54 protein-coding genes and 2 tRNA genes (1 of these 56 only partly in view) are annotated in these 57,671 nt (G+C 30.9%); 40 read left to right on the forward strand and 16 right to left on the reverse strand.

Translation table 11 applies throughout. The features are described 5' to 3' along the window. Positions 1-52 precede the first annotated feature (52 nt). The 5 genes from BN1865_RS14445 (at position 53) to BN1865_RS14465 (ending at position 5,168) form a co-directional block, all read left to right on the forward strand. Positions 53-1,171, forward strand: a complete 1,119-nt coding sequence (locus tag BN1865_RS14445; protein ID WP_050637971.1) for an Ldh family oxidoreductase — start codon at positions 53-55, stop codon at positions 1,169-1,171. A gap of 145 nt (positions 1,172-1,316) precedes the next feature. Then, the gene (locus tag BN1865_RS14450; RefSeq protein WP_050637972.1) at positions 1,317-3,323 is read left to right on the forward strand and encodes a hypothetical protein; all 2,007 of its coding nucleotides are present in this window, start codon (positions 1,317-1,319) and stop codon (positions 3,321-3,323) included. After that, on the forward strand, positions 3,313-4,155 hold the full coding sequence (locus BN1865_RS14455) for an ATP-binding cassette domain-containing protein (protein WP_050637973.1): 843 nt from the start codon (positions 3,313-3,315) through the stop codon (positions 4,153-4,155). Before BN1865_RS14450 ends, BN1865_RS14455 begins: the two co-directional genes overlap by 11 nt. Next, a complete protein-coding gene (locus tag BN1865_RS14460; RefSeq protein WP_050637974.1) occupies positions 4,152-4,772 on the forward strand; it encodes a hypothetical protein in 621 nt (206 codons plus the stop codon). The genes BN1865_RS14455 and BN1865_RS14460 overlap by 4 nt, the downstream gene beginning before the upstream one ends. A gap of 15 nt (positions 4,773-4,787) precedes the next feature. Next, positions 4,788-5,168 carry a hypothetical protein gene (locus BN1865_RS14465; RefSeq protein ID WP_050637975.1) on the forward strand — a complete coding sequence of 127 codons (381 nt, stop codon included), beginning with the start codon at positions 4,788-4,790 and terminating at the stop codon, positions 5,166-5,168. A gap of 758 nt (positions 5,169-5,926) precedes the next feature. On the opposite strand, the gene BN1865_RS18100 is transcribed toward BN1865_RS14465, so the two are convergent. The 3 genes from BN1865_RS18100 to BN1865_RS14480 form a co-directional block, all read right to left on the reverse strand. Then, the gene (locus tag BN1865_RS18100) at positions 5,927-6,331 is read right to left on the reverse strand and encodes a DUF6120 family protein (RefSeq protein WP_082190002.1); all 405 of its coding nucleotides are present in this window, start codon (positions 6,329-6,331) and stop codon (positions 5,927-5,929) included. After that, positions 6,318-6,623, reverse strand: a complete 306-nt coding sequence (locus tag BN1865_RS14475; protein ID WP_050637976.1) for a hypothetical protein — start codon at positions 6,621-6,623, stop codon at positions 6,318-6,320. Before BN1865_RS14475 ends, BN1865_RS18100 begins: the two co-directional genes overlap by 14 nt. A gap of 71 nt (positions 6,624-6,694) precedes the next feature. Then, positions 6,695-7,549 carry a LysR family transcriptional regulator gene (locus BN1865_RS14480; protein ID WP_050637977.1) on the reverse strand — a complete coding sequence of 285 codons (855 nt, stop codon included), beginning with the start codon at positions 7,547-7,549 and terminating at the stop codon, positions 6,695-6,697. Positions 7,550-7,655: 106 nt separating this feature from the next. Between BN1865_RS14480 and BN1865_RS14485 the strand changes: the two genes are divergently transcribed. Both BN1865_RS14485 and BN1865_RS14490 read left to right on the forward strand, forming a co-directional pair. Continuing rightward, a complete protein-coding gene (locus tag BN1865_RS14485; RefSeq protein WP_320410395.1) occupies positions 7,656-9,353 on the forward strand; it encodes an ABC transporter ATP-binding protein in 1,698 nt (565 codons plus the stop codon). Further along, positions 9,353-11,086 (forward strand): ABC transporter ATP-binding protein, encoded by a 1,734-nt coding sequence (locus BN1865_RS14490; protein WP_050637979.1) that lies wholly within the window; start codon positions 9,353-9,355, stop codon positions 11,084-11,086. Before BN1865_RS14485 ends, BN1865_RS14490 begins: the two co-directional genes overlap by 1 nt. A gap of 50 nt (positions 11,087-11,136) precedes the next feature. On the opposite strand, the gene BN1865_RS14495 is transcribed toward BN1865_RS14490, so the two are convergent. After that, on the reverse strand, positions 11,137-11,625 hold the full coding sequence (locus tag BN1865_RS14495) for a hypothetical protein (RefSeq protein WP_050637980.1): 489 nt from the start codon (positions 11,623-11,625) through the stop codon (positions 11,137-11,139). Between the two features lie 124 nt (positions 11,626-11,749). On the opposite strand from BN1865_RS14495, the gene BN1865_RS14500 reads away from it, so the two are divergent. Then, positions 11,750-12,478 carry an acyl-[acyl-carrier-protein] thioesterase gene (locus BN1865_RS14500; RefSeq protein ID WP_050637981.1) on the forward strand — a complete coding sequence of 243 codons (729 nt, stop codon included), beginning with the start codon at positions 11,750-11,752 and terminating at the stop codon, positions 12,476-12,478. A 182-nt stretch (positions 12,479-12,660) separates the two neighbouring features. Further along, a complete protein-coding gene (locus BN1865_RS14505; protein ID WP_050637982.1) occupies positions 12,661-13,248 on the forward strand; it encodes a hypothetical protein in 588 nt (195 codons plus the stop codon). Here the strand turns inward: BN1865_RS14505 and BN1865_RS14510 are convergent. Together BN1865_RS14510 and BN1865_RS14515 are read right to left on the reverse strand one after the other, a co-directional pair. Then, entirely contained in the window at positions 13,238-14,143 is a 906-nt protein-coding gene (locus BN1865_RS14510; protein ID WP_050637983.1) for an RluA family pseudouridine synthase, read from the reverse strand. The two genes, BN1865_RS14505 and BN1865_RS14510, sit on opposite strands and share 11 nt — an antisense overlap. Further along, positions 14,140-14,949, reverse strand: a complete 810-nt coding sequence (locus BN1865_RS14515; protein WP_050637984.1) for a putative RNA methyltransferase — start codon at positions 14,947-14,949, stop codon at positions 14,140-14,142. Before BN1865_RS14515 ends, BN1865_RS14510 begins: the two co-directional genes overlap by 4 nt. A gap of 86 nt (positions 14,950-15,035) precedes the next feature. On the opposite strand from BN1865_RS14515, the gene BN1865_RS14520 reads away from it, so the two are divergent. The 5 genes from BN1865_RS14520 to fba all read left to right on the forward strand — a co-directional run bounded on the left by BN1865_RS14520 (position 15,036) and on the right by fba (position 19,341). After that, a complete protein-coding gene (locus tag BN1865_RS14520) occupies positions 15,036-15,308 on the forward strand; it encodes a hypothetical protein (protein WP_050637985.1) in 273 nt (90 codons plus the stop codon). Next, the gene (locus tag BN1865_RS14525; protein ID WP_050637986.1) at positions 15,308-16,432 is read left to right on the forward strand and encodes a tetratricopeptide repeat protein; all 1,125 of its coding nucleotides are present in this window, start codon (positions 15,308-15,310) and stop codon (positions 16,430-16,432) included. The genes BN1865_RS14520 and BN1865_RS14525 overlap by 1 nt, the downstream gene beginning before the upstream one ends. Then, positions 16,429-17,169, forward strand: a complete 741-nt coding sequence (locus BN1865_RS14530; protein WP_050637987.1) for a TrmH family RNA methyltransferase — start codon at positions 16,429-16,431, stop codon at positions 17,167-17,169. The genes BN1865_RS14525 and BN1865_RS14530 overlap by 4 nt, the downstream gene beginning before the upstream one ends. After that, positions 17,162-18,331 carry a MalY/PatB family protein gene (locus tag BN1865_RS14535; RefSeq protein WP_050637988.1) on the forward strand — a complete coding sequence of 390 codons (1,170 nt, stop codon included), beginning with the start codon at positions 17,162-17,164 and terminating at the stop codon, positions 18,329-18,331. Before BN1865_RS14530 ends, BN1865_RS14535 begins: the two co-directional genes overlap by 8 nt. A 143-nt stretch (positions 18,332-18,474) precedes the next feature. Next, the gene (gene fba / locus BN1865_RS14540) at positions 18,475-19,341 is read left to right on the forward strand and encodes a class II fructose-1,6-bisphosphate aldolase (protein ID WP_050637989.1); all 867 of its coding nucleotides are present in this window, start codon (positions 18,475-18,477) and stop codon (positions 19,339-19,341) included. A 33-nt stretch (positions 19,342-19,374) separates the two neighbouring features. On the opposite strand, the gene BN1865_RS14545 is transcribed toward fba, so the two are convergent. Genes BN1865_RS14545 through BN1865_RS14555 form a run of 3 tightly spaced genes read right to left on the reverse strand, consistent with a single transcriptional unit; the run spans position 19,375 to position 21,089 of the window. Then, entirely contained in the window at positions 19,375-19,827 is a 453-nt protein-coding gene (locus tag BN1865_RS14545; RefSeq protein WP_050637990.1) for a helix-turn-helix domain-containing protein, read from the reverse strand. 60 nt (positions 19,828-19,887) lie between these two features. Next, entirely contained in the window at positions 19,888-20,262 is a 375-nt protein-coding gene (locus tag BN1865_RS14550; RefSeq protein WP_050637991.1) for a PTS sugar transporter subunit IIB, read from the reverse strand. After that, positions 20,256-21,089 (reverse strand): alpha/beta hydrolase, encoded by an 834-nt coding sequence (locus BN1865_RS14555; protein WP_050637992.1) that lies wholly within the window; start codon positions 21,087-21,089, stop codon positions 20,256-20,258. Before BN1865_RS14555 ends, BN1865_RS14550 begins: the two co-directional genes overlap by 7 nt. 182 nt (positions 21,090-21,271) lie before the next feature. Here BN1865_RS14555 and BN1865_RS14560 point away from each other — a divergent pair, with 182 nt between their 5' ends. From BN1865_RS14560 to BN1865_RS14610, 12 genes are all read left to right on the forward strand, one after another. Beyond that, positions 21,272-21,694 carry an RrF2 family transcriptional regulator gene (locus BN1865_RS14560; protein WP_445082211.1) on the forward strand — a complete coding sequence of 141 codons (423 nt, stop codon included), beginning with the start codon at positions 21,272-21,274 and terminating at the stop codon, positions 21,692-21,694. 118 nt (positions 21,695-21,812) lie between these two features. After that, complete coding sequence (locus BN1865_RS14565; RefSeq protein ID WP_050637994.1) at positions 21,813-23,114, forward strand: O-acetylhomoserine aminocarboxypropyltransferase/cysteine synthase family protein; 1,302 nt, start codon at positions 21,813-21,815, stop codon at positions 23,112-23,114. Next, positions 23,111-24,049 carry a cysteine synthase A gene (gene cysK, locus BN1865_RS14570; RefSeq protein WP_050637995.1) on the forward strand — a complete coding sequence of 313 codons (939 nt, stop codon included), beginning with the start codon at positions 23,111-23,113 and terminating at the stop codon, positions 24,047-24,049. Before BN1865_RS14565 ends, cysK begins: the two co-directional genes overlap by 4 nt. Positions 24,050-24,181: 132 nt before the next feature. Further along, the gene (locus BN1865_RS14575; RefSeq protein WP_050637996.1) at positions 24,182-25,525 is read left to right on the forward strand and encodes a glycoside hydrolase family 1 protein; all 1,344 of its coding nucleotides are present in this window, start codon (positions 24,182-24,184) and stop codon (positions 25,523-25,525) included. Positions 25,526-25,591: 66 nt separating this feature from the next. After that, positions 25,592-26,620 (forward strand): LacI family DNA-binding transcriptional regulator, encoded by a 1,029-nt coding sequence (locus BN1865_RS14580; RefSeq protein WP_232780408.1) that lies wholly within the window; start codon positions 25,592-25,594, stop codon positions 26,618-26,620. A gap of 107 nt (positions 26,621-26,727) precedes the next feature. Next, positions 26,728-32,214, forward strand: coding sequence for a discoidin domain-containing protein (locus tag BN1865_RS14585; RefSeq protein WP_050637997.1), 5,487 nt, complete (start codon positions 26,728-26,730; stop codon positions 32,212-32,214). 234 nt (positions 32,215-32,448) lie between these two features. Further along, on the forward strand, positions 32,449-32,646 hold the full coding sequence (locus tag BN1865_RS18800; RefSeq protein ID WP_232780409.1) for a carbonic anhydrase: 198 nt from the start codon (positions 32,449-32,451) through the stop codon (positions 32,644-32,646). Between the two features lie 14 nt (positions 32,647-32,660). Further along, the gene (locus tag BN1865_RS18805) at positions 32,661-32,828 is read left to right on the forward strand and encodes a carbonic anhydrase (protein WP_232780410.1); all 168 of its coding nucleotides are present in this window, start codon (positions 32,661-32,663) and stop codon (positions 32,826-32,828) included. Between the two features lie 147 nt (positions 32,829-32,975). Continuing rightward, on the forward strand, positions 32,976-34,214 hold the full coding sequence (locus BN1865_RS14595; protein WP_050637998.1) for a PTS sugar transporter subunit IIC: 1,239 nt from the start codon (positions 32,976-32,978) through the stop codon (positions 34,212-34,214). 21 nt (positions 34,215-34,235) lie between these two features. Continuing rightward, positions 34,236-35,513, forward strand: a complete 1,278-nt coding sequence (locus BN1865_RS14600) for a 6-phospho-beta-glucosidase (RefSeq protein ID WP_050637999.1) — start codon at positions 34,236-34,238, stop codon at positions 35,511-35,513. After that, the gene (locus BN1865_RS14605; protein WP_050638000.1) at positions 35,503-36,549 is read left to right on the forward strand and encodes an SIS domain-containing protein; all 1,047 of its coding nucleotides are present in this window, start codon (positions 35,503-35,505) and stop codon (positions 36,547-36,549) included. Before BN1865_RS14600 ends, BN1865_RS14605 begins: the two co-directional genes overlap by 11 nt. 102 nt (positions 36,550-36,651) lie before the next feature. Then, positions 36,652-38,481, forward strand: coding sequence for a BglG family transcription antiterminator (locus BN1865_RS14610; RefSeq protein ID WP_050638001.1), 1,830 nt, complete (start codon positions 36,652-36,654; stop codon positions 38,479-38,481). A 171-nt stretch (positions 38,482-38,652) separates the two neighbouring features. Here BN1865_RS14610 and gltX read toward each other — a convergent pair whose 3' ends face one another. Continuing rightward, on the reverse strand, positions 38,653-40,071 hold the full coding sequence (gene gltX / locus BN1865_RS14615; RefSeq protein ID WP_050638002.1) for a glutamate--tRNA ligase: 1,419 nt from the start codon (positions 40,069-40,071) through the stop codon (positions 38,653-38,655). Positions 40,072-40,122: 51 nt separating this feature from the next. Between gltX and BN1865_RS14620 the strand changes: the two genes are divergently transcribed. Next, a tRNA-Gln gene (locus BN1865_RS14620) sits at positions 40,123-40,198 on the forward strand. A gap of 9 nt (positions 40,199-40,207) precedes the next feature. On the opposite strand, the gene BN1865_RS18990 is transcribed toward BN1865_RS14620, so the two are convergent. Then, entirely contained in the window at positions 40,208-40,333 is a 126-nt protein-coding gene (locus tag BN1865_RS18990) for a hypothetical protein (protein WP_255351769.1), read from the reverse strand. A 110-nt stretch (positions 40,334-40,443) separates the two neighbouring features. Here BN1865_RS18990 and BN1865_RS14625 point away from each other — a divergent pair, with 110 nt between their 5' ends. The 5 genes from BN1865_RS14625 (at position 40,444) to prfH (ending at position 45,959) form a co-directional block, all read left to right on the forward strand. Continuing rightward, positions 40,444-41,187, forward strand: a complete 744-nt coding sequence (locus BN1865_RS14625; RefSeq protein ID WP_050638003.1) for a MurR/RpiR family transcriptional regulator — start codon at positions 40,444-40,446, stop codon at positions 41,185-41,187. Further along, positions 41,184-41,942, forward strand: a complete 759-nt coding sequence (locus BN1865_RS14630) for a MurR/RpiR family transcriptional regulator (protein WP_050638004.1) — start codon at positions 41,184-41,186, stop codon at positions 41,940-41,942. The genes BN1865_RS14625 and BN1865_RS14630 overlap by 4 nt, the downstream gene beginning before the upstream one ends. Before the next feature lie 121 nt (positions 41,943-42,063). Next, positions 42,064-44,106 (forward strand): MBL fold metallo-hydrolase, encoded by a 2,043-nt coding sequence (locus tag BN1865_RS14635; protein WP_050638005.1) that lies wholly within the window; start codon positions 42,064-42,066, stop codon positions 44,104-44,106. Positions 44,107-44,361: 255 nt separating this feature from the next. After that, the gene (locus BN1865_RS14640) at positions 44,362-45,378 is read left to right on the forward strand and encodes an RtcB family protein (protein WP_050638006.1); all 1,017 of its coding nucleotides are present in this window, start codon (positions 44,362-44,364) and stop codon (positions 45,376-45,378) included. Beyond that, positions 45,372-45,959, forward strand: coding sequence for a peptide chain release factor H (gene prfH, locus BN1865_RS14645; protein ID WP_050638007.1), 588 nt, complete (start codon positions 45,372-45,374; stop codon positions 45,957-45,959). Before BN1865_RS14640 ends, prfH begins: the two co-directional genes overlap by 7 nt. A gap of 49 nt (positions 45,960-46,008) precedes the next feature. On the opposite strand, the gene BN1865_RS14650 is transcribed toward prfH, so the two are convergent. After that, a tRNA-Glu gene (locus tag BN1865_RS14650) sits at positions 46,009-46,084 on the reverse strand. A gap of 319 nt (positions 46,085-46,403) precedes the next feature. Between BN1865_RS14650 and BN1865_RS14655 the strand changes: the two genes are divergently transcribed. The 8 genes from BN1865_RS14655 to BN1865_RS14690 all read left to right on the forward strand — a co-directional run bounded on the left by BN1865_RS14655 (position 46,404) and on the right by BN1865_RS14690 (position 54,465). After that, complete coding sequence (locus BN1865_RS14655) at positions 46,404-47,666, forward strand: UDP-N-acetylglucosamine 1-carboxyvinyltransferase (protein ID WP_050638008.1); 1,263 nt, start codon at positions 46,404-46,406, stop codon at positions 47,664-47,666. A gap of 103 nt (positions 47,667-47,769) precedes the next feature. Beyond that, entirely contained in the window at positions 47,770-47,973 is a 204-nt protein-coding gene (gene rpmE / locus BN1865_RS14660; protein ID WP_050638009.1) for a 50S ribosomal protein L31, read from the forward strand. A gap of 167 nt (positions 47,974-48,140) precedes the next feature. Then, positions 48,141-50,237 (forward strand): PTS sugar transporter subunit IIABC, encoded by a 2,097-nt coding sequence (locus BN1865_RS14665; RefSeq protein ID WP_198527292.1) that lies wholly within the window; start codon positions 48,141-48,143, stop codon positions 50,235-50,237. 16 nt (positions 50,238-50,253) lie between these two features. Beyond that, positions 50,254-51,099: a PRD domain-containing protein gene (locus BN1865_RS14670; protein ID WP_050638010.1), complete on the forward strand. Its 846-nt coding sequence runs from the start codon at positions 50,254-50,256 to the stop codon at positions 51,097-51,099. A gap of 190 nt (positions 51,100-51,289) precedes the next feature. Continuing rightward, on the forward strand, positions 51,290-52,279 hold the full coding sequence (locus BN1865_RS14675) for a mannose/fructose/sorbose PTS transporter subunit IIA (RefSeq protein ID WP_050638011.1): 990 nt from the start codon (positions 51,290-51,292) through the stop codon (positions 52,277-52,279). 15 nt (positions 52,280-52,294) lie between these two features. Further along, entirely contained in the window at positions 52,295-53,107 is an 813-nt protein-coding gene (locus tag BN1865_RS14680) for a PTS mannose/fructose/sorbose transporter subunit IIC (RefSeq protein ID WP_050638012.1), read from the forward strand. 22 nt (positions 53,108-53,129) lie between these two features. Further along, positions 53,130-54,047, forward strand: coding sequence for a PTS system mannose/fructose/sorbose family transporter subunit IID (locus BN1865_RS14685; protein WP_050638604.1), 918 nt, complete (start codon positions 53,130-53,132; stop codon positions 54,045-54,047). A gap of 34 nt (positions 54,048-54,081) precedes the next feature. Further along, complete coding sequence (locus BN1865_RS14690) at positions 54,082-54,465, forward strand: DUF956 family protein (protein WP_050638013.1); 384 nt, start codon at positions 54,082-54,084, stop codon at positions 54,463-54,465. A gap of 50 nt (positions 54,466-54,515) precedes the next feature. Here the strand turns inward: BN1865_RS14690 and BN1865_RS14695 are convergent, their stop codons facing one another. The 4 genes from BN1865_RS14695 to BN1865_RS14710 form a co-directional block, all read right to left on the reverse strand. After that, positions 54,516-54,938, reverse strand: coding sequence for a DUF2000 domain-containing protein (locus tag BN1865_RS14695; RefSeq protein WP_050638014.1), 423 nt, complete (start codon positions 54,936-54,938; stop codon positions 54,516-54,518). Beyond that, a complete protein-coding gene (locus tag BN1865_RS14700) occupies positions 54,922-55,827 on the reverse strand; it encodes a DMT family transporter (protein ID WP_050638015.1) in 906 nt (301 codons plus the stop codon). The genes BN1865_RS14695 and BN1865_RS14700 overlap by 17 nt, the downstream gene beginning before the upstream one ends. Beyond that, positions 55,824-56,675: an AraC family transcriptional regulator gene (locus BN1865_RS14705; protein ID WP_050638016.1), complete on the reverse strand. Its 852-nt coding sequence runs from the start codon at positions 56,673-56,675 to the stop codon at positions 55,824-55,826. The genes BN1865_RS14700 and BN1865_RS14705 overlap by 4 nt, the downstream gene beginning before the upstream one ends. A gap of 92 nt (positions 56,676-56,767) precedes the next feature. After that, positions 56,768-57,671 carry the 3' portion of an MATE family efflux transporter gene (locus BN1865_RS14710; protein ID WP_050638017.1) on the reverse strand. It continues 437 nt past the right edge of the window, so the window shows 904 of its 1,341 coding nt (coding positions 438-1,341); its start codon lies beyond the right edge, outside the window; the stop codon is at positions 56,768-56,770.

The raw sequence follows: 57,671 nt of genomic DNA on the forward strand, positions 1-57,671 counted from the left end.
ACTATCTTTTTTCTTATATGTGAGATACAATAAAGAAAAAGGAGGAATAATCATGGATTTTCATGAAACAAGACCATTTGTCCCTTGGGATTTAATGAATGATTTTTTAATTGATGCTTTTCAAGGTTTTGGTGTTCCCAAAGAGGATGCAAAAATATGTGCTGATGTTTTATTAGAAAGTGACCGTAGAGGAATTGAAAGTCATGGATGTAATCGTTTTAAACCGATTTATTTAGATCGTATTGATGCAAAGATGCAAAAACCTATCACAGAGTTAGAAGTTTTAAAAGAAGGACCTACGACAGCTGTCTTAGATGCACATGATGGAATGGGCATGGTTGCTTCTCATAAAGCAATGGAGATGGCAATTGAGAAGGCTAAAAAATATGGTATGGCAATGGTTACTGTAAGAAATTCTTCGCATTATGGAATTGCTGGATACTGGGCTACAATGGCTAGTGATGCAGGAATGATTGGTATAACGGGTACAAATGCAAGACCATCTATTGCACCAACATTTGGTGTTGAAAATATGTTAGGAACAAATCCAATTACTTTTGCAATGCCAACAGATGAAGCTTTCCCTTTTGTTTTAGATTGTGCCACTTCTACTATCCAAAGAGGTAAAATAGAGTTTTATGCGCGTAATGGTGAAGATACACCAGCGGGTATGGTTATTGGACATGATGGAAAAACAATGACGGATAGTGATCAGATTTTAAAAGACTTAACAACAGGTGATGCTGCTTTAGCACCATTAGGTGGTATTGGCGAAGATTTTGCTGGATATAAAGGTTATGGCTATGCAACAGTTGTTGAAATTTTATCTGCAGCTTTACAACAAGGTGCTTTTTTAAGAGCATTAAGTGGTTTTGATGAAGAACATCATAAAGTTCCTTGTCATTTAGGTCATTTCTTTATTGTCATTGATCCTGAAGCCTTTATGGGATTAGAATCTTTCAAGAAAACAACAGGAGATATCTTACGTGATTTAAGAGGTTCAATGAAAGCGCCAGGTGAAGAACGTATCTATACAGCAGGTGAAAAAGAACATCTGGTTTGGCAATATCGCAAAGATAAAGGTGTTCCAGTTGGTGAAGCAGTCCAAAAAGAAATGATTGAAATTAGAGATAGACTTCATTTGAACTATCATTTTCCATTTGAAGATTAATAAGAACAACTCATAGATGCCATTCTATGAGTTGTTTTCAAAATGACAAAATGAATTGATAAAAAAAGAACGAAGGATTACAATTAAATTGAAAGAGAAATATATATTAAGCGCAGACACGTGCGCACAGAAGAGAGATGATATTATGAAAGTTTCTTTATTATATTTCAAACAACAATTAAAATTATTTTTTAAAAATAAGATTTTGTGTGTAATGTATGGATTTATGTGTTTAAGTACATTGATTGGAATAGGGATTTTCTTTAGCTTTCCAGCATGGGTTTTTTATATTTTTTCACTCATGTCAAGATTTATATTTTATGAATCACTTCTTTTTATATTAATGACATATATATTTTTATCAAAAGATCGTAAAAGTCATTTAGATGAAACAATTTCAGTGGCAGGAGATCACCAACAGTATTATTTTTTTCATTCTATTCTAGTCATGTTATTTTTGTTGGTTATCTATAATTTATTACTCTTATTCCTCTTGTTGATAAGTGCCATGAAATCAAATGAAATTTCAATGTTAATAACGTTGTTAAGGAAAGAATATTTATTAAATATATTATTGCCTCAAATTGCAGCGTTTTCTATGACAATCATTATTTCACAAATTCAAAATCGTACACTTTCTTCAGCAATACTGACAGCTGTTATTATTCTATTAAGTCCATATATGGATTTGTTAGAATGGCGTAGACAGCCATCAATACCTATTGATCAAATTGTTAATATTATTCATTTACCATTTTCAATATTTCTACAACATTCTAATTGGTCAATTGATGAATTATATGGTTTTCAAAATGAAATCTATAAAATTTTTGCAATTGCTTTCTGGATAGGTTCAGCAGTAATAAGTTTTTCTCTTAACAAAATGAGAAAGAATAAAAAAATAATTATTGCTGGTAGTTTAGTACTAACTTTAATATTTGCAGGAATTTATTTACCAGAAAGTCAATTGAGAGTAGATAATAAATGGGATGGTCATTTGAGCGATGAAAATTATTACCATATGATGGATCAAAAAACAATTTATAATAATGAAATGGTTGATTACTGTATTCAAAAATATGATATGAATATCCATATCACAAGACAATTAAATGTAAGTGGAGATTTATATTTAACTGCCAAACAGAAAAGTCAGGAATTTATATTAACGCTTTATCATCAATATAAAATAAAGAATTTATCAAGTGATAAAGATTTGACATATACTCGCGATGGTGACTGGGTTTATATTCATTTTAATGAACCAGTGGAAGTTGCCCGTCTACAAATAACATATTCTGGTTATCATAATATGCTTTATTCAAATTATCAAGCAGTCAATCTACCAGGCTTTTTCCCATGGTATCCAATGGCTGGGAAGCGAGAAGTTTATTTTCAAAATAGTGATATTCGTCATAGTAATTATGGTTTGAATCCTTATAACAAAGTTGAAGAAGCTATGTTTCAGATTGATGTTGATACCATTTATCCAGTTGTTTGTAATTTAGAACAAAAAGACAATCAATTCATAGGAAAAAGTGATAGTTTAACTCTCATTGGTGGCAATATAGATTTATATGGGGAAAATCAGTGTCATATTGTCAATTATTTTCCATATGTTATTTCACCATATAGTACATTGCAAAGTGAACAAGAATGGTTAGAAAAAGAAATTCAATCTACAAAAGACTCGTTTCAAAAAATATTTGGTATAGAATTAGATGTATTCGATAATAAGAAAATAATTATTTTACCAAAAAGTATTAGCCAAACACAAGTAATGGGAGGTTATGTAGAATTTAATGATTATATACTTCTTTCAAGCAATCGTAGTATAAGTAATGAATTTATAAATTATCACTTATATAATCGTTTTGATATTGAACCTGATTTTTTGGATTTATTTATAAGTTCAAGTTATTTACGAGTGGATACAAAAGAAGAATATGTGCAAGGGATTCTCGATAGTATAGAAAGAAATATTCAAGATTTAAAAATGTATTCAAGTGAAAATAAAGAAGAAACAGAATCTATGGTAAAAGCTATGGAAAAGTCAAAAGAACATTTAGAAAAGAAGATTAAAAAAATCGGTTTAGATGAAACGTTAAAAGAGATAGGACAAATGATATTAGGTGATCAATATGAATATTGAAATAAAGGACTTGGAAAAATTTTACAGAAAGAAAAAAGCAATAAATGGAATAAATTGTTTATTAAAACCTCATATATATGGTTTGATTGGACCAAATGGTAGTGGGAAAACAACGCTTATTCGTTGTCTTTTACAATTAACTTATTATCAGAAAGGAAGTATTCATTTTACTAATGAAGAAACAGAAATTTCATTTAAAGAACTCCAAATTGGTTATTTACCACAAACATTTGATACATTTAAAGAATTATCTGTATATGAACAATTAGAATATTTTCTTGTTTTAAAAAATACTAAATTAGATCAAATTGAAGAAGAAATTGATCGTGTTTTACAAATTGTGAATTTACAAGATGTAAAAAAAGACAAAACAAAGAATTTATCTGGTGGAATGATTAGAAGATTAGGAATTGCTCAAGCGTTATTAGGAGAACCTGATATCCTTATTTTTGATGAACCGACAGTAGGACTTGACCCTGATGAAAGATTTAGGTTTAAAGAGATAATGCGTAGTTTAAAGATGAATATACCTGTTATTTTATCCACACATATTATTGAAGATGTTTCTTCTATCTGTGATCATGTTATTTTTATGAAAGAGGGACAAATTAAATATCTTGGGAGTATTGAAGATTTATTAGATCAAATAGATGGTTATATCTATAGGTGCCCGATTGAGTTATTGGATGATGTAAAAGAGGAAGTTATTCATATGAGCGAAACGGCTAATGATATTCGTTTTATATCAATGAGTCCTCTGAATTATCCTTTCCTTAAAAGAGAAAATCCAACAATTGAAGACGCTTATCAATTTATAAATCATCAAAAATGAAATCATTATATAAACTCAATTGGTTAAATATTAAAAACAATAGATATATTCTTTTGGCATTATTATTGATTATTTATGGATTTGTTTTGCCTATTATTTTATCTTATCAGTCTGCCCAAGAAGATATGGCATACATATGGTTTATGTATTTGCAAAAAATGTTGTTTATTCCTTTAATTATTATGGTGGGGTATTTATATAAGCCATATGTTGAAATAGAATATGTAGAAGTTATTCAATCTATTCATAAAAGACATGTTTTAAGTTATATTTTTGATGATATGTGTTTGGTTCAATTGTTTATGTTACCATTTTATTGTATTCTTATTTTTAATGATTATCAGATAATTAGGTATATATTTATTATTATTTTGCAATTTTGTGTCATAATGAGTGCATATCAAATGATTTCATCATTTACACACTCAACAACTGTTTCACTTGGTTTAATACTTTGTTATATATTACTTTTTTCACTGGCTTTAAATGATGCAACTATTGGCAATATATTTATAAATGGACCAATTGAATATCTTCAAAGAAGTTACTTTATAATTTGCTTAATGATTATAATAGTGAGTTTTGTAGTGAGTTATGTTATGCAAAAGTATCGTTAGTATGGAGCGAAAAATATGAAAGTTAAATTATTACGAATTTTTGTTGTTTTGTCTGTTGTAAGTTTATTTATAGTTGGTGTTTATGCAGCTAACTCACCTAGTAGTTGTACATTGAATAAAGGTGAAAGTTCAAAAGAAACTAATGCTGTTGGTGTTTCTAAAAGTGCGGACTGGATGGCAAAGGGATATTCTGATTCTACATATGGAAGTTATGTAGATATTTATGCAGCATGGACAGGATGGCCTTATACTAAAGAGTATGCTGGTAGTGTTTTTGCAAATGGAATTTTAGAATATAGAGAAACCCAAAGTAAAGATTCTGTTTTCTATTTAAAATTAAGACCAATGAATCCAAGTAAACAGTCACATAGTTATGGAACGATTAAAGCAATTTAATATTTCATAATATTATATAACTAACGATACTTTTTATAGATACTAAAAGACTGAATCACTAAATTCAGTCTTTTCAAGGTATGTCGCATATAGCATATTGCTAGACGGAGAAAGTTCACTGTGGAGGTTTTGCACTACTAATCACTAGCCATGATGAAAATGATATTATGTTGTAAAAGTTTATTCTAGGTATTTTGCATAAGTCATAGTAATAATGATAATAGCTATAATGGCTATCAAATGAAAGACGGAGCATAGGGAATTGAGATAGAAAAGAAAAATACTCAAGATATAATTAGATACTGTCAACTATTACTAGGTTTACTCTATGAAAATAGTTATAGAATATGAAAATAATAAAGAGCCTTAAGAAAAAATATCAAAGAGAAATAGAGAAAAATCAAGTTAACAGTTAGTATATAAATTTCCAAAAACTAGGAATAAACAAATCCAAAGTATGAGAATCGACAATGAAAATAATATTAAAAAAAGGGATAAAAAGCAATCCCTCAAAATCTTTATAGATAAAATAAATGAATCCACAACTTATTATGAAGGGAATCTCTAACCCCAAACTATTTTATATACCCAATAAAACTATTTATTTAAGAGTAGAATTGAAGTTTCAGTGTTTTTATAAATTTTTGACAGTAAATGACTTAAAAAATTTTTTTACTCAATAATAGATGATGAAAAGGATAAGGTTTTAAAGCAAATAGGCTTTACTAATTATTTAAGAAAATATTTTTCGTTAATAATTATTCATCTATATGATCCCCAAAATCTTCAATAATAGTTTCTTCATATTGAATTTGACTATCTTTAAAATCATGGAATGCACAATAAAAGGTATATATAACATAAGTTGATACAGCTAAGAAAACTGTAATAAAAATAATCATAGCACATTTGATAATTTTTCTAGATTTCATATGATTAATGATAAATTCACTTTCAAAATGCTCATAATATGCACAAACAATATCTAGTGGTTTTCCATAGTGTTCTATATAATCATGATATTGATATTCGGGATGTTGTTTTTCAAAATCATCTAAATCCTTTTTGAGGAGTTTGAAAAATCTTTTTTCTTGCTGAGAGTGAGTGGGGAAACTACGATAAATACTTTTATAGTATTGTTTTGCTGCTTTATTTGATATCATTTAATATATTCTCAATAGCATCTGACATATCATAATAGGATTTTTTTAATGTTTCTAAACGTGTTAATCCTGCATGTTCAATATGATAGATAACCTTTTCTTTCTTATTATATTGTGAAATTAGGTGAGATTCTAAAAAGAAGTATAGTGATGTCATCACTACTCCTTGTTTTAATTGAATAACCTTTGAAGTGTATAATAGTTTTGTTAATTCTTCACTTGAATAATCATGTTGTTGTAAAAGGGAAAGCAACAACATTTCAGTTTTGTAAAATCGATCATTATTTATCATAGCTTAACTCCTTGACTTTCATTATAACACTATTTAAGCAAAGAGTTCTATAAAAAATTATCATATAGCATTTATGTGCTGTCTTTTTCGATGTTTTTTAGAAATGTTTCCATAAGTTGATGGGTTTTATGATCAAGAGGCTCATTTTTTCTAGTGATAAGAGCAACACTTGTATAAAGTTCTAAATTAAAGAGAGTCGCTTTTACAAGATGAGAATCAGTAACCATTTGTAGAGCACTTTGAGGAATAATGGCTATACCATAGCCATTTTGGGCATAAATAATAGAAGAACGGCAATCATCACTCGTGATTTTAATAAATGGATTGAAATGATTTTTTAGACAGAAATCACTAATAAAAGTTAAATATCTTTTATGAATGATTAAAGGAAGATTTTTATAGTCAGTGATTTGATTCATATGAGCATGAAGGTATTGAGGAAAGCCAATGGCTATCATCGGTTCTTTAGGGAGATAGTAAGCATTGACATCACTTTGATCAAAAGGGGTTCTCACAATCCCAATATCAATTGTATGGGCATTGAGTAAATCAATAAGTTCATAAGTTGAACCTTCATAGATACGATAAGTGGAAGAAAGGGTATCATTATAGAGATGTTTAAATAATGCTGAATTTGATGAAGTGATTCCAATGCGGAGAAGTTCATTTTGGGTATCTTTAACTTCCTGCTCAGTGATTTCAGTTAATGAGATAATTTGTAGACTTCTTTTATAGAACAAACGGCCCGCTTGAGTGAGTTCTATTTTACGATGACCACGCTTTAATAAAATGACTCCCAGTTCTTCTTCTAACTGTTTGAGTTGAGTAGAGAGTGGAGGTTGAGCCATATGTAATAGTTCAGCGGCCTTAGAAATTGTACCTGCTTCAACAATTGTTTTGAAATAAATCATTTGTTTGATATCCATAAATGTTCTCCTATATGATAAAGATATGATAAGTATACGTTATATATATTATACATATAATAACATTTTCGCTATAATGAAACAAGAAAGGACTGATTGTATGTGGATGAAATATATAAAACCATATCGTTTTCAAGCACTCTGTGGTTTTATTTTTAAAATGATAGAAGCTTTTTTTGAGTTAATTGTACCAATGGTTGTTGCTGATATTATAGATAATGGAATTGCTAAGGGGGATTCCCATTATATTTTAAAGATGGGAGTCGTTTTGTTTTTGTTAGCTATTATTGGATATAGTTGTGCACTAGTTTGTCAGTATTTTGCTTCAAAAACATCACAGGGATTTGGAACATATTTAAGAAATGATATGTTTAAGGCAATGAATGCTTATGATTATGAAAATATTGATGAAATTGGAACACCATCATTAATTACTCGTATTACAAATGATGTGAATCAATTACAGGTTGCAGTTGCAATGGCTATTCGCCTTGTCTCTCGTTCTCCCTTTTTAATTATTGGTTCATTAATTATGGCTTTTCGCATTCATATGCAAATGGCTCTTATTTTCTTATTAAGTGCACCTTTATTAGCACTTGTGATTTATCTTGTGATGTCTTATTCGCTTCCTTTATATATACGTATTCAAAAGCAATTAGATCGTGTTTCTTTAATCTGCCGAGAGAATCTGTCAGGAATGAGAGTGATTCGTGCTTTTTCTAAACAAACACAAGAAAAAGAAAGATTTCGTGAAGCAACAGAAAAACAAAAGTCTATGCAAATTCGTGTTGGTAAAATCTCGGCATTTTTGAATCCATGTACAAGTGTTATTGTGAATTGTGCCATTCTATGTATTTTATATGTTGGTGGCTTAAAAGTCAATGTTGGTGATTTATCACAGGGTGAAGTGATTGCTTTAATTAATTATATGAATCAAATTTTATTATCAATGTTTGTTTTTGCTAATGTTATTGTTATCTTTAATAAGGCAAGTGCAAGTTATAAAAGAGTTCAGGAGGTTTTATCTATTTATCCACAAATTCAAGATGGATCAATTGATATCCAACAATCAGATGATCAGAATTTGATCACTTTTGAACATGTTTCTTTTTCTTATCAAAAGAGCGTTGCTTTAAAGGATATTTCTTTTGAAATAAAAAAAGGCGAAACAGTAGGAATTATTGGTGGAACTGGTTCAGGTAAAACAACCTTGATTAATCTTTTGCCACGTTTTTATGATGCAACGCAAGGTCAAATCTATATTCAGGAAATACCTATTCAAAAATACACTTTAAAATCATTGCGTAATATGATGGGGATTGTTCCTCAACATGCTGTTTTATTTACTGGAACATTGAGAGAAAATATGTGCTGGGGTAAAAAGGATGCAACGGACATAGAAATTAGCGATGCTTTAAAGGTGGCTCAGGCTACATTTGTACAAGAATGGTCTGAAGGATTACAAACACATATTTCACAAGGTGGTCAAAATTTATCAGGTGGTCAAAAACAACGATTAACAATTGCAAGAGCATTAGTTAAAAAACCTGAATTGCTGATTCTTGATGATAGTGCAAGTGCTTTAGATTTTGCGACTGATGCGGCTTTAAGAAAGGCTTTAAAAACATTATCTCAAACAACAATTATTGTCTCTCAAAGGGTGAGTAGTCTTATGCATGCTGATAAGATACTGGTTTTAAGTCATGGGGAATTAGTTGGGATTGGAAAACATGAAGAACTCCTTGAGAATTGCTCAGTTTATCATGAAATTGTTAAATCTCAATTATCTCAGGAGGTTGAATAATGGATACGAAAATAATAAAAAGATTATTGTTGTTTTGTAAGCCTTATTTAAAGTATTTGTGGTTGGCTTTGTTTTGTTCAGCATTTCAAATTATTTTTACTTTATTGACACCAGTTTTAATTGGACAAGCCATTGATTATTTGATTGGTGTTGGACTTGTTGATTTTCAGGGATTATTTCAAAAAATGATTATGATTATAGGAAGTGTACTGATTGCAGAAATATTTGATTGGCTAGTTGTGAGATTATCTAATCAGATGACTTATTCTATTACAAAAGATTTGCGTGAAAAATTGTTTGCTAAGTATGTGACTTTGCCACTTAAATATATTGATGGACATGCACATGGCGATTTATTAAGTCGTATGGTGAATGATATTGATTTAATCGGGGATGGCTTATTGCAAGGCTTTACACATTTGTTTAGTGGATTTGCTTCGATTGTTGGAACAATTGCTTTTATGCTTTATATTAATGTTCCTATTGCCATGATTGTTATTGTTTTAACGCCATTATCACTTGTTGTTGCGACAATAATAGCAAATAAGACATATAAGTACTTTCAGGAACAATTGGCGTTACGTGGAGAATTAAGTGGCTATGTTGAGGAAATGATTGGACATCAAAAGATTGTCAAAGCTTTTGGTTATGAATTAGAAAATCAACAGCGTTTTGAAGAAATCAATCAACGTGTTTATGTGAGTGGAGTAAAATCACAATTTTTAGGAGCATTGGCTAATCCAAGTACTCGTGTTGTGAATAATATTGTCTATGCTAGTGTTTGTATTGCTGGATCATTGTCAGTTATTTCTGGTTATTTAAGTGTTGGTGCTTTATCAAGCTTTTTAAGTTATGCAAATCAGTATACCAAACCATTTAATGAAATATCAAATGTATTTACGGAATTACAAACAGCCTTTGCAAGTGCAGGAAGAGTTTTTGAACTTTTAGATACACCTGGTGAAAAACAAAATAATCGACCACAGACAATAGCATCTGTTGAAGGTCATATCAAAATAGAACATCTTTCTTTCTCTTATGATGAAAATCAAAAATTAATTGAAGATTTAAATGTTGAAGCATTACCTGGACAGACAATCGCAATTGTTGGTCCTACGGGCTGTGGAAAAACAACACTTATTAATTTATTAATGCGTTTTTATGATCAAAAGGCAGGACATATTTATATTGATGGTGTTGATACACTTACGATGGAGCGTGAGTATGTAAGAAGCCTTTATGGCATGGTATTGCAGGATTCCTGGCTATTTGCTGGAACAATCAAAGAGAATATTGCTTATGGTCGAGAGGCAAGTGATGAAGACATTCAATTGGCTGCTCAAAATGCCCATGCTCATAAATTTATTATGCAATTAAAGGATGGTTATGATACTTTGGTTGATGAAGATGGTGGCAATCTTTCACAGGGTCAAAAACAGTTATTATGCATTGCTCGTATTATGTTAATGAAACCTCCAATGTTAATATTAGATGAAGCAACTTCCTCTATAGATACTCGTACTGAAAAACAAATTCAGGATGCATTTGATCAAATGATGCAAGGAAGAACAACGTTTATTGTTGCTCATCGTTTATCAACGATTCAAAAAGCTGATCAGATTCTTGTGATGAATCATGGTCAAATTATTGAACAAGGAAAACATGAAGAACTATTAAAAGCAAATGGTTTTTATCATCATTTGTATTATAGTCAATTTGATTTGGAACAATAAAAAAACCTTGAATGATATGATTTTTAATAATTCATATCATACAAGGTTTATTATTTTGAAATAATTTTTCGAAGTTCTGTTTTATCAACAAAACGAGTAGAAAAACTATAATCTTTTTGGGCATAAACAAATGACATTTTATTGTTATAAGTAAAATTCACTTTTTTAAGTTTACGATAATCAATCATCATTCTTCCTACCATCATATTTTTTCTTCCAATCATAACAAGAGTAGAAGCAAAATAAGCAAATACAACACAAACAAAAGCAGCAATATTTAAACCATTACGATATATTGTCATACTATCATTCATCAAACCATATACCATAGCTATAATACCACCAATAAAGCCAGCAACATAAATAACAGTTAAGATACTAAAGAAAACCTTACCTGTTGTATTAAAACAAAATGATAATGAATGATCTTGTTTTTTACATCGATAAATCGTTACAAAAATGTTTGCGATTGTATAAGTAAACCAGATAATAATGATGAGTAAAAGAAATGAAAAAACTGATAAAATAATATCCTGCATACATCAAACTTCCTTTCATATGTTATTATTATACATGGATTTTTCTCTAACGCAAAGAAAAAAAGGAAAATGTGTGAAATCTTCGTCGATTTGGTATATAATACACCACAAGGAAGTGAAATATATGGAAGATTTTTTAACTAGTGAAGAAAGACAAATAGAAATATGTGAAGTTGATTATATGGGACAATATCAATTATGTCATCTCTTAAATCGTTTTTCTGAAATTGCGACTATTAGTGCTAAGAATATTGGTATGTGGAGTGAAGAAATGATGAAACAATATGGATGGGTTGTGGCGAAACAAAGTCTCCATTTAGATCAGCCTATTTATTATAAAGATATCATTACATTATCAACTACAATTGATAATGGTTCATTTGTGGCTTTTCCAAGATACTATTTTATTCATAAAGGAAATCAACAGATTGGAACTTGTTCTTCTATTTGGACATTAATAGATATTCACAAAAGAAGAATTGTTTCTCCTAAAAAAATAGGTATTGACATTCCAAAAGTAGAACATGGAATTCATTTAGATGAACCACAAACAATCTGTTTAGATATTCCTTTAAATTTTATCACAACAAGACAAGTTCTTTATAGTGATGTTGATACCAATCAGCATATGAATAATACAAGATATATTCAATGGGCATTAGATGTGATGGATTATACAGTTCACAAAGAGTATTTTATAAGTGATTTACATATTCAATATAAAAAAGAAATTCGTCCTTTAAAGTTTGTACAATTATATTTAGGAAATCAGGATAATAGATATATTGTTGAAGGACGAGATGAAGATGAAAGTGTTTATTTTACAATAGAAATTTATTTTAATAAGAGATAATTTTCATAATATGAAAACTTTTATAAAAAAATTGTGATATTATGTACTCGTCCCAAATATCTATAATAGTATTCGTTTTCCCGTATAGAATACAAGATATGGAAATTGCTACCGAATAGGTAGTTTTTTTCTTGTGAATTTGATAAATAAGACTATAATAGATAAAATAAGGAGAGCAGCATATGAAAGAATTACAAATGCCAATTATATATGAAAATAATCAGCGTATTGGATATGGTGGTAATCAAGATTGGTTTGTTAATGAATGGGCACAAAAGGCAGGGTGTGCAAGCGTTCTAGCAAGTAATCTGTATAGCTACTATATGCATCAGGAGCATTATACAAAAGAACAGTTTTTAGCAGTGATGGATGATATGTTTCAACTGATGACACCAGGAACTATGGGATATCCTTTTTTATATAAATTTGCCCGTACATTTGTTAAGCGAATGAATCAGGAACAATGTTATCTAAGACCCGTTTATCAAAAGAAATCACAGAACTATCAGCATGCTCTTTCATTTGTTTTGAAAAGTATTGATGAAGGACATCCGGTAGGAATGCTTATTCTTCACCATCGTGCTGTTGAATTAGAAGAAGATAATTGGCATTGGATTTGTTTGAGTGGATATAGAGAAAGTGAAGAACATTATCGTATTATTTTTTCTGATTGTGGTCAACGCAGAGAAATCGATTCTCGAATTTTGTTTGATACACATCATCAGAATGTTTTTAAAATGGTAAGAATGAAAAATGATCCTATAAAATAGGATCAATCATATGAATAATATTTTGCATATCAGCAGGTGGATGACAAACAAGTGTCATCTTTTCTTTTGTAATAGGATGCACAAATACCAGCTGATAAGCATGTAAAGCCTGATGAGAAATAAGTGGTGAAGGCACATTATAAAGCTTATCACCTAATATGGGTCGTTTTATATGAGCTAAGTGGACACGAATCTGATGTTTACGACCGGTTGTTAAGGTACAGGAAAGTATCGAAAACTGATCATTATGGCTTAGACATTGATAATAAGTACATGCTTCTTTGCCACGATGAGTCACAATCATTTTTTGATTATGATGACGATCATGTCCAATTGGTAGATGAATACGATGGGTTTTATAATCATCCACAATGCCTTCAACAATGGCTAAATAGTGACGATGGATTTCTTTTATAGAAAGCTGATAATCAAGTAATGGCTGAACAAAAGCGCATTTACAGAAAATCACTAAGCCACTTGTTTCATAATCTAAGCGGTGCAAAAAACGAACAGGTAAATCATAACCTTGCTGATGATAATAGCCACTGACCAGATTGGATAATGAATCTGTTTGTGATGGATCACTTGGAAAGACCTGTAAAAAGGGTGGTTTATTAACAACTAATAAAAACTCATCTTCATAAATAATATCTAAATCTTGATAAACGGGTGGATACATACCATCATCTGACTGAAAAGCTTTGAAACTGATTTGATCACCTTTAATCAGAATTGTTGTTGGTGAGACAAAACGTTTATTGACTGTATAAGCTTTATTTTGTTTTAAGAGATGAATTGTTTTTTTAGATAAATGAAATTCTTTAAATAGATCTTCAATTGAAATAGGTGAATCAATCATTAATGTTAAATAAGGGTAATGAACTTGATATCTCATGACATTTGATAAATTGTAATACGAATATCGATTGTTACATCAAATTCACCTAATGTATCTAAAACATGTCTACGTTCTTTTTTTATGTGATAATAATGAGGTGTCATTTTCAAAAGATTTAAAGTATCTTCACGATTTTTAAGATGTATTTTCTTTTGAAAATCATAGCTTTTAAGCGTATGAAAAGGTAAACGAATATGTTCATCAGATTTGACTTTGACTTCATCATAAATCAACTCTTTAAATTCAATAAGATGTTTATTATTAGCAGTAACATGAACCATATATCCATCTTCTTTTAAACATCTTTCAATTTCCTGAGCATTCACAACTGTAAATAAAGCAGTAATAACGTCTAATGAATGATCAAGTAAAGGAATATTTTTAGAATTACCAACAATCCAATAAATATCCTTTGTATACTTAGAAGCCATCATGACACCATCTTTTGAAATATCAAGCCCATATAAAGTTGTATCAGCAGGTAATTCCTGTTTTAAGCGATAAGTATAATAACCCTCACCACATCCTAAGTCAAGAATTTGCATAGAAGGATGAGAGTGTTCTAAAATACAAGAGACAACTTCATTTAAAATAACGTCATAATATTTTTGATTTAAGAAATTTTTACGACATTGTAAACTTTCTTTATTATCACCTGGACGATTGGTAGATTTATCTGGATTTAATAAAAGATTAATATATTGACTTTTTGCAATATCAAAACAATGGTTGTTTTCACAAATATAAGATTTGCCTTCTTTCCTTAAGGGGAGATGGCATTTTGGACAAGCTAATTTATGCATAGTTTCACTCCTTTGTTGCATTATATCATGTTTACTTTTACTTGGGAATATTGGTATAATAGAAAAAGCAAAGGAGGATTGCTTTTATGGGACTATTTTCTAAGAAAAAAGTACCAGTTGATTATGATGCTGTTTTTAAAGAACAATATAAATCGATTAATCAATTGTTACAACAGGCGAATAATGAATTGGATTATGTGATTAAAGAATCATTGTATGAACTGATTGTTGAAAAATATAAGGAATTGATTGCTTTCATTGATCAGGGAGCTTCTTTTGATAAAGCACATTTTGTAGCATTGTATCAGGATGCTCAAAAGGAATTAGAAATGCTTCATCAGATGAATCAGGATGTTTAATGGATATACGTATTATTAAAGTGATTATTGATGTCTTTAATCATTATGGAGATACGATTCGGTTTGATTATGAGCGTTTTGAAGAGGCTTTAAATGATGAAGCGAATGACTTGTTGGATGAATGTTATTTAATTGTTTTAGGAATGAAAATGGGTCTTTTTGATGCTATGATATTTGATGAGGATATTGATTTGAGAGGATATGTCAGTTATCTTGTTGATCAGGCTGATTTAAGTGAAGATGAAGCTTTATTTATGGTGGCTGTTTTTAATACTTTGATTCAAGAAGTTGGATATTATTTTGAAATTCCGGATATTGATGTATTATTGCAGGATGCATATCAAAGAAATGATTTTGAACATTTATCAATTATAGCGAGAACCTATTTTTTAGGATTCGGTGTTGCTCAGGATTATGAAAAAGCTTTTGAAATCTATTCTTATTTATATGGTCATGGTGATGATCGAGGTGCCTATTATCTAGGTTATATGTATGAACATGGTTATGGTGTGGAAACAGATATTGAAAAAGCACTTTTATATTATGAGAGTCGTCAGGATGATTTAACGTCTTTTAGACTTGGTATATTCTATATGTTTGGTCAATATGTTCCACAAGATTATGAAAAAGCTTATGATTATTTGTCTTTAAGTCATTATGAAGAAGCTTATCTTTATAAGGGAATTCTCTTAGAAATGCAAAGAGAACATGCTCAGGCGTTTTTGGCCTATCATGAAGGAGCAAAGCTTTTTCAGGTAGAATGTTTGTATAAAGCAGGTTTATGCTTAAAACTTGGGTTAGGTGTAGAGATTAATTTAAAGCAGGCAAGCTGTTATTTTCAATATGCATATTACTTATTGCATGGCGAAAGTGCTTATGAATTGGCTATGATGTATTTTGATGGTTTGGCTGTTTTAAAAGATGAAAAGAAGGCTTTAAAATATCTTCATCAATCAGCAAGTTTATATTGTCAGGATGCCTGTTTAGCGTTAGGACAATTTTATCAATTAGGACGATATGTAAAAAGAAATGATCGAAAGGCGAAATATTATTATCAAGAAGCTGAAAGTATTCGTCAGTATACACTTCAATTACATCATCAAAAGCAGGAGGATGAATCATGAAATTATATAAAAAAGGTGATGATACAACCTACACTTTAGGAGTTTTTCCAACCATTGAATTATTAAAAACAAAACCTCAGCAAGTTGTTCGTGTTGTTGTTCACTCTTCAATAGAAAAAAATAAAGGTTATCCACTCATTCAAAAATTGTGTCAGCAAAATCATATTCCCATTGATATTCATGATAAAACCATTGAAAAACTAAGTCCAAAAAGTAATTGTTTTGCAATTGGTGTTTTTAAAATATATTCTGATGAATTAACAGAAGGCAATCATGTTGTTCTTGTTAATCCCATGGATATGGGGAATATAGGGACTATCATGCGAACGATGTTAGGGTTTGGTTATTTAAATTTAGTTATTATTAGACCTGCTGCTGATATTTTTGATCCTAAAGTGATACGAGCTTCTATGGGTTCTTTATTTCATTTAAATATTGTTTATTATGATGATTTTCAGACCTATTATCAGCAATATTATCATCATGAATTTTATCCGTTTATGTTAAAGGGTGCTCAAAATATTCATTCTGTTTCAACTTCTCATTTACATTCTTTAATTTTTGGTAATGAGAGTAGTGGCTTAGATGATTGTTATTTAGAGTATGGCCAAAGTGTTTTTATACCCCATAGTCAACAAATTGATTCATTAAATTTATCTATGGCATTGGGGTTAGCATTATTTCATTTTTCTAAAGAAGAATTTAAAAGGAAAGAGGTATTAAGAGAAGATGTATAATTTTGATAAAGTCATTAATAGAAGAGGAACAAATAGTATTAAGTATGATCGTGAAAAAGCCCAAAATCCTAAAATTGTTCCTATGTGGGTAGCAGATATGGATTTTGAAACACTTCCTGAAGTTAAGGATGCACTTATGAAACGTGCCCAATATGGCATTTTTGGTTATGCTGCACCAACTGATAGTTATTATCATTCTATTATGAAATGGATGAAGGAAAGACATGATTTTATAATAGAAAAAGAATGGATTGTACCAACTCCTGGAGTGGTTGCAGCCTTGAAACTGGCAGTCCGTACTTATACACAATTAGAAGATAAAGTGATGATTATGAAACCAGTTTATTATCCTTTTGATGCCTCTATTCAATTAAATGGGAGAACAGTTGTAGAATGTCCATTGGTTTTAAAAGATGATCATTATGTATGTGATTTTGATTTGTTTGAAAAACAAATTGTTGATAATCAGGTGAAATTATTTATTTTATGTAATCCTCATAATCCAATTGGTAAGGTTTGGACAAAGGATGAATTATATCAAATAGGAACAATTTGTAAAAAACATCATGTTTATGTGATTAGTGATGAAATTCATATGGATTTTATTTACAAAGGAGCTAAACATATTTCTTTTTATCAGGTTGATGAATCCTTTAAGGATTTTACAATCATTTGTACAGCACCATCAAAAACATTTAATTTAGCTGCTTTACAGACTTCTAATATTGTGATTGCTGATGAACAAATGCGTGAAGCATTTGTGAAAGAAAAATTACTTTCAGGTATGAGTGATCCTAATATTTTTGGAATGGATGCATGTGAGGCTGCTTATACATATGGAGCTAAGTGGGTTGATGAATTACTAGATTATTTACAGGGAAATATTGATTTTATGAAAAACTTTTTTGCTAAGCGTCTTCCTGAGATTAAGGTTATTGATCCACAAGGTTTATATCTTGTTTGGGTAGATATGAGAAGTCTCGGAATGAATCATGATGAGTTAGAAGATTTTATGTTGAACAAGGCTTATTTATGGTTGGATGAAGGGTATATTTTTGGAACAGGTGGAGATGGTTTTGAGAGATTTAATGTCGCTTGTCCAAGAAGTATTTTACAACAGGCATTAGAACAATTAGAAACAGCAATTCATGAAAGAGCATAATATCTTGATGAAAAGATATGGTATGAAGTGTTTTATGTAGAAAATGAAAGGGTTTTAATGAAAGAAAATATGAATATTTATGGAAATTTCATTCAAATCAGTGTATGATAGAAGTGTAAAAAATTGAAAAGGAGAATATACATATGGGATTAGTTTCAGCTAAAGAAATGCTTGATAAAGCAAAAGCAGGTCACTATGCTGTTGGTCAATTTAACATCAACAACTTAGAATGGACAAAATCAATTTTATTAACTGCAGAAGAATTAAAAGCACCAGTTATTTTAGGAGTTTCTGAAGGAGCAGCTAAATACATGACTGGATTTAAAACTGTTTCTGCAATGGTAAGTGCAATGGTAGATTCATTAGGAATCACTGTACCAGTTGCTTTACACTTAGATCATGGTAGTTATGAAGGGGCTAAAGCTGCTTTAGAAGCAGGATTCTCTTCAATTATGTTTGATGGTTCTCATTATGGAATCGAAGAAAACATTGAAAAAACAAAAGAAATCGTTGCTTTATGCCATGCAAAAGGTGTATCAGTTGAAGCCGAAGTTGGTTCAATTGGTGGAGAAGAAGATGGTGTTGTTGGAAAAGGTGAAGTTGCCGATCCTAAAGAATGTAAAATGATTGCTGATTTAGGAATTGATTTCTTAGCAGCAGGTATTGGTAACATTCATGGTAAATATCCAGCTAACTGGGAAGGTTTAGATTTTGAAGCATTAGATGCTATTCAAAAAGAAACAGGAACAATGCCTTTAGTATTACATGGTGGTACTGGTATTCCAGCAGATATGATTAAAAAAGCAATTACTTTAGGAGTATCTAAAATCAATGTTAATACTGAATGTCAATTATATTTCCAAGAAGCTACACGTAAATATATTGAAGCAGGTAAAGATTTAGAAGGTAAAGGATTTGACCCTCGTAAATTATTAGCACCAGGTGCTGCTGCAATTCAAGAATGTGTAAAAGAAAAAATGGAATTATTTGGTTGCATTAATAAAGCTTAATGAAATGAAAAAAATGGCGCGTAAGCGTCATTTTTATTTGTTTAAAAGATCAACTGAGATAGATTGGAAATAGCGACTGAGAGTTTTTTGAAAATCTGCTAAATCATCTGATGTCTTTAAAACTCTTAAAATTGTTTGAGGGGGTTGATGGGAAGCAATGATTGTCACAGTTTTTTTATTTTGAATTGTTTGTTCCATCATTTTTAATATTTTTTCAAGTTTTTGATTTGCTTTTTCTTGATGATAGTAGGTTTCAGAAATATGTTTTGATAGTTCTTCTATAGAAATAATAGCTTCTTGTTCTCGGGGTTGTCCAAAAACTCTTTGCATTGCTTCATATGTTGTTAACCAAACATCTCCACTTTTACGAATTTCATCATCATGAAACCTTTTTCTTTCAACTGCTTTTCGTAAAGTATTACCATTGGCTAATCCCCATTTTTCTGCTGCTTCACTAAATGTTAAAACCTGATTTAAGTCTATCACTCTCAACAACCTCCATTTTTATTCATTATAAATGAAATGTGAGAAGTTGTATAGTGGAAATCATAAACTTGCTTCGATATCCTCAAGTGCCTTTTTCCCATTCATTGTTCCAAAAGCACGCATATCAACAAGATGTACAGGAATATCGTAAGGGTCTAAAGCCTTGTATATACCTTCTTTGAGATAACGACTTTGTGGACAAATCCAAACACTTTTGATGATTTGATCCAAGTGATATTTTTGAACAGAACGTTCATTTAATAGTTCTGCTGGACCATAAGCTAAAATCATATCATAAGTATTTAAAAGATTTTCTAAATCTTTTAAAATAATGAAAATATGGTCAACCAGAACATTCTTTTCTGATGCTTTTCCAATAGATTGACAAAAGAGACTTGATGTTGCTCCACCTGAACAACAAATATAAACTAACATGATAATATCCTCCTTATAAATGTTTCAATATAATTTATAAATGCTTTAGGGTGATCATTAAAAATTTCATGATCACAATTTTCAAATAAATGATATTCTATATGATGCATATGATATTGTTTTAATTCATTATCAATATTATAAAATGAACATATAGGATCATTTTTACCTTGCATAATTAATATAGGTAAAGAACTATTATGAAATAATCCTTCAAAATGATAACGATAAAACCAATCGGACATTGCACAAATATGCTTTAATGAGTTCGAGGGGTTGGATTCACTCAATATAAATTGACGAACTTCTGGTAAAGAGAAATATGTTTCTGGCAATTCCTCACTTTGAGTGAGTGCATTACCAAGTCGAGAAGTATACTGTTTTTTCATACGATTGTAAAAATCAAGGGACTGCTGGCGTGAAAATGTAATGGCAGGGCTGCTTAAAATAACACCATCAAATTCTAAAGCAAATTTTTGTATACATAGACATGCAAGAAGACCTCCAAAAGAACCACCCCATAAAAACAAATGCTCTATATGAAATCTTTTTTTGGCATCTTTGACAACCTGTAAAACATCAGATGTGATTTGTTCAACTGTTAAGCCTTTTGATAAATCATAGAGAGAAAGCCCACTCCCTCTTTGATCAAAGAATAAGCAATGATAGTTCTTATTAAATTGCTCAAATACAGGTAAGTCCATGATTGCTTTTGCGCCACTGCCAGGACCACCATGCAGAAACAAAATAGCATTTTGACTATTTGTTGGATTGACTGAATAAACTTGTAATTGACAAGAATCTGATTGGACTTGATAAAGTTCCATAATTTCTCCTTTCCATACATGATTTGTATATATGTCACTATATCGTGACAAAAACATTATATCACGCATTGTTTATATTCACAATCTTTTTTTTGCTTAATAATACATAAGTATGTTTCCAATCTTTTTTATTGCTTTTGCATTAAACCCTAAAGTATAATAGGTTTGAGGTGGTTAAGATGATGATTTCAACAAAAGGTAGATATGCTTTACGTGTTATGATAGATTTAGCAGAACATGATCCCGATACATATACACCCTTAAAAGATATCGCAAAACGACAAAATATTTCTGAAAAGTATCTGGAAATTATTATTAAAGTCTTATCACAAGCGAGATTTGTTTATGGATTAAGAGGGAAAGGTGGCGGATATCGACTTGCTCGTCACCCTCGTACATATACAGTAGGAAGTATATTGAAGTTAACTGAGAGGAGTTTGGCTCCGGTGGCTTGTTTGGAATGTTCGCCTAATACTTGTGAACGTGCACAAACATGTAAAACTTTACCAATGTGGCAAAAGCTTGATCAAATGATTGATGAGTATTTTGAAGGTATAACATTGGCTGATTTAGCTGGTTTAACTGGAGATGATTATATTATTTAAAAGATTCTTAGGAATCTTTTTCTTTTTTTATAATACCTATTGAAACAATAGGCATATAGTGCTATAATCCCTATAAACCTATCTGATAAATAGGTAATAAAAAGAGAGGGATATATTTATGACAAAACAATTAAGATTTGAGACGTTACAGTTACACGTTGGACAGGAAGAAGCAGATATAGCAACTGGGGCAAGAGCAGTGCCTATTTATGCAACAACGTCGTATGTATTTGAAAGTAGTCAGCAGGCAGCTAATCGATTTGCATTAACGGAAGGTGGAAACATTTATACACGTTTGATGAATCCAACTCATGATGTTTTTGAACAAAGAATTGCAGCCTTAGAAGGTGGTGTAGCTGCACTTGCAACTGCTTCTGGCTCAGCCGCTATTGATTATGCAGTCAGAAATATTGCAACTGTTGGGGATCATATTGTTGCATCACAATCATTATATGGGGGAACATATAATTTATTTGCAAATACATTAAAAGAAGCCGGATTGACGACAACCTTTGTGGATAGTCAATCTGTAGAAGAATTTGAACAAGCTATTCAAGAGAATACAAAACTGATTTATTTAGAATCATTAGGAAATCCTAATTGTGATATTGTTGATTTAGAGAAAATCGCTGATATTGCTCATCGCCATGGTATTCCTGTGATTGTTGATAACACATTTGCAACACCATATTTATTCAGACCATTAGAACATGGAGCTGATATTGTTGTTCATTCAGCGACAAAATTCATTGGTGGACATGGAACAGTTATGGGTGGTGTTGTTATTGATGGGGGTCATTTTGATTGGAATCAGAATGATAAATTTCCAGGGATAACACAACCTAATCCATCATATCATGGTATTGTTTTTAGTAAAGCTTGTGGAAATATTGCATATATTATGAAAATGCGTACAACCTTAATGAGAGATCAGGGGGCTTGTCTTTCTCCTTTTCATTCATTTTTATTATTGCAAGGATTGGAAACATTATCATTAAGAGTAGAAAGACATGTTGAAAATGCATTGAAGGTTGTTGATTATCTTAAAAATCATCCATTGGTTAAAAAAGTTAATCATCCATCATTATCAACTGGACAACAACATGAATTGTATAATCGCTATTATCCAAAAGGTGGTGGATCAATCTTTACATTTGAATTAAATGGAACTCAACAACAAGCAAAACAATTGACTGAATCACTTCATTTGTTTTCATTACTTGCGAATGTTGCAGATTCAAAGTCATTGATTATCCATCCAGCTTCTACAACACATTCTCAATTAAGCCAAAAAGAATTATTATCAGTTGGGATTACTCCAACAACCATTCGTTTATCCATTGGAACAGAACACATTGATGATATTATAGAAGATTTAAGTCAAGGATTTGAAAAAATAGAAAAAGGAGAAAAATTATGAACATATATCAATCAGCCGATCAATTGATTGGAAAAACACCATTATTAGAATTATCACATTTAGAAAAGAAATATCAGTTAGAAGCACATATTTTCGCTAAGTTAGAATATTTTAATCCAACCGGAAGTGTTAAAGATCGTATTGCAAAAGCAATGATCGATGATGCTGAAGAAAGAGGACATCTTACACCAGGAGGTGTAATTATTGAACCGACATCTGGTAATACTGGGATTGGTTTAGCATCAGTAGGGAGTGCAAGAGGATATCGTGTTATCATTGTGATGCCAGAAACAATGAGTATTGAAAGACGTCAATTAATAAAAGCCTATGGTGCCGAAGTTGTTTTAACAGAAGGTGTTAAGGGAATGAAGGGGGCTATTTTAAAAGCACAAGAATTAGCTAAAGAAATTCCGCATAGTTATATACCTAGTCAATTTGAAAATGCAGCGAATCCAAAAATTCATGCCTTAACAACAGGACCAGAAATTTGGCAAGATACTGAAGGTCAGATAGATATATTGGTGGCTGGTATTGGAACTGGTGGAACCATTACAGGTGTTGGTGAATATTTGAAAGTCCAAAATGAAAAGATTCAAGTGATTGCTGTTGAACCTAAAGATTCAGCAATTTTATCTACTGGAAAAGCAGGTAGTCATAAAATTCAGGGAATAGGTGCTGGTTTTGTGCCAGAGGTTTTGAATACTCATATCTACGATGAGGTTTTGACTGTTACAAATGATGATGCTTTTCAAATAGGTCGTGAAATTGGAAAGTATGAAGGTGTTCTTGTAGGAATTTCATCAGGAGCTGCTGTTTATGCAGCTATTCAAATTGCACAAAGAGCAGAAAATAAAGGTAAGAATATTGTAGTCATATTACCAGATACTGGAGATCGTTATTTATCAACACCTTTATTTCAAGAAGAAACTCGATAAGAGTTTTTTTCTTTTCAAGTAAAAAAACATTTTTTTCAAGTAAAGTATCCTTGTTATTCAAGTAAATGAATGTCATACTAAAGATAGATCTCATGAATAAAAAAATAGGATGATAGAATAAGGAGAAGTCAAATGCTAAGAAAAGATTTTTTATGGGGTGGAGCAGTTACTGCTCACCAAAGTGAAGGTGGATATAAAGAAGGTGGAAAAGTTCCAGCTGTTTGTGATTTAACACCAACTGGGGAATTTTCAGATTTTAAGGATGGTATAGATACTTACCATAGATATCAGGAAGATTTTGATCTGTATAAAGAAATGGGATTCAATGCTTATCGTTTTTCTATTGATTGGTCAAGAATGATGAGTGATGAAGGCACTTATAATGAAGCTGGTTTTGCATTTTATGATCAGTTTATTGATGCTTTAATTGAAAGAGGTATGGAGCCCATTCCAACTCTTTATCATTTTGAGATGCCAGTCTATTTATATGAAAAATATAATGGATTTGCAAGTCGTCAGGTGGTAGATATCTTTGTTGAGTTATGTAAGAAAATTGTTGATCGATATGCTTCTAAAGTTCAAAAATGGATTATTTTTAATGAACAAAATGGCATCTTACAAAAAGGACCTAAAATGTTTTTTGGAGCCGTTTGCCCTAAAGATGTCAATCCTCAAACCTTTGATAACCAAATTATGCATAATACTTTGATTGCTCATAGTTTAATTAATGAATATATACATCAAAAAGGATGTCAAGTGTTAGGAATGGCGACTGTTGTACAAAGTTATCCTGAAACTTGTCATCCATTAGATACATTAGAAAGTATGAAAGCACAAAGTGAAGCTTATGTTTTTTTAGATGTCTTTGCTAGAGGACATTATAATTCTTATTACTATGCAAATATGCAAAATGAGGGAACAATGCCTGAGATTCTTGAAGGTGATCTTGATATTCTTAAAAAAGGCGTGACGGATTATTTATCAATTAGTTATTATATGTCAACAATTTCTCACTATGGTGAAGAGAGTCTTACAAATATTAATGATGTTGTTATTAAAAAGAATCCTTATTTGGAAATGTCTGAATTTGGTTGGACAATTGATCCAATTGGTTTAAGAATTACATTACGTCAATTATATGATCGTTATGAAATGCCTATTTATATTGTTGAAAATGGTTTTGGATATGATGATCAGTTAAATGAAAATAATGAAATTATTGATGATTATCGTATTGATTATATGAGAAAACATATTGGAGAAATGAAAAAAGCTGTTGAGGAAGGTGTCGATTGTCGTGGTTATTTATCTTGGGGACCTGTAGATATTTTAAGTAGTCGTGCACAAATGAAAAAACGTTATGGTTTTATCTATGTCAATCGTGATAATAAAGATTTAAAGGATATGAGAAGAATCAAAAAGAAATCATTTGATTGGTTTAAACATGTTATCGCAAGTAATGGTGAAGAATTATAATCAACAAAGATCATACATAGTGAATTGTATGGTCTTTTGATATATAATTTTCATAAATAGGAGAGGATGAAAACAATGAAAGTGACAATGAAAGATATTGCTAAACGTTTAAATATTTCTATTAATGCAGTTTCTATTGCTTTAAATGATAAAGTGGGTGTAAGTGAAGAAATGCGTTTAGAAATATTAAGAACAGCTGATGAAATGGGATATATTAATCAAAAAAGACAATATCTTTCTGTCTTTTCAAAATCTAATTTATGTATCTTAATGCAAAGTTATTATGCTGATACAGGACATTTTTATTCTATTGTTTTGCATTCTATTGTGGAACAGGCAAAAACTTTTGGATACTTTACAATATTGAATTATTTTGAAGATGACCATTTTGTGATTCCTGAATGTATAGTGAATAGAAAAGTCGCAGGTATTTTGATTGTTGGAAAAATATCTGATGTTCATTTAATGACATTAAAAAAGAATGGTATTCCTATTGTATTGGTTGATTATACATCATTATGTACACCTTGTGATTGTGTTTTAACGCATAATAAACAAGGCGGTTATATGATGACAAGTCATATTATTGAAAAAGGTTATCAAAAGATAGGCTTTTTTGGTGATTTAGATTATTCTTTTAGTTTTCATGATCGTTTTATGGGATATCGTCAGTCTTTAATTAAGAATAGAATTGTCAATCAAGAGGATATTGATGACTATATTCATCGATATTCATATGTTAAAGGAATAGAAAAGCATATTCTTTCTAATAATATTATAGAAATTATGAAAATATTATCTACAAAAGAACTTCCTGAAGTTCTTGTATGTGCTAATGATTCAAATGCCTTTGCTGTGATGAGTGCTTTAACCCAAATGGGAATGAAAGTGCCTGATGATGTGAGTGTGGTAGGATTTGATGATACTCCTTTATGTGAAAAAGCAATACCAAAAATCACAACCATTCAAGTTCAAAAAAAATTAATGGGTGAAGTGGCTGTTTCAAAATTAGTAGATCGTATACATCGAAAAGAGACAGTTACAATGACACAATTATTAAGTGTAAAGATTGTTGAAAGAGATTCTTTGAAATAAAATTTTCAAGAATCTCTTTTTTTCAAGTGATTCTTTATTGTAATTCAAGTAAAAGTCAATAAAAATAAGAGTATAAAGTAAGCGCTTTACAAAGGGAGGGAAAGGAAATGTTAAAAAGATTGAGTAAAATTATTTTAGTTATTGCAATGCTTTTGAGTCTTGTTTTTGGACAAGGAAGTACTGTAGTAGCAGCAAGTCAAGATGATATTGTAACAATCAAGACAAGACTAAAAAACTATTTTTTAGAACTTGATACAATTGATGATGGAGCAAAAGTAGAGACATGTTATGTCAGTAAAGCAGAAGATTATTTAAAACGAATGGAGGCGGATGGTAGTTTTGGTGATGTTGATTATCAAGCTCACAACAATGCAGCTAATGGAGCTGCTTGGTCACCATATTTAGCATTAGATCGATTACAGGCTATAGCAATTGCTTATCATAAAGAAGGAAATTCTTTATATCATAGTGATGCTGCTAAAAATGGTCTTGATAAGGCATTGAAAAATTGGGTAACACATGGAAAACGAGATGATAAACCTGATGGACCATATTCTTCAAACTGGTGGGAAAATGAAGTTGGTGTTCAACTCCGTTTTGCAAGAATTGGTTTGTTTATGGAAGGGATTATTAGTCAAGAGTCATTTCAAATTATTATTGATAAATTAGTTGAAAAAGAACCAGTAAAAAAGGGAACTGGTCAAAATAATTTATGGTTTGATCAAAATCATGTTTATCAGGCTTTATTAACAAATAATGCCAAAAGATTGAAAGAAATGGTAAATGATTATTTAAATTACTGTTTATCAACACAGTTAGATGATCAAACTGCTGAAGCAGTTCAAGTTGATAACAGTTTCTATATGCATGGAAAACAGTTTTATTCTAATGGATATGGAATGTCAATGTTTAGAGATATGAGCTTTTGGATTTATATATTGCGTGAAACACAATTCTCAATTGGACAGGAAGTTGTTACAAGAATGGGCAATTATATGCTTAATGGAACAAGCTGGACAATTAGAGGCGATATTATGGAACTTTATTTAGGGTATCGTCCTTATAAATTTGATGTTGGTTATCAAAATTATGCTGAAGAATATATTGAACCTTTAAAAAGAATGATTGCTGCTGATCCAAGTAGAGCGGATGAATATCAGAAAGTTTTAAATAACATTCAAGATCCAACTCAATCTAATGGTAAAAATGGGAATTATTATATGTGGCGTTCTGGATATGAATCACACATGAGAGATGGCTATGGAGTCAATGTTAAAATGGATTCTAAGAGTGTCATTGGGGGAGAATGGCGTGGTAGCTGGTCAGGACAAAATGATGGTGGAAATCTGATTTATTGGAGTTCTTCAGCATCATCAACAGTGACAGTAGATGGAGATGAATATACATCAGTTTATCCAACTTTTGATTGGGCACATACTCCAGGGACAACAACACCTAATAGAATACCACCTGATTATACCAATTCAGGAAGATTAACAAATGGAACAACTCACATGATTGGTGCTTCTAATGGTCAATATGGAAGTACATCTTATGTGATGAATAAAAAAGACACTCAGGCAACAAAAAGTTATTTCTTCTTTGATGATGAGTTTGTAGCTTTGGGAGCTGGAATTAATTCTAAAGAATCAACAGCGATTCATACAACGTTAAACCAAAGTAAAGCAGATCAAGTCACAGTCGATGGACAAACAGTTCCGACTGGGACAAAAGCGGGAAGTTATACAGGAAAATGGATTCATAATGATAAGATTGGATATATTTTCCCTAAAGAAACAACATTTAAAGTAAGCAATGGACTTCAAAAAGACAATCCATCTTTATGGAAGGATGCAGAAAAGGAAGCCACTCCAGAAACATTTACAGCATGGGTAGACCATGGTGTGAAACCAGTTGATGAAAGTTATGAGTATATTGTTTTACCTAATAAAACAACTGGAGAAGTTGATACTTATTCAAAGAATATCCCTATTGAGATTTTAGCAAATACGAAGGATATTCAAGCAGTTCGTCATAAAGATCTTAATATTACACAAATTAACTTCTATAAGGCTGGATCTTTAGAGTATAAAGATGGTTATACAGTGAGTGTAGATAAAGCTTGTAATATTATTATTGACGAATCTAATGGAACAAGAGAAATAACAGTTGCAGTTAATGATACTGAAGATAGTAAAATGGTTAATATTGATCTTTCATATGAAAGTCAAGAAACAACAACGAAGTTTGTTTCAAAAGGTTTACCATATGCAGGACAACCAATAACATTAACTGAAGGTCAAGATGATCGTTATTTAGCGAGCAGTTCAACAACTGGACATCCAGTTAAAAATGTCGTAGATGGTAATGAATCAACATATTGGGAAAGTCAAGGAAGTAGTGATGAATGGATCTCTATATTCGCTGGATCAGGTAAATATATCAATAGTATAGATGTTTTATGGGGCGATAATTATGCAACTCAGTATGATGTTTATGGTTCAAGTGATGGTATAAATTATGAAAAAATAAAATCAATAACAGATGGTAAGGGAAGTGCAGAAAACATAACTATTGGTGGTCTTTATAAATATATAAAGGTTGCTATGAAGAATAGTAATGGAAGCCATTATCAAGTCAAGGAAGTGAAGTTCCACGATTCTCAATTACTTTCACTTAATAAAACTGTTGAGGTAAGTTCTACTTCTACCAATGATCCAGGAAATATAAAGGAAAATGCAGTAGATGGAAATACTAATACAAGATGGTCTTCACTGAGAAAGGAATCTGGATTTGATAAGCAAGAAGAATGGATTAGTGTAGATTTAGGTAGACAAGCTCGCATTGATGCGATTGAAATATTATGGGAAGCTGCATGTTCTCAAAATTATTCAATTGAAGTTTCTAATGACAATAAAACATGGAAAAATATTAAACAAAACTTAAAAACGGATTCATCATTAAAAGATCAAATTGTTTTAAGTGAATCTGCAGAAGCTAGATATGTACGCATTCATTCATATTCTTCTGCAACAAAATACGGAATTAGTATTTTTGAATTCAGTATTTATGGTCAAAATTTGAGTAGAAATATTGCTTTAAATAAAGCAGTTAATAGTAGTTCAGTTTACGGAACTGAAGCAGTTACAAAAGCAGTAGATGGCAATACACAATCAAAATGGTCATCAGCAAGAAAGAATCCGGGATTTAATGCTCAAGAAGAATGGATAAGTGTTGACTTAGGACAAATTTCATATATTGATAGTATAGAAATAGATTGGGAAAGTGGATGTTCAAACGATTATAGTATTGAAGTTTCTGATGATAATGAAAATTGGACAACTGTTAAAGAACATTTGAAATCAAATACTACAGCATCAAGTGATAAACATTATATTGATAATGTTATGTTTGATGAGACTTTAGAAGCGAGATATATTAAAATTCATTCATATTCTTCTAGAACGAAATATGGGATTAATATTTGGGAATTAAGTGTTTTAGGCGAAGTGAAGGATATACCAGAACCAGATGTTGAAGAAGAAATCAATATTGCATTGAATAAAAATTCAAAGGCAAGTTCAGAATATTTGGATACTAAAGATGGTAATAAAGTTTATTATTCATCATTAGCATTTGATGGAAAGTATGATAAAGTTAATTCTAAACAATCAAGGTGGGCATCCAATAGAAAAACAAATGATGAATGGATTTATGTTGATCTAGTAGATACATATGATATTTCAAAGATTATCTTAGATTGGGAAGAAGCTTGTGGAAAGGATTATGATTTGCAAGTTTCATTGGATGGTGAAATATGGACTACAATTACTGAAGTAAGAAATAATAGTGCTCCTAAGGATTCAAAACATAATGTGAGAGAATATCTTTATGATCAAAATGTTTATGCGAGATATGTCAAAATGCAAGGGGTTAAACCAGCAGGAGATTATGGATATTCATTGTGGGAATTTGAAGTTTATGGTGAATTGGTAAAACTTGAAGATGTAAATATTGCATTAAATAAGCCATCATTGGCGAGTAGTGAACGTACTAATCCAGTCACAGGATTTGTATTAGAGTCAAAATATGCATTTGATGGAAGTACTGAAAATAAAGGAGATGTTTTTCAATCAAGATGGGTTTCAGCAACGAGAAAAGATAATCCAGATATCAATGTGGATTCACAATATGTACAGGTTGATTTAGAGGATATATATAATATTTCTAAAGTTGTGTTGAATTGGGAAGCTGCTTGTGGTAAAGAATATAAACTTCAGGTTTCTGATGATGGTCAAACGTGGGCTGATATCAGTCATGTTACTGATGGGAAAGCTGGTATTAAAGAATTCACATATGATAAGCCAGTTACTGGACGTTATGTAAGAATGTTAGGTATTGAACCAGTTGGTCAGTATGGATATTCACTATGGGAATTTGAGGTTTATGGTCTTACTCTTAAATCAGAATTAAAAGAATATTATGATCAAAATAAGAATATTGATGTTTCTAACTATACACCAAAAAGTGTAACTCTATATCATGATGCATTAGATCATGTTGTTGAAGTCTATAAGAATAAAGATGCAACATCTTCACAGATTCTTGATGCTAAACAACAACTGAAAGATGCTATTGATGGATTAACATTAAAGGCAGATAAAAAAGCTCTTGAAAATATCATTAGTAAAGCTAATGATATGTCTACTGATGTCTATACAGAAAAGACAGTGAAAGTCTTTAATGAAGCATTAAAAGAAGCAAAGAATGTTAATGCTGATGAAAATGCATTACAAAAGCAAGTCACAACAGTAGTTTCAAAGTTACAAAAAGCTATTGATGGATTGGTGAAGAAAGCCAATAAAGATGAATTAAACAATGAAATCAAAAAAGCAGAATCTATAGATAAGAATCAGTATAAAGAAGCAACAGTCAAAGACCTTGAAGCTGCATTAAAGAAGGCTAATGACATCAATGAAAATGTCAATGTTTCACAAAGTGAAGTCGATAAAGCTGTGAAATCATTACAGGTGGCAATCAAGGGATTAGAGAAAAAAGATGATCCAGTGATTATAGTGCCAGATGAAGATAAGGTTATTATAGTACAAAATAACAATAATGATGTCACAATAAAAGGTCAGTTACCAAAAGATATTGAATTGAGAACTGAGGTGTTAGGTGACAAACAAGTTAAAGAATTGATTAAAAAAATTGATAAACAAAATTCAGAATTCTTAGAAGCTGCAAAAATAGAAAGAATCTATGACATGAAATTGCTGTTAAATGAGGAAATCTATAGAATTGGAAAAGAAGTAGAGGTATCATTGGTTATTGATGAAAGTATGAAGGATAAAAAACTAGGAATCATCTATATAGATGAACTAGGAAACATAACAAATATACCGTCAAGAACAGAAGGAAATAGAATAATCTTTGCAGCTGAACATTTCTCAGCATATGCAATTGTATCATATATAGAAGAAAAACATCCTGCAACAGGAGATACAACATCTGCTGGAATTTATGTAGCAATGATGTTAGGAATGTTAGGGTTAGGATATATTTTATTGAAAAAGAAAAAAGAAAATTCTTAATATATGATCTATGATTGAGTTTTGACAAACTAAATTAGAAAGAAGATTTATTATTATGAGATAATTAATAATAAATCTTTTTTAATTATATTCTTTTGTTTTTGATAGTGATTGAATGTCCAAAGAAGTGATAGAGAAAAGATAGATGATATCTTGAAATATAATCAACAATTTGTAGGAAATAAACAATATAAACCTTATGAAACAAATAAATATCCAGATAAAAACTAGCAATTGTTACCAGAAACACTAGGTATTAAAAATGCTGGTGGAGTGATTTCTCATCCATTTGGGAGTGCAGTAAGAAGTCTTCTTATTGCTATATATGAATTAGGCGTAGAGGAGATTTTTGTTGTCGGTCATACGGATTGTGGAGTTCAACATATAGATAGTCAAGATGCAAGAAAGAGGTGTGTTTACACACTGCATTGAGACTATGAAATATTGTGGAATTGATTTTGAACAATGGGTTATCTGGTTTTGAAAGTGTGGAGGAATCAGTCCAACAAAGTGTACAATTATTACAAGAACATCCACTTATTCCTCAGGATGTAAAAATCTATGGATTTGTTATGGATTCTGTGACAGGTGAATTGAAGAAGTTAAATATCTAGAATGGTCATATATAGTAATCATTTTTTAGTGCAAAAATTTCCACTAGGTAGAAGTAATTTCAACTATTCATATAAAAGCGAATACATTGTATGATGAGAGTGTACAAAGAAAGAGATCTCAAAAAACAAAAAGGAAGGAAAGAAATTATGAATAAAATATTAAATTTTGTTGAAGAAAAATTAGCCCCACCTTTAAATAAGATGGCAAATCAACACCATTTAAATGCTGTTAAAAATGGAATGATGGTTACTGTCCCATTAACGATTATTGGAAGTATATTTTTGCTTATTCCCAATATCCCAATTGATTTTATTAAATCATTTTTTGAACCTTATGCGGCCATGATTACAACAGTTAATAGTGTCACGATTGGTATTGTTGGTTTAGTTGGAGCTGCTAGTGTTGCTTATTATTTTGCTGAAGGATATACTGATATTAGAATAGATGCACTAATCACTGCAATTGTTTCTGTTGCTGCATTTCTTTTGATTACTATGACTGAAGAATTTGGTATTAATACAGAATTATTTGGAACAAAAGGATTATTCACAGCTATTATTGTTGCTTTACTGACAGGAACAATTATGCATTTTTTCCAAAAGAGAGATCTTGTTATCCATTTTCCTGATACAGTACCACCACTTGTATCAAAATCATTTATGTCTTTAATTCCTGCTTTAGTTGTTTTAACATTAGTTTGGATTATAAGAGTGATTTTAGGTCTAGATGTAAACCAAATTTTAATGAATTGTTTTTCACCTTTTGTCTTTGCTTTGAACACTTTACCTGGATTCTTGGTTTTCATGTTTATTCGCTCTATGCTCTGGAGTGTGGGAATTCATGGAGGAGCAGTTCTTGCAGTTGCTGATCCGTTCTTCTTAACGATGTTTGGGGCAAACGCTGCTGCTTATGCTGCTGGAACATTACCACCATATATTACTGCTAGCGGATTTACAATGTTTGTTTTCTTAGGTGGTGGAGGAGCAACTTTGCCATTGGTTATAATGATGATCCGTTCTAAAGAAAAAGGTTTTAGTACATTAGGAAAATTATGTTTACCAGCTAGTTTATTTGAAATTAATGAACCCGTTGTTTTTGGTGTGCCACTCGTTATGAATCCATATATGATGATTCCTTATACATTAACAACATTAACTTTATCTGCTGGAACTTATTTATTGATGATGTTTAATATAATTGGAAGACCTGTTGCCAATATACCATGGACAATTCCCCCAATCTTTTCACATTATTTAGTAACTGGTGGAAATATTCCAGCAGTTATATGGGGTGTGTTATCACTGATCATTGCAGGATGCATTTATTATCCATTCTTTAAAGCAATGGAAAGACAACGTTTGTCTAGTAAAAAACAGGAAGCATAAAAAATGAAAGAGGTATGAGTTATGAATAAAAACTTAAAAATTGCAATAGTAGGGGCTGGGAGTTCCTACACACCAGAATTAATTGAAGGATTATCTGAACATAGAGAAACATTACCTGTTAAAGAAATTGTTTTATTAGATGTTAATGAACAAAGACTTCAAATTATGGAGGGGTTCGTTAAACGCTATATTCAACACTTGAATTATGATGTTAAGGTTTGGAGTACAACATCAAGAGAAGAAGCATTTACAGGGGCTGATTTTGTATCTACACAAATTCGTGTGGGTGGAAATAAAGCAAGAATCAATGATGAAAAAATCCCTTTAAAATATGGTCTCATTGGTCAAGAAACAACAGGGGTTGGAGGAATGTTTAATGCTTTCCGTGTCATTCCTGTTATGATTGAAATTGCAAAGGATGTAGAAAAATATTGTCCAGATGCATGGATTATCAATTATTCAAATCCAACTGGATTAGTCACAGAAGCTTTGAATAAAGTTTGTCATGTTAAAGTTGCAGGATTATGTGCTGGTGGTATGAGACCAAGATGGTGGGCAGCAGAAGCATTAGATGTCCCTGAAGAAAAGATTTATTATGATTATTTAGGATTAAATCATATGAATTTCTCATATCATATGACAATCGATGGAAGACCAATAACTGATGAAGAATTTAGCAAAGTCATAAAAAAATGTACTACAGTTTCTCAAGATTGGATGGAAACATTACACTTGATCCCAAGTCAATATACACAATATTACTTCCATACTAAAGAAAGGGTTCAACAATTAAAAGAACAAGATAAAACAAGAGGCGAAGCTATTCTTGAATTAGAAAAACAAATCTTTAGAGAATACGCAGATGAATCAAATTATGAAAAACCAAAGACATTGGCAAAACGCGGTGGTGGCGGTTATTCTAAAGTCGCTATTGGTGTTATGGATGCAATATATAATGATACGGGGAAATGGATGGTTATTAATGTCGCAAATAATGGAACAGTACGTTTCTTAGATGACGATGCCGTTATTGAAACAGCATGTTATGTAAGTAAAAATGGTATGCAGCCACTAACAATTGCTAATTATCCTAAATCAGTTGTTGGATTAATTAGTGCAGTCAAAACCTATGAATCATTGGCAGTAGAAGCGGCTATAACAGGAAATAAGGATATAGCTTTAGAAGCACTTGTTGCTCATCCGTTGGTGAGAGATTATGATATAGCAAAACCATTATTAGAGGAGATGCTGGAAGCTCATAAAGCTTACCTTCCACAATTCTATAAAAATGGAAAATAAAATGTGGACATACATTGATGAACAAAAAGATGTTTTATTAAACATTCTTGATCAGGAAGAAAAGACATTGTCTTCTCTTCCTAAAGAGTTCATCAATAAAAAGGAAATCATAATCACAGCATCAGGATCATCACTCAATGCAGCAATGCTTGTCAAAGCAATGTTAGAAAGAAAAATGGAATGTATAATTCACGTAGAAACACCATTTCAATTAAGATATTACTCACCACTTTTACTTTCCTATAACGAAAACAAACTACTTATAGCTTTATCACAAACTGGAAAGAGTACTGGAACATTAGAATGTCTTACATTAGCAAAAGAAAATCATATTCCGACTATTGCAATGACTGCTGATGATAAAAGTCCAATTGCAAGCTGCGCTGATACACATATAAATATATTATGTGGTGAAGAATTAGTAGGACCAAAAACGAAAGGATTTACTGCTACTGTTATCACTCTTCAGTTAGTATTGATGAAACTCTCCCTGTTATCATCACATCAAGTTATTGAAGAATATCGTCAAAGTATAAATGAACTCCCTCAAAATATTCAAGATTCTAAAAAATGGTGTGAAGGACATAAAGAGTGGGCGAAAGCTAAAGCGATGAGTATTGTTGGATTTGGTGTTCATTATCCAACAGCACGAGAAGGAACCTTAAAGATTTTAGAAACAATGCAAATTCCTATTATGAATTTTGATATGGAAGAATTTATGCATGGGCCACATCGTACAATTGTAGAAGATTCATATTTAATCATGATAGATACCAAAGGTGCTGGACAAACATTAATGCATAATTTAATAGATTTTTCTAAAACCAAAACAGATTACTACCTTATTATTTCTACAATGAGAGATGAAAATCAACAAACAATTCATGTTGGTGATTATCCTATGACTTCATCTTGGTTAAATATTGTAGTTATCTTTCAAGTGTTATGTACATATTTTCCTGAAATCAATGGTATGAATTCATCCGATCCGATTTATGGAGATTTTGCGACAACTGTTGGTACACGTATCGCCTAAATCAGTTCATCAGAACTGATTTCTTTTGCTTATGATAAAACTTTTACTTTTGTTTTGAATCACATTATAATATAGAAAAGCTTAAAGAAAGGAGAGGAATATATGAACAGTCAAATGACAAAGAGGCAGCAACGTATTTTATTATTATTTTTAGAGACATCTGAATATCTTACAAGTCAAAAGTTATCTTCATTATTGAATGTGAGTACGAAAACAATTCAAACAGAAATCAAAGTCCTTAATGAAATAATTCATGAATTTGCTTGTATTCAATCTATTCCTTCAAAGGGTTATCAGTTAAAAATCACAAATTATGAATTATTAGAAATATTTAAACAAACATTTCAGAATGAATGGAGTGAATTTGTTCCTTCTAATCCTTTAGAAAGAGCTTATTATATTTTGGGATTGATGTTAAAAAGTCAAGATTTTATTAAGATAGATGATTTATCTGAATTGTTATTTATAGATCGAACATCTGTTAGTCGTAGTATGAAGATTATGCGTGAATGTCTAGAAAGATATGGCTTAGAAATAATTCAAAGAAATGGAAAAGGATTAAAAATCATTGGCGATGAATTTAGATATAGACAATGTATGGCAGAGTATATTTATCATAAACCTGATATGTTGGTGACTAAGATTGGTAAGAATCAAAAATTTATGGATGATTTAAAAGAACTTATTTTTAATGATGGAATTACCATGCCAGAACGTGTTTTTCATAATTTTGTCATTCATATTCAAGTTCAATTGGATAGAATTGATAATCATTGTTTAATTGATTTTCAACAAGATGAAGTTGATATGATAGAAAATGAGTATGAGTTTTTGGTAGCTAAAGATGTGGCTAAATTAATTCAGAAGTATTTTGGGATAGAACTAAATGCACAAGAAAAAGATTATTTAGCTATACATATCATTGGAAAAAAGAATAATTCTACAAGTGCTATTGAAAGCTGTATAAATAATCAGTTAAAGAAAGAAATAAATGACATTGTACAAAATATGTTTGATCATATAACTGATATTTTCGATATTGATTTAAGTGCAGATATGTATTTAAGAAAAGCAATAGGGATACATATTTGTCCTATGGAAAATCGTTTGAAATTTAATACTTATCTTAGGAATCCATTAATTGATTTTATTAAAGAAAAATATTTATTTGCTTATATGATGAGTATAGAAGCATGGAAAGCTATTGCTTTAAATGAATGTTATGTTAATGTCGAGGATGAAATAGGGTATATTGCTATTCATTTTCAATATGCATTAGAACGGAGAAAAAGGAACATTTCTAAGAAAAGAGTTTTGTTGGTTAATGATTATAGTGTTGCAACTAGTGAATTGCTTAGTTTTTCTATTTTAAAAACATATCGTGATTTATTGGTTATTGAAAATACAATTTCTGTTAGTGAGTTGAGTAATTATAATTTATCAGATTATGATTGTCTTATTACAACTGTGCCTATCATGCCACAAATGATTATTCCAGTTATTAGAGTGAATCCTATTAGTACAGAAAAAGATTTAGAAGCATTAAAAATCTATTTTCAACATGATATTCAGTATTCATTGAAAGATTTTATAAGTGCTAAAGATATACATTTTATTCATATTCAATCAAGAGAAGAAGTTTATCAAATTATATCTCATCATAATATCTCTGAGATAGAACTTTCTAATCAAATTATCATTCTTTATCTGAGGGATAGGAATCAAAGTCATATGGCAGTTTATTTATTAAAAAAGGCTATTTTATGGAAAAATAAATTTGTAAAAGTCATTATTGTTTTCTATATTCATAATCATAGTGAGGAAATGGTAGAGTGTTTACAAAGGTTTCTATCATATCAGAAAAATGTAGATTCATTAGTTCAAATGTATGATAATCAAGATGCCTATCAATATATTAGTAATCTAGATTAGACAGTTTTTAGATAATATAATGGATATAATGCTACATAAAAAAAGATAAGGCATCGTTTGAATAGCGTTGTTGTAAGTTATATATAGCATAGAAACGAGAATACAAAAACATGGGATATTGAAGATACCCATGTTTTTTCAATACGAAATATTATAAATATATTTCATTTATTAAATATGAGATGGACAAAGACTTATTTCTAAGTCTTTAATAGCTTGTTCGATTCTTCTTAATGTTTCTTCTTTACCTAAAATATGTGCAATTTCAACTGCTCCACCAGGAGTAAAAGATTTGTTTGTTAATGCAACACGAACAGGCCACATAATACGACCATTTTTTAATTCTTTTTCTTTTGCTAAACTGACAAAAAAATCAGTCATTGCTTCATCATTATCAAAATCATCAAAGTTAATCATACGCTCTTTAACAAGTTGTAAAGCTTCTAATGAATTTTCTGGATTTGTTTTCATCTTTTTATGAGTATAGATAGATGCATCAAATGGATGAGCTTCATTAATAAAATCAATGCTTTCTTCAACATCTGATAATTTTTCTAATCGTGGCTGTAAGACTTTAGATAATTCTAATAAATCAACATGACGTGTAATTGTTTGATAATAAGGTAATAATAATTCATGGAACTTATCAAGTGACATTTCTCTTAAATACATACCATTCATCCATTTTAATTTATCAATATCAAAAATAGCAGGTGATTTAGAAATATGCTCAATATTAAATTGTTCAATTAAATCATTCAAAGAAAGAATTTCTTCATTCTCTGGAGACCATCCTAATAATGCAATGTAATTTAAAATAGCTTCTTTTAAATATCCCTGTTTTTTCAAATCTTGATAAGATGCATCACCATTACGTTTACTTAATTTATGAGTTTCATCTTTATTAACAGGTGGTAAATGAATGTATGTTGGAATTTGCCAATCAAAAGCTTTATAAATAAGATTATACTTAGGTGTACTTGATAAATATTCATTTCCTCTCACAACATGAGTAATATTCATCAAATGATCATCAATAACATTAGCAAAATTATATGTAGGATAACCATCACTTTTGATTAAAATACCTTCATTTAATGTATTATTTTCAACTTCAATATGACCATAAACCTCATCATCAAATGATGTTGTTCCTGTTGTAGGAATTGTTTGTCTAATAACAACAGGGATTTTAGCATTTAATTTTTCTTGAATTTGTTCATCAGTAAGATGTAAACATGGATCTTCTCCTTCCAATTCACCTTCACAAAAACAATAATGTGCTCCACCAAGTTCAATGAGTTTTTGAGCATATTCATGATAAATATCTAATCTTTGTGATTGAATATAAGGACCGACACCACCATCTTTATTAGGACCTTCATCATAATGTAATCCAGTTTCCTCTAAAACCTGATAAATTAAATCAATAGCTCCTTCTACTTCTCTTTGTTGATCAGTATCTTCAATTCTTAAAATAAATTCACCACCATCATGTTTAGCAATGAGGAAACAATACAAAGCAGTTCGTAAGTTTCCAATATGCATATAACCTGTAGGACTAGGGGCAAAACGCGTTCTCATTTTCATATTCTTCTCCTTTACTTTTATAAAAAAAAGTTATATAATAATCTCTGTGATTGGGGTATAGCCAAGCGGTAAGGCATCAGACTCTGAATCTGACATTTCCTTGGTTCGAATCCAAGTACCCCAGCCAATTTTAAAATTAACCACGAAAGTGGTTTTTTTGTTTCTTTATTGATTCTATCATATTTATTGAATATTTCAATACAGATTCTAATGAATCATGATAAGATGCTTTCAATTTATATATTTTTAACTTTCTGTTCATAATTATTAATGAAGATAAAGTTATAACATTTTCAATTTATGTAAAAAGTAGGAAAATGATATGAAAAGTTGTATGATAATTATGGAAAATGGGAGAGGGGAAGTGGAAAAATGTATGTTATAGATAAACTTCAAAAAATGTATGATGTTGAGGGGAAAACACAGTTAGATGGTGAATTAGCGTTTTATTTCTTAAAGCATCTTAAAGAAATGAAAACAATGAATTTACAAAAGTGTATGCAAGAGACTGGTATTTCAAAAGCTTCTATTCATAGATTCTATAACAAAGCTGGATTCCAGAATTTTAAAGATATGACAAATGAAATTATGAAAGAATATGCTCTTTTGTCTATTTCGCAATATTCTTCTTTTAGTGAAAACAATTTTTCATGGTTGTTTAAAGATTCACAATTAATCAATTTGTCCCAATGCTTACTAAAGAGTGAAAATGTATATTTCTATGGATGTCATCAGGATATTGAAGCTTTATCTTCTACGATAAATATATTAAGAAAAAATGGTATTGTTGTAAGAGAATTACTTGTTTGGAATCAAACTGAATTATTAGAAAGTCTTCACTATTTAAGTCAAAATGATGTTTTAATTATTATTGATGTCTTTAAAAAAATTCAAATGTTTCATGAGGCTTCTATTAATCAATCAGATATGTTAAAAATAAGTGATCTACAACAGTTATCTTGTTTCCAATATTATATAGGAGAAGCTTCTCAAGATGAATATCATGGTTTTCAAATTGTTCAAATCAATAATCAAAAGAATGTCCCTAGACCTTTTGTTTTGGCATTATTAGATACCAAATTAAGTCACCTTATTTTTCAAGGAGAACAAGTATGAATACAGTATTATCACTTATTATTATGATGAGCCAAAATACTATTAGAAAAGATAATATGAATTCTATAGCATGTTATATTATCGAACATCTTTATGAAATTGAAACAATGAGTATTAAAAATTTTGCAGAAAACTGTTTTGTTTCTACAACATCTATTTTAAAGTTTTGTCAACTTATTGGATTTGAAAGCTATACAGAATTTAAAAAGAATCTCTTTACAAGTATTGATACAAGAAAAGAACAACTCATAGAAAAATGCAGTCATCTTAATGAAAAACAGCTACTAGAAAAAATATCCTTATTCTCTAAAGAGAATTTTGATATACAGATATTAAATGAACAAATAAATCATTTTATTGAACTCATCAAACAAGAAAAGAAAATTCATTTTTATGGAGCAGTTTTTCCTTTAGGATTGTTAGAATCATTTAGTGAAGACATGACTATTATGGGAGTTCCTATTTATGTTCATCAAACACCATATAATCAAATTGATTTGCAACCGAATTTAGGTATTCATGTGATTGTAACATTAACTGGAAGATTCATAGAATTAAATAAAGAAGGTTATCTTGAATTATGCTATGCTCACGATAATGTTGTACTTTTGTCACAAATGAAAGATGATCATAATACAGATTTAAATATTCATATTCCTTATACAATAAATTCAGATTATGATGATATTGTATATATTCTTATTTTAGATTTGATTAAATATCTTTATTATAAAAAAATTGGTCTCAATAAATGAGACTTTTTCTTTTTAAGAATACATTGTTTCAAATTATCCATTCTGTTCACTTTTTATAAAATGTGAAAACGCTTTCTACGATGGTAAAATAATGACATACAAAGAAAGAGAGGAAAAGGAAATGGAGAAAAATCGTTTTACAAAATTATTTGTAAAGACCCTTCTTGCTTCAGCATTAGCAATAACATTTATTCCTATGCAAAATGTTCATGCTGCTGAAACAGACGTTACTGCCAGTTATGAAGATGCAGTCAATAGTATAATTATACCAAGGTATGAAGCGGATGGGACAAAAACAAACCAGAAAGTATCTGATTATTTAAAAACTCATCTAGATACAAAAAATCTAACTGCTAAAAAGGATGATGATCATCAAACATTAACAGTAGATATTCAATTAAAAGATGTTTATCTTGCTTCTGAATACTTAAATGGTATTTCACAAGCAGGAACAAGTTATTTTAATATGCTTAACTATTATACAAATGTTAAACAAGTTAAACAATTATTAAAAAATTGTAATAACTATAGTGTTATAGATAACAAAGGTCATAAAGTAACTGCTGAGTATATTGACCAGTTATTAGAATTATTAGATCAAATAAATGCAATGGATCCAAAAACAAATCTTCAATATGATGTCAATTCTGCTTATGATACTGAAGCTTTTAAGAAAGATTCAACTATTGGTGGAACTGATGTCATTGCTACGAGCCAAAGTAATCCTGATGTACAAATAAAGTTTCATATTGATTCACATGGATATTGGGGATATGATCTTGGAGCTCATGATTCTATCACTGGAACAGTTATGGGATTTGATGATAAATCAGCATATGATAAACAAAGTGAATTAACAAAACAATATGCTAATTTCTTTACAATTAAAATGCCAAATGTTACAACATCAAATTGTTATATGTTAAATGCAACTGACCTTGAAAACCCAATTATTTATGTGAGTAAAGATGGAAAAGAAGCGTTAATGATTGATGTAGATATGTATGGAGAAAATGTTATTAATAATGTTATTAAAGAAGTTATTGGTTCTCAATGTACATCATTAAAAATATTTTGTACCCATATGCATGGTGATCATGTCAACAATTTATTAAAAATATATGAGGATAAAAGATTAAAAGATATAACAACAGTTGTTTGGCCAAAAAATGAACCTCATACTGTTTTAAATGGTCAAGATTTAGTCACGTTATTTGGAAAGGTTCAATATGTAGAAGATATGGAGAAGTTTTCTTTTGCAGGAACACAATTCCAATTTATTGAAATTCCTGATGAACATACAAAAGCAGGAGGACAATTAGCTGATTTAGATAACAAGGTTAATTATGTTGGTGATACATTGGGGGCACAAGTTCATTTAGGTGGTACAAATGTTTCAATGTCAACTCTTGATAACTGGATTAATGGAGCACAGAAAACTGAGAAGTATACTCGTGATAATGGAATTCAATATTTTATTGGTGGGCATACACCTTATTTAAATAATCCTAAATTTGCAACATGGGTAAAGACAGCATGTGAATATGCCAAAGAACAATATCTAGCTGATTCTTCTTGGAAAGGTGGAATGGTCATTGTTGAAAAAGGGAAAGTTGTAAGTGGAGAAAGATTGGGTGAAATTTTTAAAAAAGGATTAACTGATCGTGAAGAATTAGATATTGCTTCTGTTAATTTTAGAAATGATTTGTCTAAAAAAGAGTATGAAATCACTGAAGGAGATTCTCAAATTGCTAAACAAGGATCTGAAATTAAATTCAAAACGAATGGTGATTTTAGTAAATTTCAAAAAATAATGATTGATGATCAAGTTATTGATTCTCAAAATTATACAGTTGAAAAAGGAAGTACTATTATTACTCTTCATAAAGATTTTACGAAAACATTAAAAGTTGGTAAACACACAATAACAATTGTTTTTAGTGATGGACAAGTTGTTACAGAATTTCAAGTTGAAGAAAATACTTTAGTAACTCCAACTCCAAAACCAGAAGATACAACAAATCCTGAAGGAACTGAAGTGCCTAAACCTGTTACGACAAGTGATAATTCACAAATCATGTTGTATATGGTTGTAGGAGGAATATCTCTTCTTATGATAGGCGGATATGAATTCAAAAAGTATTACACTCACAAACATAATTAGATAGTCAACATGTCAGAATAAATTTGTATTCTGACATGTTTTCAAATAAGATAATATAGATCGATATTTACAAATTCTTTGTTTTGTGATAAATTACTATATAGAAAAGAAAGGATGTGATTGCTATGGAAAGAAACAATAATAATAAAAAGAGAATAAAGAAATTAAAAGTAGTCAATCACAAGTGTAAAGAAAGATAAACACAGTCTAGCTACTGTGTTTTCTTATACTCTTGTGACAAACACAGGAGGGAAAATGGGAATAAAAATAATAAAAAATAACAAGTTGTGGATGGAAGATGAAGCTATTCATCAACTTGAAAATATTGCTTCTTTTGATGGTGTTTATGATATTGTTGGATTACCAGATTTACATCCAGGAAAGACACCAGTAGGAGTAACAATTTGTAGTCAACATAAGATATATCCATTTTTGATTGGAAATGATATAGGATGTGGTATGTCTTTATTTGATACAAATATCAAGTTAAAGAAATTTAATATTGATAAAGTTATGAAGAGATTGGAAAATACTCATATTGTTGGAGAATATTCTATTGGTGGAGGTAATCATTTTGCAGAAATGCAATCAATAGATAAAATTTATAATCAAGATTATGCAGATTGCTTATTGATTGATAAGAGTCATGTTTATATGCTTATTCATAGTGGTTCAAGAGCTATGGGAGAAGATATATATCGCCAATATTGTTCAATTCGTGGTTTAAGAGAAGGAACTGAAGAGTTTAATGATTATCTTATCAAACATAATAATGCCATTTTATTTGCAAAAGAAAACAGATATCAGATAGCAAATATTTTAATGGAAATGCTTCATCTTCAATATAAAAATCAATTGTGTATTGATTGTACACATAATTACTTAGAAATTATTGATGGTCATTATTATCATCATAAGGGAAGTGTTTCTTCACTTGAAAATGAATATGCTATTATTGCTGGCTCAAGAGGAAGTTATTCATATATCGTCAAATGCATACCACAAACTGATACACTTTTTTCAATTTCACATGGTGCAGGTAGAAAATGGGCAAGACATCTTTGTAAAGGCAGATTAGAAAATAAATATAAACGTGATGAACTTCAAAAATCAAAATTAGGTGGTACAGTGATAACACATCATAAAACACTTTTGTATGAAGAGGCAACAGAGGCATATAAGAATATTGAAGATATTATTGATACACTCCTAGAATATCATTGTATAGAATTGGTGGTACGATTAAAGCCTATGGTGACGTATAAATGTTAATTCAAATGAATAGTGGGCAAGGACCTAAAGAATGCGAATACGCATGTTATCTGTTGTATCAGGAATTGTTAAAAGAATATTCATCGTTAGAAGTGATTTCAAGATGTTTTAGTCATCCAAACTGTTTAAAGAGTGTTGTCTTATATACACCGGAAGATTTATCTTATTTGGAAGGGACAGTGCAATGGATATGTCAGAGTCCTTTTCGACCACATCACAAAAGAAAGAATTGGTTTGTTGATATATCTATAATGAAAGAAGAAGTCAGTATTGAAAATGTAGAAAATATAAAATTTGAAACTTTTAGAAGTTCTGGTAAAGGTGGACAGAATGTAAATAAAGTCTCTACTGCAGTCAGAGCAATTCATATTCCAACTGGGGTATCTGTTGTTGCGATGGATCAAAGAAGTCAATTACAAAATAAAAAGATTGCTTATTTGAGATTGTTAGAAAAGATAAATAACATGGAGTTATCTCAGAATAAAAGTGTTGATTATGACAATTGGAATAAACATAATCAAATAGTCAGAGGAAACCCTATAAGAGTTTACAAGGGAATGAAATTAAAAAGAATAAAATAACAAAAGAGGCTATAACAAATAAATTGTTACAGCCTCTTCATAAATTATTTGGTAGTCCGTAGGGGGTTCGAACCCCTGAATGCTAGGATGAGAACCTAGTGTGTTCACCACTTCACCAACGGACCATAGTATTAGTATATCACTTTGAGAAAATGTGTAAAGAGTCTTTTTTTTATTTTTATGTTTTAGAAGGTTTAAAAATGATTTATGATGATTGTATTGCTTGTACTGAATAATACAAGGTGATATAATTGAATTATGTAAAAATATGTATATTTATGTTCATATTTTGGTTTGAAAAACATGTTTTTAATGGAAATGAGAAGTTTTTTTAAATTCTTTTGATATTTTATAAAGACGCGTGTATAATCATGATGAGCGAGAACAATGTGTATAAAGTTTTATACATTTTTATATATTATATGTGAGAAAGGAAAGAGATTAATGTCAGAAGTGATTGCAATTGAAGGTGGATATAAATTAAATGGTTCTGTAAGAATCAGTGGAGCAAAAAATGCAACTGTAGCGTTGATACCAGCTGCAGTTTTATCAGATGGACCTGTAGAAATTTTGGGGGTTCCAGAAATTTCAGATGTAGAGGCATTGGCAATATTATTGAAAGAATTAAAATGTGAAGTGGAAGTAGATGGTGAAAGGATTAGAATTGATCCTACACATATGGAGGATATTCCACTTATTAGTGATGCAGTTAATAAATTAAGAGCTTCTTATTATTTTATGGGAGCATTATTAGGAAAGTATAAACGTGTGAAAATTAAAATGCCTGGTGGATGTTATTTGGGACCACGACCAATTGATTTGCATTTTAAAGGTTTTGAAGCATTAGGAGCAAAAATTAGTTGTGTTGAAGATACTTATTTATTGGAAGCTGATGAGTTGATTGGAACTTCTATTTATTTGGATTTTGCATCTGTTGGAGCTACTATTAATATTATGTTAGCGGCTGTACGTGCAAAAGGAAAAACTGTGATTGAAAATGCGGCTAAGGAACCTGAAATTATTGATGTAGCCAATCTTTTAACAAAAATGGGGGCTAAAATTAGAGGTGTTGGAACGGATACAATTACGATAGAAGGTGTTGATTATTTAGGTGGAACATTTCATGAAATTATTCCTGATCGTATTGAAGCAGGAACATTCTTGATTATTGCAGCAGCAGCTGGCGAAAAAGTGATTGTTCAAAATGTTATTCCTCAGCATTTAGAAGCGTTGATTTCTAAATTGAAGGAAATGGGAATTAAGATGGAAGTTGTTGGTGATAATATTGTTGTTTATGGACATGATGAGTTAAAATCAGTGGATATTAAAACACAGATATATCCTGGATTTGCAACTGATTTACAACAACCATTAACAACCTTATTAACACAAGCCCAAGGTGAATCACATGTTAAAGAAACAATTTATGTAGAGCGTTTTAAACATTGTGGAGAACTTAATAAGATGGGTGCTCATATTGAAGTAGGTGAAGCACAAAGTACGATTCATGGTCAAACGCCATTGCATGGTGCACGTGTTGAAGCAACTGATTTAAGATGTGGTGCAGCTTTAGTCATTGCAGGATTAATTGCTGAAGGGAAAACAGAAATTACAAATGTTTATCATATTGACCGTGGTTATGATAATATTGATCATAAGCTGATTACACTTGGGGCACACATTACACGATATGAAATAGAAGATTAAAGAAATATAAAAAAAGTGTTGTATTTATGGATAAGAAATGCTATTATAATTGAGCAACTTACTTTGAAGTAGCAGATATTTCAAGGCGGAAGGAGAAGAGAAAATGAAAAAAGGAATTCATCCAGATTATAAAAAAGTAAAAGTCGTTTGTACTTCTTGTGGAGCTGAATTTGAATCAGGATCAGTATTAGACGAAATTCGTGTTGATACTTGTTCTAATTGCCATCCATTCTATACTGGAAAACAAAGATTTGCTAGTGCAGATGGTCGTGTAGATAAATTCAACAAAAAATACGGACTTAAATAAGAACCTAAGAGCAGATAACTGCTCTTTTCTTTTTGCGTTTTATTAACGCAGATATATATAAATTGGAAAATATTAGTGATTATTATAGACATTTTGAGATCCTTTCCTTAAAATAATACATGTTTATGATATCAGAAGATAGAAATAGAGGGGAATGAAAGATACAAATGAAAAGAAACATTTTTAGTGTTTTACAAAGAATTGGTCGAAGTTTTATGCTGCCGATTGCTGTTTTACCAATTGCTGGGTTATTTTTAGGAATTGGGAGTTCTTTGACAAATGAAGCGACAATTGCATCTTTGCATTTAGAAGTTATTCTTCATCAGGGGACTTTCCTTTATCAGTTTTTAACGCTTTTAATGCAGGTTGGAAATATAGTATTTGATAATTTACCTCTTATTTTTGCAGCATCAGTCGCATTAGGAATGACTAAAAAATCTAAAGAGGTCGCTGTTTTATCCGCAGTTATTGCTTTCTTTGTGATGCATGCAACCATTAATGGGATGCTTATATTAAATGGCAGTATTCTTGATAATCAGGTTGTTGCTGATAAGGTCTTAGATGGAACAATTACATCAGTATGTGGAATTCTTTCCCTTGAAATGGGTGTCTTTGGAGGTATTATTGTTGGGTTAGGTGTTAGTTTTTTGCACAATCATTTTTATCAAGTTCAATTTCCTGATATTCTCTCTTTTTTTGAAGGTGAACGTTTTATTCCCATTATTTCTACTATTGTTTATTTGTTTGTTGGTATTTTGATGTTCTTTATTTGGCCATTTATTCAAAATATGATTTTTGGATTAGGGAAGTTTATTGTGGATTCTGGTTATTTTGGTACATTTATATATGGAATTATTAAAAGAGCATTGGTTCCTTTTGGACTTCATCATGTCTTTTATATGCCTTTTTATCAAACGGCCATAGGTGGAACAATGGTTGTGAATGGTGTTGTTGTCAGTGGGGCACAGAATATCTTTTTTGCCCAATTATCTGATCCAACTGTTCGTCATTTTAGCAGTGAAGCGACACGTTATTTTTCGGGTGAATTTATTTTTATGATGTTTGGCTTACCAGGGGCTGCTTTGGCAATGTATAAAACAGCAAAAAAAGAATCACAAAAAGTCATTGGGAGTCTCTTCTTATCAGCCGCTTTAACAAGTATTTTAACAGGAATTACAGAACCAATTGAATTTACTTTTATATTTGTTGCCCCATTATTATTTGGTGTTCATGTTTTTTTAGCTGGAACAGCTTTTGTGATTGCACATATTTTTAAAATAGCTATTGGATTTACATTTTCAGCAAGTTTTATTGATTTTATTGTCTTTGGAGTACTTCAGGGAAATGAAAAAACAAATTGGATATGGGTGATTTTATTTGGGATTATTTATTTTTGTTTATATTATTTTAGTTTTCAAATACTGATTAAAAAATTTGATTTAAAAACACCAGGACGTGATGACAACAATAAATTAACGATATTGAAAAAAAGTCAGTTTGATTATTCATTTGATAAATCAACTATTGATCAACAATCGCAAATGATAGTCAAGGGGTTAGGTGGACGTCATAATTTTAGTGATTTGGATTGTTGTATTACTCGTTTAAGAGCAACTCTCATTGATAAAGAACTCATTAATGAAGGGCTTTTAAAACAGGCTGGAGCTGCTGCGATTATGATTCAGGGTGGTGGCATTCAGATTATTTATGGACCTAAGGCTTCTTCTATCAAAAGTAAACTAGATGAATATTTGTTAACTGTACCTGAAGCTTATGATGATTACCAAGAAGTTGTCACTTTGTATCATGAGACGACGCTTGAACTTGGGAATGTCGTTGATGGTGAAGTCTTACCTATCGAAAATGCTGTTGATCAAATCTTTTCACATAAGTTATTAGGTGATGGTATTATGATTAAGCCTTACAACGGTCTTGTTGTTTCACCGGCGGAAGGAACGATCACTATGATTTATCCAACAAAGCATGCGATTGGATTAAAATTAGACAATGGTGTAGAATTATTATTGCATTTTGGCACAAATACTGTTAATTTAAATGGGGTTGGCTTTGAACTTTTGGTACAACTTAATCAAAGAGTTCAAAAAGGTGATTTACTTTGGAACGTAGATCTTGAATATATCAAAGAAAATGCAACTGATGAAAATATTCTTATGGTAATTACAAAGATGGATGAAAATGCATCATTAGAAAAAATATATGGGGATAAAAAAAGAGGACAGACAGTCTTAAAGATAGAGAGTTAAAGAATGGGGGGATTTTATGTATGAGGTTGTAAAAGTACTCAATAATAACACAATTCTTGCTCATAAAGATACAGAAGAAGTCATTATCATGTATAAAGGCATAGGTTTTGGTAAGAAGACAGGAGAGCATTTTGAAATCCCAAGTCAAGCTAAAAAATATTTAATGCAAAAAAGTTATCAAACCAAAAATAATGTTCATGATATTATTAATTATATTGAACCTGTTTATTTAGAAATTGCTGCTGAAATCATTAAATTAGCAGAATTAAAATTTGAAAAAGTCAGTCATGATATTTTATTACCACTCGCTGATCATATTTACTATGCAATCAAACGTATGGATGAAAATATTATGCCTTCTAATCCATTTACCAATGATATCCGTTTGCTTTTTCCAGATGAATATGAAGTCGCAAGTCAGGGTAAAGATGTTATTCAAAAATATGTTAATAAAGATATTAATGATGATGAGATTGGTTTTATTACATTGCATATTCATTCAGCGATTTCTTCCAATAAAGTTGCTGAATCAATGGAAGCAACACGTGTCATACATGAAGGAATTTTACAATTACAAAAAGATTTACATATTGTGATTAATGTTCAATCTATTTCTTATGTCCGATTAATGAATCATATCAAGTTCTTAATTTTACGTTTAAATACGAATGAAAAATTACAAATGGATATTAGTGAATTTACGAAAGATAAATTCCCTTTTGCCTATGAACAGGCTCGTCATATGTGTGAGTCATTATCAAAAGTTTTAAATAAGAAATTACCAGAAACTGAGATTGGTTATTTGGCATTACATTTAGAAAGAATCTTATCGATTACAATGGATAATCAAAACAACGCTTGACACATTTTACAAATAATGGTAATATCTTTTTGGAAAAATGAATATTTAATAGTGTGTAACTGTTAGGCAGGCAATAACTATTTTAGAAGAGAGTGTTATACTTTTTAAGTATATTTTTATCTCCTTTTAAAATAGCGTTGTCTGCCTTTTTTGCATTATTAAATGTCAAAAGAAAGGGAGGAAAATTTTAATGGTAGGAATGATTCTTGCGAGTCATGGTGAATTTGCAAATGGTATCTTGCAATCAGGAACAATGATTTTTGGTGAACAGCCTAATGTTATGGCTGTTACTTTAGAACCAAGCGAAGGTCCAGATGACTTAAAAGCAAAAATGGAAGCAGCAATTGCGTCATTCGATAATCAAGATGAAGTTCTTTTCTTGGTTGATTTGTGGGGTGGAACACCGTTTAATCAGGCAAATGGCTTAATCAATGGTCATGAAGATAAGTGGGCAATTGTGACAGGTTTAAACTTACCAATGCTGATTGAAGCTTATGCATCTCGCATGAGTATGGAAACTGCACATGAAGTGGCAACACATATTTGTGAAGTGGCAAGAGAAGGTGTCAAAACACGTCCTGAAACATTGGAACCACAAAAAACGGTTGAAAAAGCTGTACAAACAAATACACCACAAGGTGCAATTCCAGAAGGAACTGTCTTAGGAGATGGACATATTAAGTATGTCTTAGCCCGTGTGGATACACGTTTGTTGCATGGTCAAGTTGCAACAACTTGGACAAAAACTACACAACCTAATCGTATTATCGTTGTTTCTGATTCAGTTGCAAAAGATAATTTACGTAAACAAATGATTGAACAGGCAGCGCCACCAGGTGTAAAGGCCAATGTTGTGCCAGTTTCAAAAATGATTGAAGTGGCTAAGGATCCACGTTTTGGCAATACCAAAGCCATGTTATTATTTGAAACACCTCAAGATGCCCTGCGTGCAATTGTTGGTGGCGTTGATATTCAGGAATTGAATATTGGTTCAATGGCTCATTCACTTGGAAAAGTGGTCGTGAATAAAGCGATTGCGATGGGAAAAGATGATGTTGAAACTTTAGAAAAATTAAAAGAACTTGGAGTGACTTTTGATGTTCGTAAAGTACCAGCAGATTCAAAAGAAAATATGGATCATCTTTTGAAAAAAGCAAAAGATGAATTAAAAAAATCTTAATAGGAGGATAATGAAATGTCTATTATTACAATAATTTTAATTGTTATCATTGCCTTACTAGCGGGAATGGAAGGCGTTTTAGATGAATTTCAATTCCATCAACCGTTAGTTGCATGTACTTTAATTGGTTTGGTAACAGGACACTTAAGTGAAGGAATTATTTTAGGTGGTTCTTTACAAATGATTGCACTTGGTTGGGCAAATGTTGGAGCAGCAGTTGCACCTGATGCAGCACTTGCTTCAGTCGCTTCAGCTATTATTATGGTTTTGGGATTACAAGATGGAAGTGTTGATTCTTCAACAGCGATTACAACTTCAATTGCAGTAGCTATCCCTTTATCAGTAGCTGGTTTATTCTTAACAATGATTTGTCGTACAATTGCAATTCCAATGGTTCATTTTATGGATGGAGCAGCAGAAAAAGGAAATTTCCGTGCAATTGAAATGTGGCAAATTTTAGCGATTATCTTACAGGGGGTAAGAATTGCTATTCCTGCAGCAGCATTGTGTATTGTTCCAGCAACAGTTGTAACCAGTGCATTAAATCAAATGCCACCATGGTTATCAGGTGGTATGGCCGTAGGTGGTGGAATGGTTGCTGCCGTTGGTTATGCTATGGTTATCAATATGATGTCTTCTAAAGAAACTTGGCCTTTCTTTGCAATTGGGTTTGTTTTAGCAGCTATTGGTCAATTGACATTAATTGCATTAGGAGTTATTGGTGTTGCTTTAGCACTAATTTACTTAGGATTAAAAGAAAATAGTGATGGTCATGGTGGCTCTGGTGGAACTGGAGATCCATTAGGCGATATCTTAAATGATTATTAATCTTGAAGGAGGAGAGAAAAAAATGGCAGAAAAAATCGCATTATCAAAAAAAGATCGTTTAGCAGTTGCTTGGCGTCATCAGTTCCTTCAAGGATCTTGGAACTATGAACGTATGCAAAATGGTGGTTGGTGTTATTCAATTATCCCAGCTATCAAAAAATTATATCCTCAAAAAGAAGAGCAAGTTGCAGCTTTAAAAAGACATTTGGAATTTTACAATACACATCCTTATGTATCTGCACCAGTCATGGGGGTTACATTAGCATTAGAAGAAGAACGTGCAAATGGAGCTGAAATTAATGACCAGGCAATTCAAGGTGTTAAGGTTGGGATGATGGGACCTTTAGCTGGTGTCGGAGATCCAGTTTTCTGGTTTACATTAAGACCAATTTTAGGAGCATTAGGTGCTTCTCTCGCATTGAGTGGAAGTATTGTTGGTCCATTGTTATTCTTCTTTGCATGGAATATTATTCGTATGGCCTTTATCTGGTATACACAAGAATTTGGTTATAAAGTAGGAACATCTATTGCGCAGGATTTATCTGGTGGTTTATTAGGAAAAATCACTCAAGGTGCGTCAATTCTTGGGATGTTCATTATTGGTGCATTGGTTCAACGTTGGGTAAGTATTTCATTTACACCAGTTGTTTCTCGTGTTGTACAATCTGATGGTGCGTTTATTGATTGGAGTAAAATTCAAGCAGGAGCAGATGGTATTAAATCAGCATTGGAACAATTTGCAACTTTAGGAGCGAATGGATTAAATGTTGAGAAAGTTACAACATTACAACAAAACTTAGATCAATTGATTCCTGGTTTAGCAGCATTATTATTAACTTTATTATGCTGCTGGTTATTGAAGAAAAAAGTTTCACCAATTGTGATTATTGTTGCATTATTTATTGTTGGTGTGCTGGCACGTCTTGTTGGTATTATGTAATAAAAAAGTTTGGTTAAATTGATGGAGGACATATATGGTACAATCATTAAATACAAAAGTTGATTTCACAATTGAAGCAACCTCATATCTTGGCATTGCGAGTTATGGTAAAGTCATTGTAGGAGATAAAGCATTTGAATTTTATAATGAGAAAAATATGCGAGATTATATCCAGATTCCGTGGGAAGAAGTTGACTATATTATGGCCTCTGTCATGTTTAAAGGAAAATGGATTCCCCGTTTTGCAATCGTAACAAAAAATAACGGTCGATTTACATTTTCAACACGGAATAATAAAGCGTTGTTACGCTCGGTTAATCATTATATAGAATCTGAACGTTTAGTCCGCTCGCTGAGTTTCTTTCAGGTTATTCAAAGAGGAATCAAAAACATATTTATGCGAAAACATAAAATATAAAAAAGAAAACTGTTAACAAATGATTGTCATCTGTTAGCAGTTTTTTGTATTTAGCGAAGAAGCGGAAGACTTCCTGTTAGTTTATTGACCAGTTTCTTGTTGCCATAAATGGCAATTCCAAAATAGGTAAAATCATCTTCTAAAGTCTGACTTGCTTTTTCTATATATTCATCATAGACATTACAGCTTTGAGCCACATCAGAGAAATCAACAACAATTAATTCTTTAAAATCAGGAAGATAAAGCTGCTGTCTGATTTGTTTTATTTTGTCCTGTGTTGTTTTTAAAATAGGGACTGGTGTTGTGATAATACCAAGATGAGGATGCTGACTTTTATCAAGCACTGTGACTCCAACTGTTTCAGGAATATATTTACCAAGGGTAATTCCCATAATCCCCGCCGTATTAGCAAGAATTCCCAAAGGCAGTTCTTCATTTAAAACCATGACACATTTTTCATTTTGTATATTCATTCGTTATTTTCTCCTTTTCTCTATTTTCTGATAAGAATAAACCAGTCAATGTGAAAATGATACCTAAAATAGTCATCGTTGTCATTTTTTCATGTAATATTAAAGTTGATGTAACAGCAGTTATGACTGGAACAATATAAATATAAACACTTGTTTTCACTGATCCTAAAATTCTGACTGCTAAATTCCAAGTCACAAAACAAAGTGCTGAAGCACCTACCCCTAAAAACAATAAGTTTAAAAAGTTGACTGGCATCATGACTTGCGAGATATTTACATCAAATCCCATTAGGAATGTAAGTGGCAACATAAATAATAAGCCATAAAAGAATGTACGTCTTGTTGTTTGGATAATATGATGATGAAAACTTGCCAGTTTCTTTGTAAGAGTAGAATAAGCTGCCCAGATTATAGCAGCGATAATGGCTAAGCAATCTCCTAAAGGATTGAATTGTAACTGTGAATCGCTAAAACTAATCAGATAGATACCTATCATCGCAATGATAAAGCCAATAAAAAAACGGATACCAGGCTTTTTTTCATGCAAGAAAAGACATGCAAAGATAACTATGAAAAAAGGTGCAATAGAAATAATCACGCCAACATTAGAGGCAAGTGTATAAGTTAAAGCAATATTTTCAAACAGATAATAGAGTGTAATCCCACATAATCCCGCAGCTATAAAATAAAATTCTTCTATTTTGTGAGTTATTTTGAGTTGATGAGGATAAATACACCATAGAACAATATATCCAATCAAAAAACGAATAAAAAGAATTTCAATAGGAGTTAAAACATTGAGAAGAACTTTTGTTGAAATAAAAGTTGTTCCCCAAATAAAAATGGTTATAAAAGCTGCGAAATGTCCTAAGGTTATCTTATTTTTCATAGTTTGATTCCTTTTTCTTGGATAGGCTCTTCATGAATAAAAATCTTTTGATATTGCTTAGGCGTTAAACCTATAAATTCCTTAAAAAAGTGTGTGAAATGACTTTGATCAGTAAATCCAGTCATATAAGCAACATCAATCGGTAATATCCCTTGTTCCAAGAATTTCTTTGCTTTATCAAGACGTACAGTTTGTAAATAACGATAAGGTGATAATCCAATTTGTTTTGTAAAAGAACGCAATAAATAAGATTTTCCAAAATGAGTCATTGTTAATAAATCATCAAGCGTTATATTTTCGGCAAAATGTTCATCAATATAAGTACATATATTTTTGATTTGATCATTAGGTTCAATATCATTCATATCAAAGTCTGTTGCATATTCTTGTAAAAGAAGTTCAATCAGAAAGAAAAAGGCTTCTTCTTTTTCTAATTTAGGGGCATGATGGACAATTGCATCATATAAATCACCAATTGATTGGGTCATATCACTTTGATAAATAACATTTTGAGTAAAATGAGGCATATAGGCATGACCAGTTATTTCTTCAACCGCTTTTAGCATAATATCTGGATTGATATTAACAGCACGATAATCTAATATTTCACCATTTACAGGGGCACAAAAGTGATTATCATGAGGATTAAAAATAAGTAAATCACCAGCCGTGACTTCATAATTTTGACCTTTGCAACAAAGATGGCGTTTGCCACCTTCAACAAAACCAATCACATAATATTCATGGAAATGATTGGGAAACTTTTGGACAATTCCACTGAGGTTATAAGCTTCGATAGCTAAGTCACGATCATAATAGACATGACGTTGTTCTTGTATTTGTGACATTGTTATTTCCTCCTTGTTTGTTATTTTATCATGATTTTTGATTGTTTTCTTGTATGATGTGACACAATGTAAAAAATCTCTCAAAAGAGAGATTAAAAGCTTAAATGTGCTTTGATTTTTCTAAACAGGATTGTTGATGTGATTGCTGAAGAGACTTCAGCAATTGGGAAACACAACCAAATTAGATTGATATTTCCTGTTAATGATAAAAGATATGCACAAGGTAATAAGACAAATAATTGTCTGATTAATGAAGTTAATAAACTATATGTACCTTTTCCAACGGCTTGAAAAACTGCACTACAAACAATCGAGTAGCCAGCAAAAATAAAATGAATTGCAATAATTCTTAATGCTGGTGTTCCAATTTGTATCATAGCTTCAGAAGCATTAAAGAAACTGAGTAAGACTTGCGGAATAGATTCAAATAAGATCACTCCAATGAGCATCATACCTGTTGCATAAATCATAGCGAGTTTTATTGTATCAAACATACGTTTACTTTGTTTTGCTCCTAAGTTATAAGCAATAATTGGAATCATACCATTATTTAATCCAAAGACTGGCATAAAGACAAAACTTTGTAGTTTGAAGTAAACCCCAAAGACAGCTGTTGCAGTTGTCGAAAATCCAATCAAGATTGTGTTCATTCCAAATGTCATCACACTTCCAATGGATTGCATAATAATTGATGGAATACCAACAGAATAGATTTGTTTAATAATCTGGAAATTGGGTTTAAATGATTTCCATTGGAACTGAATATCATGATTAAACTTTAAATTAAAGAAAAGGGCTAATAGACAGGCGATAATCTGACCTGTAACAGTTGCAATAGCGGCTCCTGCAACACCCATTTTAGGCATTCCAAATAACCCGAAAATAAAAATAGGATCTAATATAATATTGATGATTGCACCAAGTCCTTGAGTAATCATTGTATGAACTGTTCTTCCAGTCGCCTGTAAAAGTCTTTCAAATAAGAATTGACTAAAC

Origin of the sequence: Candidatus Stoquefichus sp. SB1 (genome assembly GCF_001244545.1) — a bacterium.
Lineage (GTDB): Bacteria > Bacillota_I > Bacilli_A > Erysipelotrichales > Coprobacillaceae > Stoquefichus.

Bases quoted from the DNA above. Each gene is read 5' to 3' on its own strand.
- BN1865_RS14445 (WP_050637971.1), top strand. From the start codon at position 53: ATGGATTTTCATGAAACAAGACCATTTGTCCCTTGGGATTTAATGAAT.
- BN1865_RS14450 (WP_050637972.1), top strand. From the start codon at position 1,317: ATGAAAGTTTCTTTATTATATTTCAAACAACAATTAAAATTATTTTTT.
- BN1865_RS14455 (WP_050637973.1), top strand. From the start codon at position 3,313: ATGAATATTGAAATAAAGGACTTGGAAAAATTTTACAGAAAGAAAAAA.
- BN1865_RS14460 (WP_050637974.1), top strand. From the start codon at position 4,152: ATGAAATCATTATATAAACTCAATTGGTTAAATATTAAAAACAATAGA.
- BN1865_RS14465 (WP_050637975.1), top strand. From the start codon at position 4,788: ATGAAAGTTAAATTATTACGAATTTTTGTTGTTTTGTCTGTTGTAAGT.
- BN1865_RS18100 (WP_082190002.1), bottom strand. From the start codon at position 6,331: ATGATATCAAATAAAGCAGCAAAACAATACTATAAAAGTATTTATCGT.
- BN1865_RS14475 (WP_050637976.1), bottom strand. From the start codon at position 6,623: ATGATAAATAATGATCGATTTTACAAAACTGAAATGTTGTTGCTTTCC.
- BN1865_RS14480 (WP_050637977.1), bottom strand. From the start codon at position 7,549: ATGGATATCAAACAAATGATTTATTTCAAAACAATTGTTGAAGCAGGT.
- BN1865_RS14485 (WP_320410395.1), top strand. From the start codon at position 7,656: ATGAAATATATAAAACCATATCGTTTTCAAGCACTCTGTGGTTTTATT.
- BN1865_RS14490 (WP_050637979.1), top strand. From the start codon at position 9,353: ATGGATACGAAAATAATAAAAAGATTATTGTTGTTTTGTAAGCCTTAT.
- BN1865_RS14495 (WP_050637980.1), bottom strand. From the start codon at position 11,625: ATGCAGGATATTATTTTATCAGTTTTTTCATTTCTTTTACTCATCATT.
- BN1865_RS14500 (WP_050637981.1), top strand. From the start codon at position 11,750: ATGGAAGATTTTTTAACTAGTGAAGAAAGACAAATAGAAATATGTGAA.
- BN1865_RS14505 (WP_050637982.1), top strand. From the start codon at position 12,661: ATGAAAGAATTACAAATGCCAATTATATATGAAAATAATCAGCGTATT.
- BN1865_RS14510 (WP_050637983.1), bottom strand. From the start codon at position 14,143: ATGAGATATCAAGTTCATTACCCTTATTTAACATTAATGATTGATTCA.
- BN1865_RS14515 (WP_050637984.1), bottom strand. From the start codon at position 14,949: ATGCATAAATTAGCTTGTCCAAAATGCCATCTCCCCTTAAGGAAAGAA.
- BN1865_RS14520 (WP_050637985.1), top strand. From the start codon at position 15,036: ATGGGACTATTTTCTAAGAAAAAAGTACCAGTTGATTATGATGCTGTT.
- BN1865_RS14525 (WP_050637986.1), top strand. From the start codon at position 15,308: ATGGATATACGTATTATTAAAGTGATTATTGATGTCTTTAATCATTAT.
- BN1865_RS14530 (WP_050637987.1), top strand. From the start codon at position 16,429: ATGAAATTATATAAAAAAGGTGATGATACAACCTACACTTTAGGAGTT.
- BN1865_RS14535 (WP_050637988.1), top strand. From the start codon at position 17,162: ATGTATAATTTTGATAAAGTCATTAATAGAAGAGGAACAAATAGTATT.
- fba (WP_050637989.1), top strand. From the start codon at position 18,475: ATGGGATTAGTTTCAGCTAAAGAAATGCTTGATAAAGCAAAAGCAGGT.
- BN1865_RS14550 (WP_050637991.1), bottom strand. From the start codon at position 20,262: ATGTTAGTTTATATTTGTTGTTCAGGTGGAGCAACATCAAGTCTCTTT.
- BN1865_RS14555 (WP_050637992.1), bottom strand. From the start codon at position 21,089: ATGGAACTTTATCAAGTCCAATCAGATTCTTGTCAATTACAAGTTTAT.
- BN1865_RS14560 (WP_445082211.1), top strand. From the start codon at position 21,272: ATGATTTCAACAAAAGGTAGATATGCTTTACGTGTTATGATAGATTTA.
- BN1865_RS14565 (WP_050637994.1), top strand. From the start codon at position 21,813: ATGACAAAACAATTAAGATTTGAGACGTTACAGTTACACGTTGGACAG.
- cysK (WP_050637995.1), top strand. From the start codon at position 23,111: ATGAACATATATCAATCAGCCGATCAATTGATTGGAAAAACACCATTA.
- BN1865_RS14575 (WP_050637996.1), top strand. From the start codon at position 24,182: ATGCTAAGAAAAGATTTTTTATGGGGTGGAGCAGTTACTGCTCACCAA.
- BN1865_RS14580 (WP_232780408.1), top strand. From the start codon at position 25,592: ATGAAAACAATGAAAGTGACAATGAAAGATATTGCTAAACGTTTAAAT.
- BN1865_RS14585 (WP_050637997.1), top strand. From the start codon at position 26,728: ATGTTAAAAAGATTGAGTAAAATTATTTTAGTTATTGCAATGCTTTTG.
- BN1865_RS14595 (WP_050637998.1), top strand. From the start codon at position 32,976: ATGAATAAAATATTAAATTTTGTTGAAGAAAAATTAGCCCCACCTTTA.
- BN1865_RS14600 (WP_050637999.1), top strand. From the start codon at position 34,236: ATGAATAAAAACTTAAAAATTGCAATAGTAGGGGCTGGGAGTTCCTAC.
- BN1865_RS14605 (WP_050638000.1), top strand. From the start codon at position 35,503: ATGGAAAATAAAATGTGGACATACATTGATGAACAAAAAGATGTTTTA.
- BN1865_RS14610 (WP_050638001.1), top strand. From the start codon at position 36,652: ATGAACAGTCAAATGACAAAGAGGCAGCAACGTATTTTATTATTATTT.
- gltX (WP_050638002.1), bottom strand. From the start codon at position 40,071: ATGAAAATGAGAACGCGTTTTGCCCCTAGTCCTACAGGTTATATGCAT.
- BN1865_RS18990 (WP_255351769.1), bottom strand. From the start codon at position 40,333: ATGAACAGAAAGTTAAAAATATATAAATTGAAAGCATCTTATCATGAT.
- BN1865_RS14625 (WP_050638003.1), top strand. From the start codon at position 40,444: ATGTATGTTATAGATAAACTTCAAAAAATGTATGATGTTGAGGGGAAA.
- BN1865_RS14630 (WP_050638004.1), top strand. From the start codon at position 41,184: ATGAATACAGTATTATCACTTATTATTATGATGAGCCAAAATACTATT.
- BN1865_RS14635 (WP_050638005.1), top strand. From the start codon at position 42,064: ATGGAGAAAAATCGTTTTACAAAATTATTTGTAAAGACCCTTCTTGCT.
- BN1865_RS14640 (WP_050638006.1), top strand. From the start codon at position 44,362: ATGGGAATAAAAATAATAAAAAATAACAAGTTGTGGATGGAAGATGAA.
- prfH (WP_050638007.1), top strand. From the start codon at position 45,372: ATGTTAATTCAAATGAATAGTGGGCAAGGACCTAAAGAATGCGAATAC.
- BN1865_RS14655 (WP_050638008.1), top strand. From the start codon at position 46,404: ATGTCAGAAGTGATTGCAATTGAAGGTGGATATAAATTAAATGGTTCT.
- rpmE (WP_050638009.1), top strand. From the start codon at position 47,770: ATGAAAAAAGGAATTCATCCAGATTATAAAAAAGTAAAAGTCGTTTGT.
- BN1865_RS14665 (WP_198527292.1), top strand. From the start codon at position 48,141: ATGAAAAGAAACATTTTTAGTGTTTTACAAAGAATTGGTCGAAGTTTT.
- BN1865_RS14670 (WP_050638010.1), top strand. From the start codon at position 50,254: ATGTATGAGGTTGTAAAAGTACTCAATAATAACACAATTCTTGCTCAT.
- BN1865_RS14675 (WP_050638011.1), top strand. From the start codon at position 51,290: ATGGTAGGAATGATTCTTGCGAGTCATGGTGAATTTGCAAATGGTATC.
- BN1865_RS14680 (WP_050638012.1), top strand. From the start codon at position 52,295: ATGTCTATTATTACAATAATTTTAATTGTTATCATTGCCTTACTAGCG.
- BN1865_RS14685 (WP_050638604.1), top strand. From the start codon at position 53,130: ATGGCAGAAAAAATCGCATTATCAAAAAAAGATCGTTTAGCAGTTGCT.
- BN1865_RS14690 (WP_050638013.1), top strand. From the start codon at position 54,082: ATGGTACAATCATTAAATACAAAAGTTGATTTCACAATTGAAGCAACC.
- BN1865_RS14695 (WP_050638014.1), bottom strand. From the start codon at position 54,938: ATGAATATACAAAATGAAAAATGTGTCATGGTTTTAAATGAAGAACTG.
- BN1865_RS14700 (WP_050638015.1), bottom strand. From the start codon at position 55,827: ATGAAAAATAAGATAACCTTAGGACATTTCGCAGCTTTTATAACCATT.
- BN1865_RS14705 (WP_050638016.1), bottom strand. From the start codon at position 56,675: ATGTCACAAATACAAGAACAACGTCATGTCTATTATGATCGTGACTTA.